General features: G+C 71.6%; 45 protein-coding genes and 1 other RNA gene (1 of these 46 running past the window's edge). 20 read left to right on the plus strand and 26 right to left on the minus strand.

All coding sequences use genetic code 11. The features are described from left to right. Nucleotides 1-255 precede the first annotated feature (255 nt). A complete protein-coding gene (locus tag ACIQUC_RS04140) occupies nt 256-1,116 on the minus strand; it encodes an NAD(P)H-hydrate dehydratase (RefSeq protein ID WP_402263548.1) in 861 nt (286 codons plus the stop codon). A 24-nt stretch (nt 1,117-1,140) separates the two neighbouring features. Between ACIQUC_RS04140 and ACIQUC_RS04145 the strand changes: the two genes are divergently transcribed. The 4 genes from ACIQUC_RS04145 (at nt 1,141) to ACIQUC_RS04160 (ending at nt 5,501) form a co-directional block, all read left to right on the plus strand. Continuing rightward, nucleotides 1,141-1,785: an HAD family hydrolase gene (locus tag ACIQUC_RS04145; RefSeq protein ID WP_402263551.1), complete on the plus strand. Its 645-nt coding sequence runs from the start codon at nt 1,141-1,143 to the stop codon at nt 1,783-1,785. Continuing rightward, nucleotides 1,782-2,864 (plus strand): NADH:flavin oxidoreductase/NADH oxidase, encoded by a 1,083-nt coding sequence (locus ACIQUC_RS04150; RefSeq protein WP_402263554.1) that lies wholly within the window; start codon nt 1,782-1,784, stop codon nt 2,862-2,864. Before ACIQUC_RS04145 ends, ACIQUC_RS04150 begins: the two co-directional genes overlap by 4 nt. 208 nt (nt 2,865-3,072) lie before the next feature. Further along, complete coding sequence (locus ACIQUC_RS04155; protein ID WP_402263556.1) at nt 3,073-4,467, plus strand: hemolysin family protein; 1,395 nt, start codon at nt 3,073-3,075, stop codon at nt 4,465-4,467. Beyond that, nucleotides 4,464-5,501, plus strand: a complete 1,038-nt coding sequence (locus tag ACIQUC_RS04160) for a hemolysin family protein (protein WP_022907558.1) — start codon at nt 4,464-4,466, stop codon at nt 5,499-5,501. Before ACIQUC_RS04155 ends, ACIQUC_RS04160 begins: the two co-directional genes overlap by 4 nt. Nucleotides 5,502-5,662: 161 nt before the next feature. Here the strand turns inward: ACIQUC_RS04160 and ACIQUC_RS04165 are convergent, their stop codons facing one another. Then, nucleotides 5,663-7,102, minus strand: coding sequence for a GuaB1 family IMP dehydrogenase-related protein (locus tag ACIQUC_RS04165; RefSeq protein WP_402263559.1), 1,440 nt, complete (start codon nt 7,100-7,102; stop codon nt 5,663-5,665). 212 nt (nt 7,103-7,314) lie between these two features. Here ACIQUC_RS04165 and ACIQUC_RS04170 point away from each other — a divergent pair, with 212 nt between their 5' ends. After that, on the plus strand, nt 7,315-11,049 hold the full coding sequence (locus ACIQUC_RS04170) for a multifunctional oxoglutarate decarboxylase/oxoglutarate dehydrogenase thiamine pyrophosphate-binding subunit/dihydrolipoyllysine-residue succinyltransferase subunit (protein WP_402263561.1): 3,735 nt from the start codon (nt 7,315-7,317) through the stop codon (nt 11,047-11,049). A 257-nt stretch (nt 11,050-11,306) separates the two neighbouring features. Here the strand turns inward: ACIQUC_RS04170 and ACIQUC_RS04175 are convergent, their stop codons facing one another. From ACIQUC_RS04175 to ACIQUC_RS04185, 3 genes are read right to left on the minus strand one after another with little or no spacing between them, the layout of a single operon-like run. Then, entirely contained in the window at nt 11,307-11,747 is a 441-nt protein-coding gene (locus tag ACIQUC_RS04175; protein WP_022907554.1) for a GNAT family N-acetyltransferase, read from the minus strand. A 52-nt stretch (nt 11,748-11,799) separates the two neighbouring features. Then, the gene (locus ACIQUC_RS04180) at nt 11,800-12,042 is read right to left on the minus strand and encodes a zf-HC2 domain-containing protein (RefSeq protein WP_022907553.1); all 243 of its coding nucleotides are present in this window, start codon (nt 12,040-12,042) and stop codon (nt 11,800-11,802) included. Further along, the gene (locus tag ACIQUC_RS04185) at nt 12,039-12,890 is read right to left on the minus strand and encodes a sigma-70 family RNA polymerase sigma factor (protein ID WP_402263565.1); all 852 of its coding nucleotides are present in this window, start codon (nt 12,888-12,890) and stop codon (nt 12,039-12,041) included. Before ACIQUC_RS04185 ends, ACIQUC_RS04180 begins: the two co-directional genes overlap by 4 nt. Before the next feature lie 126 nt (nt 12,891-13,016). On the opposite strand from ACIQUC_RS04185, the gene aroA reads away from it, so the two are divergent. From aroA to ACIQUC_RS04230, 9 genes are all read left to right on the plus strand, one after another. Continuing rightward, nucleotides 13,017-14,378, plus strand: coding sequence for a 3-phosphoshikimate 1-carboxyvinyltransferase (aroA, locus tag ACIQUC_RS04190; RefSeq protein WP_402263568.1), 1,362 nt, complete (start codon nt 13,017-13,019; stop codon nt 14,376-14,378). Nucleotides 14,379-14,382: 4 nt separating this feature from the next. Further along, the gene (gene rsgA / locus ACIQUC_RS04195) at nt 14,383-15,444 is read left to right on the plus strand and encodes a ribosome small subunit-dependent GTPase A (protein ID WP_402263570.1); all 1,062 of its coding nucleotides are present in this window, start codon (nt 14,383-14,385) and stop codon (nt 15,442-15,444) included. A 60-nt stretch (nt 15,445-15,504) separates the two neighbouring features. Next, nucleotides 15,505-16,701: a hypothetical protein gene (locus tag ACIQUC_RS04200; RefSeq protein ID WP_402263573.1), complete on the plus strand. Its 1,197-nt coding sequence runs from the start codon at nt 15,505-15,507 to the stop codon at nt 16,699-16,701. 18 nt (nt 16,702-16,719) lie between these two features. Then, entirely contained in the window at nt 16,720-17,502 is a 783-nt protein-coding gene (locus ACIQUC_RS04205) for an inositol monophosphatase family protein (protein WP_022907548.1), read from the plus strand. Nucleotides 17,503-18,177: 675 nt separating this feature from the next. Continuing rightward, complete coding sequence (locus ACIQUC_RS04210; RefSeq protein WP_402263577.1) at nt 18,178-20,874, plus strand: LuxR C-terminal-related transcriptional regulator; 2,697 nt, start codon at nt 18,178-18,180, stop codon at nt 20,872-20,874. A 413-nt stretch (nt 20,875-21,287) separates the two neighbouring features. Further along, nucleotides 21,288-23,102: a glutamine--fructose-6-phosphate transaminase (isomerizing) gene (glmS, locus tag ACIQUC_RS04215; RefSeq protein ID WP_402263580.1), complete on the plus strand. Its 1,815-nt coding sequence runs from the start codon at nt 21,288-21,290 to the stop codon at nt 23,100-23,102. A 29-nt stretch (nt 23,103-23,131) separates the two neighbouring features. Next, complete coding sequence (locus tag ACIQUC_RS04220; RefSeq protein WP_402263583.1) at nt 23,132-23,266, plus strand: hypothetical protein; 135 nt, start codon at nt 23,132-23,134, stop codon at nt 23,264-23,266. Further along, nucleotides 23,263-23,976 carry a M50 family metallopeptidase gene (locus ACIQUC_RS04225; protein WP_402263586.1) on the plus strand — a complete coding sequence of 238 codons (714 nt, stop codon included), beginning with the start codon at nt 23,263-23,265 and terminating at the stop codon, nt 23,974-23,976. The genes ACIQUC_RS04220 and ACIQUC_RS04225 overlap by 4 nt, the downstream gene beginning before the upstream one ends. A 207-nt stretch (nt 23,977-24,183) precedes the next feature. Beyond that, nucleotides 24,184-24,741, plus strand: a complete 558-nt coding sequence (locus ACIQUC_RS04230) for an NUDIX hydrolase (RefSeq protein WP_402263589.1) — start codon at nt 24,184-24,186, stop codon at nt 24,739-24,741. Between the two features lie 148 nt (nt 24,742-24,889). Here the strand turns inward: ACIQUC_RS04230 and ACIQUC_RS04235 are convergent, their stop codons facing one another. Continuing rightward, on the minus strand, nt 24,890-26,104 hold the full coding sequence (locus ACIQUC_RS04235; protein ID WP_402263592.1) for an amidohydrolase family protein: 1,215 nt from the start codon (nt 26,102-26,104) through the stop codon (nt 24,890-24,892). A gap of 125 nt (nt 26,105-26,229) precedes the next feature. On the opposite strand from ACIQUC_RS04235, the gene ACIQUC_RS04240 reads away from it, so the two are divergent. Together ACIQUC_RS04240 and ACIQUC_RS04245 are read left to right on the plus strand one after the other, a co-directional pair. Continuing rightward, nucleotides 26,230-27,621, plus strand: a complete 1,392-nt coding sequence (locus ACIQUC_RS04240) for an O-acetylhomoserine aminocarboxypropyltransferase/cysteine synthase family protein (RefSeq protein ID WP_402263595.1) — start codon at nt 26,230-26,232, stop codon at nt 27,619-27,621. 3 nt (nt 27,622-27,624) lie between these two features. After that, nucleotides 27,625-28,929, plus strand: coding sequence for an LLM class flavin-dependent oxidoreductase (locus ACIQUC_RS04245; protein WP_402263597.1), 1,305 nt, complete (start codon nt 27,625-27,627; stop codon nt 28,927-28,929). A gap of 25 nt (nt 28,930-28,954) precedes the next feature. Here the strand turns inward: ACIQUC_RS04245 and ACIQUC_RS04250 are convergent, their stop codons facing one another. The 8 genes from ACIQUC_RS04250 to ACIQUC_RS04285 form a co-directional block, all read right to left on the minus strand. Continuing rightward, nucleotides 28,955-30,619 carry an APC family permease gene (locus ACIQUC_RS04250; protein WP_402263600.1) on the minus strand — a complete coding sequence of 555 codons (1,665 nt, stop codon included), beginning with the start codon at nt 30,617-30,619 and terminating at the stop codon, nt 28,955-28,957. 126 nt (nt 30,620-30,745) lie between these two features. After that, on the minus strand, nt 30,746-31,558 hold the full coding sequence (locus ACIQUC_RS04255; protein WP_402263603.1) for a hypothetical protein: 813 nt from the start codon (nt 31,556-31,558) through the stop codon (nt 30,746-30,748). 156 nt (nt 31,559-31,714) lie between these two features. After that, nucleotides 31,715-32,092: a transfer-messenger RNA gene (gene ssrA, locus ACIQUC_RS04260) on the minus strand. A gap of 96 nt (nt 32,093-32,188) precedes the next feature. Beyond that, nucleotides 32,189-32,665, minus strand: coding sequence for an SsrA-binding protein SmpB (smpB, locus tag ACIQUC_RS04265; RefSeq protein ID WP_022907777.1), 477 nt, complete (start codon nt 32,663-32,665; stop codon nt 32,189-32,191). Nucleotides 32,666-32,912: 247 nt separating this feature from the next. Further along, nucleotides 32,913-33,827, minus strand: coding sequence for a permease-like cell division protein FtsX (gene ftsX, locus ACIQUC_RS04270; protein WP_402263606.1), 915 nt, complete (start codon nt 33,825-33,827; stop codon nt 32,913-32,915). After that, nucleotides 33,824-34,582, minus strand: coding sequence for a cell division ATP-binding protein FtsE (gene ftsE / locus ACIQUC_RS04275; RefSeq protein ID WP_031262921.1), 759 nt, complete (start codon nt 34,580-34,582; stop codon nt 33,824-33,826). The genes ftsX and ftsE overlap by 4 nt, the downstream gene beginning before the upstream one ends. A gap of 115 nt (nt 34,583-34,697) precedes the next feature. Further along, entirely contained in the window at nt 34,698-35,804 is a 1,107-nt protein-coding gene (gene prfB / locus ACIQUC_RS04280; RefSeq protein WP_031262920.1) for a peptide chain release factor 2, read from the minus strand. A 60-nt stretch (nt 35,805-35,864) separates the two neighbouring features. Further along, nucleotides 35,865-37,028 carry a cysteine desulfurase family protein gene (locus ACIQUC_RS04285; RefSeq protein ID WP_402263610.1) on the minus strand — a complete coding sequence of 388 codons (1,164 nt, stop codon included), beginning with the start codon at nt 37,026-37,028 and terminating at the stop codon, nt 35,865-35,867. Between the two features lie 59 nt (nt 37,029-37,087). On the opposite strand from ACIQUC_RS04285, the gene ACIQUC_RS04290 reads away from it, so the two are divergent. The 3 genes from ACIQUC_RS04290 (at nt 37,088) to glgB (ending at nt 44,098) form a co-directional block, all read left to right on the plus strand. Continuing rightward, nucleotides 37,088-39,118 carry a glycogen debranching protein gene (locus tag ACIQUC_RS04290; protein ID WP_402263613.1) on the plus strand — a complete coding sequence of 677 codons (2,031 nt, stop codon included), beginning with the start codon at nt 37,088-37,090 and terminating at the stop codon, nt 39,116-39,118. 142 nt (nt 39,119-39,260) lie between these two features. Further along, the gene (locus tag ACIQUC_RS04295; protein ID WP_402263616.1) at nt 39,261-41,261 is read left to right on the plus strand and encodes a maltotransferase domain-containing protein; all 2,001 of its coding nucleotides are present in this window, start codon (nt 39,261-39,263) and stop codon (nt 41,259-41,261) included. Between the two features lie 692 nt (nt 41,262-41,953). Next, nucleotides 41,954-44,098, plus strand: coding sequence for a 1,4-alpha-glucan branching protein GlgB (gene glgB / locus ACIQUC_RS04300; RefSeq protein ID WP_402263845.1), 2,145 nt, complete (start codon nt 41,954-41,956; stop codon nt 44,096-44,098). Nucleotides 44,099-44,203: 105 nt separating this feature from the next. On the opposite strand, the gene ACIQUC_RS04305 is transcribed toward glgB, so the two are convergent. Together ACIQUC_RS04305 and ACIQUC_RS04310 are read right to left on the minus strand one after the other, a co-directional pair. Beyond that, nucleotides 44,204-45,217, minus strand: a complete 1,014-nt coding sequence (locus tag ACIQUC_RS04305) for a tetratricopeptide repeat protein (RefSeq protein WP_402263619.1) — start codon at nt 45,215-45,217, stop codon at nt 44,204-44,206. Further along, nucleotides 45,214-46,950, minus strand: coding sequence for a hypothetical protein (locus ACIQUC_RS04310; RefSeq protein ID WP_402263621.1), 1,737 nt, complete (start codon nt 46,948-46,950; stop codon nt 45,214-45,216). Before ACIQUC_RS04310 ends, ACIQUC_RS04305 begins: the two co-directional genes overlap by 4 nt. 186 nt (nt 46,951-47,136) lie before the next feature. Here ACIQUC_RS04310 and ACIQUC_RS04315 point away from each other — a divergent pair, with 186 nt between their 5' ends. Beyond that, a complete protein-coding gene (locus ACIQUC_RS04315; protein ID WP_402263624.1) occupies nt 47,137-49,029 on the plus strand; it encodes a hypothetical protein in 1,893 nt (630 codons plus the stop codon). Nucleotides 49,030-49,163: 134 nt separating this feature from the next. Here ACIQUC_RS04315 and ACIQUC_RS04320 read toward each other — a convergent pair whose 3' ends face one another. The 10 genes from ACIQUC_RS04320 to ACIQUC_RS04365 all read right to left on the minus strand — a co-directional run. After that, entirely contained in the window at nt 49,164-49,892 is a 729-nt protein-coding gene (locus ACIQUC_RS04320) for an alpha/beta hydrolase (protein WP_402263627.1), read from the minus strand. Then, nucleotides 49,889-50,194 carry a hypothetical protein gene (locus tag ACIQUC_RS04325; RefSeq protein WP_402263630.1) on the minus strand — a complete coding sequence of 102 codons (306 nt, stop codon included), beginning with the start codon at nt 50,192-50,194 and terminating at the stop codon, nt 49,889-49,891. Before ACIQUC_RS04325 ends, ACIQUC_RS04320 begins: the two co-directional genes overlap by 4 nt. Nucleotides 50,195-50,208: 14 nt before the next feature. After that, on the minus strand, nt 50,209-51,192 hold the full coding sequence (locus tag ACIQUC_RS04330) for a transglycosylase SLT domain-containing protein (protein ID WP_402263633.1): 984 nt from the start codon (nt 51,190-51,192) through the stop codon (nt 50,209-50,211). A gap of 60 nt (nt 51,193-51,252) precedes the next feature. Beyond that, a complete protein-coding gene (locus ACIQUC_RS04335; RefSeq protein WP_042723970.1) occupies nt 51,253-51,801 on the minus strand; it encodes a DivIVA domain-containing protein in 549 nt (182 codons plus the stop codon). 66 nt (nt 51,802-51,867) lie between these two features. Further along, nucleotides 51,868-52,860 (minus strand): phosphatidate cytidylyltransferase, encoded by a 993-nt coding sequence (locus ACIQUC_RS04340; protein WP_402263636.1) that lies wholly within the window; start codon nt 52,858-52,860, stop codon nt 51,868-51,870. After that, entirely contained in the window at nt 52,860-53,414 is a 555-nt protein-coding gene (gene frr / locus ACIQUC_RS04345; RefSeq protein ID WP_022907889.1) for a ribosome recycling factor, read from the minus strand. The genes ACIQUC_RS04340 and frr overlap by 1 nt, the downstream gene beginning before the upstream one ends. 47 nt (nt 53,415-53,461) lie before the next feature. Continuing rightward, nucleotides 53,462-54,181 (minus strand): UMP kinase, encoded by a 720-nt coding sequence (gene pyrH, locus ACIQUC_RS04350; protein WP_022907890.1) that lies wholly within the window; start codon nt 54,179-54,181, stop codon nt 53,462-53,464. Nucleotides 54,182-54,334: 153 nt separating this feature from the next. Then, nucleotides 54,335-55,162 (minus strand): translation elongation factor Ts, encoded by an 828-nt coding sequence (gene tsf, locus ACIQUC_RS04355; RefSeq protein ID WP_402263641.1) that lies wholly within the window; start codon nt 55,160-55,162, stop codon nt 54,335-54,337. A gap of 81 nt (nt 55,163-55,243) precedes the next feature. Then, the gene (rpsB, locus tag ACIQUC_RS04360; protein ID WP_402263644.1) at nt 55,244-56,191 is read right to left on the minus strand and encodes a 30S ribosomal protein S2; all 948 of its coding nucleotides are present in this window, start codon (nt 56,189-56,191) and stop codon (nt 55,244-55,246) included. A gap of 263 nt (nt 56,192-56,454) precedes the next feature. Further along, on the minus strand, nt 56,455-57,671 hold the 3' portion of the coding sequence (locus ACIQUC_RS04365; RefSeq protein ID WP_402263647.1) for a sugar porter family MFS transporter. The gene runs 226 nt beyond the window's last position; only the last 1,217 of its 1,443 coding nucleotides appear in the window; its start codon lies beyond the right edge, outside the window; it ends in the stop codon at nt 56,455-56,457.

Genomic DNA, 57,671 nt, shown 5'->3' on the forward strand with positions numbered 1-57,671 from the left:
CCTGCAACCGTTGCGCCCGCAACAAACGACCCCTGCACTGTCGTACGACAGCGGCGATGTCGCAACCGCGCGCCTGCAACCGTTGCGCCCGCAACAAACGACCCCTGCACTGTCGTACGACAGCGGCCATGTCGCAACCGCGCGCCTGCAACCGTTGCGCCCGCAACGAACGACCCCTGCGCTGTCGTTCGACGTCGGGCGTGTCGTTCCGAGTCGGCCCAGGGGCCCTGCCCCGCCCGATCCAGCCGCTCGCGTCTACCCCCGGGCGTCGCCCGCGACGACGAGGTCGCGCACCACCCCGGGCAGCTGCTCGATCAGTGCCGTCATGGTGAACGGTCCGCCGCCGGACGCCCGCCGTGCCGCGATCCCGTGCACCACCGCCGCGGTCGCCGCCAGGTGGGCGAGGTCGGACGGCGTCAGCGTGGACCCGGACGCCTCGGCGGCTCCCTGACGGGCCGCGACCAGCGCCCCGAGCACCCCGCCGAGCACGTCCCCGGCGCCGGCGGCCGCGAGCCACGGCGTCGCCGAGGACGCGACGAGCCGCACCGACCCGTCCGGCGTCGCGACGTGCGTGGCGGACCCCTTCAGGAGCACGACGCTCCCGGTCTGCGCGGCGGCCCGGAGCGCTGCCGCGGCCGGGTCCTGCTCGATGGACTCCCGCGACTCGTGCAGGACGCCGGCGAGCTCCCCCGCGTGCGGCGTCAGCACCGCGAGGGGGCCGAGGTCGACGAGCGGGATCGCCCCGGCGTCGACGACCACGGGGACCCCGTCGTCCGAGGCGTGCCCGAAGCCCTCTGCCGTCACGTCGTCCAGGTCGTCGAGCGACGGTGCCGAGATCCCCGAGCCGACGAGCCAGGCCTGCACGCGTCCGACCCCGGCGACGACCTCGGGACGCCGTGCGAGCACGTGGTCCGACGCACGCGACGGTCCGACGTACCGGACCATCCCGACGCCCGTGTGCACCGCCGCGTCGACACCCATCACGGCGGCGCCCGGGTACTGGTCGGAGCCCGTCGCGACGCCGAGGACCCCGCGGCGGTACTTCGTGGAGTCGCCGTGCGGGGCGGTGGTCCAGGCGGCGGCGTCGGTCGGGGCGAAGGGGACGAAGTCGTTCACGACCGCCACGTTACGGTGGAGCGCATGAGCCTGTTCCTGCCCGGTCGTGTGGTGGTCTTCGACTACGGCGAGGTGATCAGCCGGACGCCGCACGCGTCGCGCGACGCGCTCGTCGCGGCGACCGGGGTGCCGGCGGACGAGCTGTTCCCCGTGTACCAGGAGCTCCGGCACGACCTCGACCGCGGCGACCTCTCCGTGCTGGCGTACTGGCGCGCGATCGCCGAGCGCACCGGCCGGACGTGGAGCACCGCCGAGATCCACCGGTTCTGGGCGATCGACTTCACCGGCTGGTTCGAGGTCGACCCGGACACGCTCGCGATCGTCGAGGAGCTGCACGACGCCGGCACCCGACTGGCCCTGCTCTCGAACGCCGGGTTCGACTTCGGCGACCCGTACCGCCGGTCCCCGATGGGCTCCCTGTTCGAGACGGTCGTGGTGAGCGCCGAGGAGCACGTCCTGAAGCCGGACGCCTCGATCTACCACGACACGTGCGAGCGACTGGGAATCGCCCCGGCGCAGATGGTGTTCGTCGACAACAGGGCCGAGAACGCCGCCGGCGCGGAAGCGATCGGAGCGGTCGGCCACCACTACACGTCGCCCGCCGCTCTCCGCGCGTTCCTGCTGGGACTCGCGGACACCGGTGCGACCGCCGAGAAGGAGCCCGCGTGACGCACGCCCTGTTCGAACCGATCATCATCCGCGACCTCACCGTCCGCAACCGCATCTGGGTCTCCCCGATGTGCCAGTACTCTGCCGAGGCCCAGGACGGCCTGCCCACCCCGTGGCATCTCGTCCACCTCGGCGGGTTCGCCAAGGGCGGTGCCGGCGCGGTCGTGGTCGAGGCCACCGGTGTCGTGCCCGAGGGGCGCATCAGCCCGCAGGACCTCGGCCTCTGGAACGACGAACAGCGCGACGCGTTCCGCCCGATCGTCGACTTCATCCACGCGCAGGGGGCCGCCGCCGGCGTCCAGCTGGCCCACGCCGGCCGCAAGGCGTCGACGTTCCGCCCGTGGGAGCCGACGCACGGGTCCGTGCCGGCCGAGCAGGGCGGCTGGTCGACCGTCGCGCCGTCCGCCGTCGCCTTCGACGGGTACGCCGAGCCGCGCGAGCTCGCCGTCGAGGACATCCGCGTCGTCGCCCTCGCGTTCGCCCAAGCCGCCCGCCGTGCCGCCGAGGCCGGGTTCGACCTCGTCGAGATCCACGCGGCGCACGGCTACCTGCTGCACCAGTTCCTCTCGCCGCTCAGCAACCACCGCACCGACTCCTACGGCGGCTCGCTCGAGAACCGCGCCCGCGCGCTCCTCGAGGTGCTCGATGCCGTGCGTGCCGAGGTCGGCGAGGGCTTCCCCGTCGTCGTCCGCTTCTCGGCGACCGACTGGACCCCGGGCGGTCTGACGCTCGAGGAGACCACCGAGGTCGCCCGCTGGGCCGCCGAGCACGGCGCCGACCTCGCCGACGTGTCGACCGGCGGCAACGTGGCCAACGCGCCGATCCCCGTCGGGCCGGGTTACCAGGTGCCCTTCGCCGACGCGATCAAGCGCGACGCCGGCATCGGGACGATCGCGGTCGGGATGATCTCGGACGCGTTCCAGGCCGAGCAGATCGTCGCGACCGGCCAGGCCGACGTCGTGATGGTCGGCCGCGAGTTCCTCCGCGACCCGGCCTTCCCGCTCCGCGCCGCCGCCGAGCTCGGGGTCACGGTCGACTACGAGCCGCAGCAGTACCACCGCGCCCGCGTCACGGCGTAGGCCGGCGTGCGCGATGCGGGTCGCGCCTCCTGGACCCACCCGCGGTCCGGGAGGCGCGACCCGCATCCTGTACGTCCTCTCGGTTCCGACCCGCGCCAGGCAGTAGGATGGTCAGCACTGTGGACGATCCTCCGAATAGTTCCTCGCCTCACTCATCCGCCGCTCACTCGGTGAGCTGCACTCCCTCGCGCCCTGCGGGAGGTGGATCATGAGCCCGATCGACATCGTCATGCTGATCGGTGGCATCCTGCTGACGCTCGGCACCGGCGTCTTCGTCGCGTCCGAGTTCGCGCTGGTCAACCTCGACCGCGCGGACGTCGAGGCACGGCGCGACCGCGGCGAGACCGGCCTCGCGCCCGTCATCGGCGCGCTGAAGGTCACCTCGACCCACCTGTCCAGCGCGCAGCTCGGCATCACGCTCACGACGCTGCTCACCGGCTACCTGCTCGAACCGTCGGTCGCGAAGCTGCTCGAGGCGCCGTTCCTCGCGATGCGGCTCCCCGAGGCGATCGTCGAGACGGTCGGCTCGATCGTGGCGCTCGTCATCGCGACGCTGCTGTCGATGATCCTCGGCGAGCTGGTGCCGAAGAACTTCGCGCTCGCGCTGCCCCTGCAGACCGCCAAGCTCGTCGTGCCCCTGCAGGTGGCGTTCACGACGGTGTTCAAGCCGGCCGTCGCCGTGCTGAACGGCACCGCCAACGCCGTGCTCCGCGCCATGGGGATCGAGCCCCAGGAAGAGCTGTCCGGCGCCCGCAGCGCCGAGGAGCTCACCTCGCTGCTCCGTCGGTCGGCGTCCGAGGGCTCCCTCGAACAGGACACCGCGACGCTCCTCGAGCGCACCATCTCGTTCTCCGAGCTGAGCGCGAGCGACGTGATGACCCCGCGCCCGCGCCTGTCGACGATCCGGGTCTCCGAGTCCGCCGACGACGTCATCGCCCTCGCACGGCGGACCGGGTTCAGCCGGTTCCCCGTGATCGAGGAGGACGCCGACGACGTCGTGGGCATCGTGCACGTGAAGCAGGCCGTCGCCGTCCCGCGCGAGAAGCGTCCGGAGGTGCCCGTCGGCGCCCTCATGACCGACGCCGAACGGGTCCCCGAGACGATGCCCGGCGACACCCTCCTGACCGAGGTCCGCGGTCGCGGCTACCAGATGGTGATCGTGGTCGACGAGTACGGCGGCACCGCCGGGGTCGTGACCCTCGAGGACCTCATCGAGGAGATCGTGGGCGAGGTGTCCGACGAGCACGACCGCGCGCGGATCGACGTCGTCCGCTCCCGCGACTGGCTGACGTTCCCCGGGCTGCTGCGCCCCGACGAGCTCGAGGACCGCGCCGGCGTGACCGTCCCCGAGGACGGCCCGTACGAGACCGTCGGCGGCTTCATCATGTCGACGCTCGGCCGCCTGCCGGTGGTCGGCGACGAGGTCCGGCTCGACGACGGCGTCTTCCGCGTCGAGCGCCTCGACGGGCGCCGCATCGACCGGATCCGCTGGACGCCCACCCCGCCCCCGACCCCGGCGACGGGCATCATCATCCCCGCGACGAAGACCCCGGCGACGAAGACCCCGGCCACGAAGACCACGACGAAGGGCAGCACCCGATGAGCTCCGACTGGTGGGGCATCTTCTGGCTCGTCGTGCTGCTGCTCGGCAACGCCTACTTCGTCGCGGCCGAGTTCGCCGTCATCTCCGCCCGCCGCTCGCAGATCGAGCCGCGCGCAGAGGAAGGCTCGAAGGCCGCGCAGATGACACTCTGGGCGATGGAGCACGCCACGCGCATGCTGGCCACCACGCAGCTCGGCATCACGGTCTGCTCGCTCCTCATCCTCAACGTGTCCGAGCCGGCGATCCACCACCTGCTCGAGGTCCCGCTGCACCTGACCGGGTGGAGCGCCGAGGTGATCGGCACGGTCGCGTTCGTCTTCACCCTGCTGCTCGTCTCGTTCCTGCACGTGGTGTTCGGCGAGATGGTGCCGAAGAACATCTCGTTCTCGATGCCGGACCGCGCCGCGCTCCTGCTCGTGCCGACGCTCTGGTACATCGGGCACGGCCTGCACTGGGTGATCGTCGGCCTGAACGAGGCCGCGAACGCCGTGCTGCGCGTGTTCAAGGTCGAGCCGAAGGACGAGGCCGTCAGCGCGTTCACCGTGGAAGAGGTGCAGACCATCGTCGAGCAGTCCCGTCGCGAGGGCACCCTCACCGACGACGGGAAGCTCGCCCTGGCGTTCGAGTTCACCGAGAAGAAGGTCAAGGACGTCGCGGTGCCGATGGCCGAGCTCGTCACGCTCCCCGAGGACGCCACCCCCGGTGACGTGGAACGGGCCGTGGCGCAGCGCGGGTTCTCGCGGTACGTGCTCGTGGCCGAGGACGGCTCCCCCACGGGCTACGTGCACGTGAAGGACGTCATCGACCTCCGACCCGACGAGTACGACGACCCGGTGCCGCCCAAGCGCATCCGGCAGCTCATCTCGCTCTACACGGAGATGGACCTCGAGGACGCGCTCGCGACGATGCGTGCCGCGGGCCGCCACGTCGCCCGGGCGTTCGACGCCGAGGGCCGGACGCTCGGCGTGCTCTTCCTCGAGGACATCCTCGAGGAGCTCGTCGGCACCGTCGAGGACGCGACGAGGCGGCGGTAGACGCGCGCGACTGATTGACGGGAGGCGCGGTGCCGGCTGGCACCGCGCCTCCCGTCCGTCCGTGGTCGCGACCACGGCGTCGGCATGCGTTTCGCGCCCAGCGACACGTCACGCGCTGCCTCGCCCGTGAGCTGTCGCTCAGCGCGAGAGTCTGGCGCGCGCTACCAGCTGACGGGGAGCGGCTTGCCCTCCTCGTAGCCGGCGGCCGACTGGATGCCGACGAGCGCCCGCTCGGAGAACTCGGCGAGCGAGGACGCGCCCGCGTACGTCGCCGAGCTGCGGACACCGGTGGTGATCATGTCGAGCAGGTCCTCGACGCTCGGCCGCTCCGGGTCGAGGTAGATCGTCGACGACGAGATGCCCTCGGCGAAGAGCGCCTTGCGGGCCCGCTCGTAGGGGTCGAGGCGCTCGAAGCGCTCGCGGACGGCCTTCGCCGACGCCATGCCCCAGCTCTCCTTGTAGGCCTTGCCCGCGGCGTCGCGGCGGAGCACGCCCGGCGCCTCGAGCGTCCCGGCGAACCACGAGCCGATCATCACGGCGGAGGCGCCGGCCGCGAGGGCGAGCGCGACGTCGCGCGGGTACCGGACCCCGCCGTCGGCCCAGACGTGCGCGCCGAGCGAGCGCGCGGCGGCGGCGGTCTCGAGCACCGCGGAGAACTGCGGGCGCCCGACGGCGGTCATCATGCGCGTGGTGCACATCGCGCCGGGTCCGACGCCGACCTTGATGATGCTCGCGCCTGCCTCGACGAGGTGGGCGACGGCGTCGGCGGTGACCACGTTGCCCGCGACGAGCGGGATGTCCAGCCCGAGGGCGGCGACGGTGCGGAGCGCACGGAGCATGCCCTCCTGGTGGCCGTGCGCGGTGTCGAGGACGAGCACGTCGACGCCGGCGGCCGCGAGGGCCTGCGCCTTGGCGGCGACGTCGCCGTTGATGCCGATCGCGGCGGCGACGCGCAGGCGGCCGGAGGCGTCCACCGCGGGGCGGTAGATGTCGGAGCGGATCGCGCTGGTCTGGCTGACCGTGCCGACGACCTTGCCGTGCCGCATGACCGGCGCGAAGTCGACCTCGGCGGCGCTCAGCACGTCGTACACGTGCCGCGGGGTGCCGGCGTCCTCGGCGTCGATCGCGGTCGAGGCTCCGTGCAGCAGGTCGCGGAGTGTCGCGTCGGGTCCGGCGGTGCCGAGTCGACCGGCGGGGACGCAGCCGAGGTACGCACCAGCGGCGTCCCGGACGACGACCCCGCGGCCGGCGACGGGCAGCAGCTGCTCGAGCGCTTCGGCGACGGTGGTGTCGGCGCCCATGTCGTAGGCGGTGTCGAAGTCGACGGGCTGCTCCTTGACCCAGCGGATCGCGGCGTCGAGGTCCTGCAGGTGCATGTCCTGGGGCAGGACGCCGAGGCCGCCGCGTCGGGCGAGCGTCGCGGCGAGGCGAGGCCCGGTGACCGAGTTCATGTTGGCGCTGACGATCGGGATGGTCGCACCGGATCCGTCGTTCGCCGAGAGGTCCACGTCGAACCGGCTCGTCACCGCCGACCGGCTGGGGACGAGGAAGACGTCGGAGTAGGTCAGGTCGTGTGTCGGCCGCGTCTCGTAGAACCTCATGGGCCCCACTGTACGGCGATGCGGGGTGGCCGGTCGGGGCGGCTCGGCACGCCTCCGGCGCGACACGCGCGACACCCGGTCGCCGGGCGCGACGCGCCTCCGCCTGACACCGAACGGTCATCCGCGAGCGGCTAGGCTTGGCACCTGTGCGAGGCAGGGTTGCCACGCACGACACACACGAGCATCTATCGACGGAGAGTGGGCGATCGGCTGTGTCGAGCCATCTGACCGGAACGGACGAGACCGCGGGCGAATTCGGGGCGAACGAGTGGCTCGTCGACGAGCTCTACGAGCAGTTCGTCGCCGACAAGGAGTCCGTGGACAAGTCCTGGTGGCCGGTCCTCGAGAGCTACCACCGCACCCAGGGCGGCGCCACGTCGAGCGCGACCCCCGCAGCGCCGGCCGCACCCGAGCAGCAGCAGTCCACGACCCAGCAGCCCGCGACCGGTGACGCCCCCGGCGAGGCGAAGGCCGGGCCGATCCAGGCGAAGACCACGTCGCGCCAGCCCACCCCGCAGCCGATCCCGGCCGAGGCGAACGACGAGGCCGACCACCACGAGGAGACCCACGAGGACGTGGCGACCCCGCTCCGGGGCATGGCGAAGGCGCTCGCGTCGAACATGGACGCCTCGCTCACGGTCCCGACCGCGACGAGCGTGCGGACGATCCCGGCGAAGCTGATGATCGACAACCGCATCGTCATCAACAACCACCTCCGACGGGCCCGCGGCGGGAAGATCTCGTTCACGCACCTCATCGGGTGGGCGATGGTGCAGGCGCTCAAGGAGTTCCCGAGCCAGAACGTGTTCTACGAGGAGCGCGACGGCAAGCCCTTCGTGGTCGCCCCCGCCCACGTGAACCTCGGCATCGCGATCGACGTCCCGAAGAAGGACGGCACCCGGTCCCTGCTCGTCCCGAGCATCAAGCGCGCCGAGACGCTGACGTTCGGCCAGTTCCTCTCCGCCTACGAGGACCTCGTCAAGCGCGCCCGCGACAACAAGCTCACCCCGACCGACTTCCAGGGCACGACGATCTCGCTGACGAACCCCGGCGGCATCGGCACGGTGCACTCGGTCCCCCGCCTCACCAAGGGGCAGGGCGCGATCATCGGCGCCGGCGCGCTCGAGTACCCCGCACAGTTCCAGGGGTCCGCGGCGAAGACGCTCGTCGAGCTCGGCATCGGCAAGACCATCACGCTCACGAGCACCTACGACCACCGCGTCATCCAGGGCGCCGGGTCGGGCGAGTACCTCAAGAAGGTGCACGAGCGGCTCATCGGCGAGCACGCCTTCTACGAGGACATCTTCTCGGCGCTCCGGATCCCCTACAAGCCGATCCAGTGGGCGAACGACATCAACGTCGACCTCGCGCACCGGGTGAACAAGACCGCGCGCGTGCAGGAGCTCATCAACAGCTTCCGCGTCCGCGGGCACCTGATGGCCGACATCGACCCGCTCGAGTACCGGCAGCGCACCCACCCGGACCTCGAGATCGAGAGCCACGGGCTGACCTTCTGGGACCTCGACCGCGAGTTCGTCACCGGCGGGCTCGCCGGCACGACCAACGCGCCGCTCCGCGACGTGCTCGGGATCCTCCGCGACGCCTACTGCCGCACGGTCGGCATCGAGTACATGCACATCCAGGACCCGGAGCAGCGCCGCTGGGTGCAGGCGCACATCGAGGTGCCGTACTCGAAGCCTTCGAAGGACGAGCAGCTCCGTGTCCTCGGCAAGCTCAACGAGGCCGAGGCGTTCGAGACCTTCCTGCAGACGAAGTACGTCGGCCAGAAGCGCTTCTCGCTCGAGGGTGGCGAGTCGACGATCGCCTTCCTCGACTCGCTCATCCAGCACGCCGCGACCGCCGGCCTCGACGAGGTCGCGATCGGCATGGCACACCGCGGCCGCCTCAACGTGCTGACGAACATCGCCGGCAAGACCTACGGTCAGATCTTCCGCGAGTTCGAGGGCTCGGCGCTCCCCGGCACCGTCTCGGGCCAGGGATCGGGCGACGTGAAGTACCACGTCGGCACCGAGGGCGTCTTCCGCGCGAGCGACGGCACCGCCATCCCGGTGACGATCGCCGCGAACCCGTCCCACCTCGAGGCCGTCGACGGCGTGCTCGAGGGGATCGTCCGCGCGAAGCAGGACCGCCAGGCACCCGGCACGTTCGGCGTGCTGCCGGTGCTCGTCCACGGCGACGCGGCGATGGCCGGACAGGGCGTCGTGGTCGAGACCCTGCAGATGTCGCAGCTGCGCGGCTACCGCACCGGCGGCACCGTGCACCTCGTGATCAACAACCAGGTCGGGTTCACCACCCCGCCCGAGTCGGCTCGCAGCTCGGTGTACTCCACCGACGTCGCGAAGACGATCCAGGCACCGATCTTCCACGTGAACGGGGACGACCCCGAGGCCGTGGCCCGCGTCGCCGAGCTCGCCTTCGCCTACCGCGAGGAGTTCCACCGCGACGTCGTCATCGACCTCATCTGCTACCGCCGCCGCGGGCACAACGAGGGCGACGACCCCTCGATGACGCAGCCGCTCATGTACAACCTCATCGAGGCGAAGCGCTCCGTCCGCACCCTCTACACCGAGGCCCTCGTCGGCCGCGGCGACATCACGCAGGAGGAGTACGACGAGGCGCACCGCGACTTCCAGGACCGCCTCGAACGCGCCTTCGCCGAGACCCACGAAGCCCAGACCGGCACGATCCCGGTCGTCACGGTCGACGACGACGGCGCCGTGCAGGGCCTCGAACGGCCGGCGGCACAGCGCGACGACTCCGAGGTCGAGGTGCACGACACCGCCGTCTCCGAGGACCTCGTCCGGGCGATCGGCGACGCGCACAGCAACCCGCCGGCCGGCTTCCAGGTCCACCCGAAGCTGCAGCAGCTGCTGACCAAGCGAACCGACATGACCCGGAACGGGGGCGTCGACTGGGCGATGGCCGAGCTCATGGCGATCGGCTCGATCCTCGTCGAGGGCAAGCCGGTCCGGCTCGCCGGGCAGGACGCCCGCCGCGGCACGTTCGTGCAGCGCCAGGCCGTCTTCCACGACCGGGTGAACGGCCAGGAGTGGCTGCCGCTCGCGAACCTCACCGAGGACCAGGCCCGCCTGTACATCTACGACTCGCTCCTCAGCGAGTACGCCGCGATGGCGTTCGAGTACGGCTACTCGGTCGAGCGCCCCGAGGCCCTCGTGCTGTGGGAGGCGCAGTTCGGCGACTTCGCGAACGGCGCCCAGACCGTCATCGACGAGTTCATCTCGTCGGCCGAGCAGAAGTGGGGACAGCGCTCGGGCCTCGTGCTCCTGCTCCCCCACGGCTACGAGGGCCAGGGGCCGGACCACTCGTCGGCGCGCATCGAGCGCTACCTGCAGCTCTGCGCCGAGGACAACATGGTGGTCGCACGGCCATCGACCCCGGCGTCGTACTTCCACCTGCTGCGACGCCAGGCGTGGGAGCGTCCGCAGAAGCCGCTCATCGTGTTCTCCCCGAAGGCCATGCTGCGCCTCCGCCAGGCGACCAGCCCGGTGGACGCGTTCACGAGCGGCACCTTCGCCGAGGTCATCGACGACGACCGCGTGACCGACCGGTCCGCCGTCCGCCGCGTGGTCCTGCACTCCGGCAAGGTGCACCACGACCTGCGCGCCGAGGTCGAGAAGCGCGGCGTCACCGACGTGGCCCTCGTCCGGCTCGAGCAGCTCGCGCCGCTCCCCCTCGACCAGATCCTCGAGGTGCTCGCGGGCTACCCGGACGCCGACGTCGTCTGGGCTCAGGAGGAGCCGGAGAACCAGGGTGCCTGGCCGTTCGTCTGCATGAACCTGTCGCCGCACCTCGACGGCCGCCCGCTGTCGGTCGCCGCTCGACCCGCGAGTGCCGCTCCGGCGACGGGCTCCTCGAAGCGCTCCGCGCAGGAGGCGACCGAGGTCATCACGAAGGCCCTGGGCTAGCCGGGGTCCGTCGGGCTCGCCGACGCCCCGGCGTCCGTCGGGCTCGCCGACGCCCCGGGGGCCGTCGGGATCGCCGACGCCCCGGCAATCCCGAGGGCCAGAGCGCGCCCCGCACCGAACACTGCGCCCCGTCTCGACGGGGCGCAGTGTTCGTCAGGGGGTGCGATCAGCGGGGTGCCATCAGCGCCCGCGCGATGGGCGCCCGCTCAATCTCGCCCGCGCCATCAGCGCTGGCGCGATGGGCGCCCGCGCGATCGTCACCGGAGCTTCGTGTACCGCACCCCGGCGTCGTGGTAGCCGCGCTTCTGGTAGAAGCGGTGCGCGCTGTCCGTGGCCGCGGCGCTGACCGCGCTGAGGCGACGCGCGCCCTGCTCGACCGCCCACGCTTCGAAGGTGCCGATGAGTGCGGAACCCGTGCCGAGCCTCCTGGCCGACTCGTCGACCACCATGAGCAGCAGCTGCGCGGTCGGCTCGTCGCTGGCGTACGCCCACGTGACCTGGGCGCCGGCGACGGCGATCGCGCGACCGTCGTCGTCCCGCACCAGCCAGGTCCGGTGCCCGGCCTCGGGCGTGAGCCGCTCGAGGCGGGCACGCATCGCGGCGTCGTCGACCTCGTGGCCGAGCAGGCGGACGAGGGCGGCGACGTCGGAGACGTCCGTGTCGGACCAGGTGGTGATCGACTCGACGGAGAGGGTCATGCCCGCGACACTACCGACAGCCCCGCCCGTGTGACGACGGCTGCCAGGACGCTCAGTGGGTGGCCTGCTCCAGTCGGATGCGGGCGAGGATCTCCGTGCGGAGTTCCTCGGGCGCGGTCTCCTTGCACGCGCGACGGACCGTCTCGATCAGGACGACGCCGACGCGGTGCTCGGTCGTGCAGTCCTCGCAGTCCTCCATGTGCTCACGGATGTCCGCCGCGTCCTCGCGGCAGAGCTCCCCGTGCAGGAACTCCTCGAGCTCGGCCTTCGCCTTCGAGCAGTCGCAGCCGCTCATCGCGCTTCCTTCCCTTCGACGCGGCTCGACGCCGCGGCAACCTTCCGGCCTCGTCCGCGCATCGTCGCCGTCGACGCTGCGTCCGGGACGATGCCGGTCTCACGTGCGTGGTCGGCCAGGAGCCCGCGGAGGAGCCGGCGGCCACGGTGGAGGCGGCTCATGACCGTCCCCACGGGGGTCTTCATGATGTCGGCGATCTCCTGGTAGGAGAACCCCTCGACATCGGCGAAGTAGACGGCCATCCGGAAGTCCTCGGGGATGGCCTGCAGCGCGTCCTTCACGGCGGAGGACGGCAGGTGGTCGATGGCGTCGGCCTCGGCGGAGCGCGCCGAGATCGACTGCGTCACGCTCTCCGCGCCGCCCAGCTGCCAGTCCTCGAGCTCGTCGATCGTGCCCTGGTACGGGTTGCGCTGGTTCTTGCGGTACGTGTTGATGAACGTGTTCGTGAGGATCCGGTACAGCCAGGCCTTGAGGTTCGTACCCTGCCGGAACTGCCGGAACGCGGCGAAGGCCTTGACGAAGGTCTCCTGCACGAGGTCGGACGCGTCGGCCGGGTTGCGGGTCATCCGCATCGCCGCGCCGTACAGCTGGTCCATGAAGGGGAGCGCCTGGTCCTCGAAGAGGGCGCGCAGCTCGGCTTCGGAGACCGTCTTCGCGTCCACGACCGCGTCGGCGGTGTCGTCCTGCCCGAGCGCCACGACCTCGTCGGTCGCGTCGTCCGCGTCCGCTGCGTCGTGCTCGTCGGCTGCGTCGTCGCGCAGCTCGGCCTCGTCGGACACCGCGTCGAGCTGCGCCTCGGTCTCCTCGACCAGGTCGTGCGGTGCTGCGTGCGGTTCGTCGGTCGTCATCGCCGTCGAGTCTAGGCCGAGCGTGCCCCCGAGCGTCGTCGGCACGGCGGGCATGGTCGTCCGCGGTCGTACGAGTGTCGCTGTCGCCACTGATCCTCCCGGTGCGTTCAGTACCCTTGTGAACCGATGGCAGTCACGACGCATTCCCAGTCCCCGACCGAGCCCTGGACCGCACCGCTCGCGCGGGGTCCGTTGCGCGGTGACGTGTCGCTCCCGGGGTCGAAGTCGCTCACCAACCGCGAGCTCGTGCTCGCGGCCCTCGCCGACGGTCCGTCCACCATCCGGCTGCCGCTGCACTCGCGGGACTCGGCGCTCATGGTCGAGGCCCTCCGCCAGCTCGGCGTGGGTGTCGACGAGGTCGCCCCCGGCCTCGGCGAGACCCCGAACCCCTACGGCCCGGACCTCCGGATCACGCCGGCGGCGATGCACGGCGACGTCCGGGTGGACTGCGGTCTCGCCGGCACCGTGATGCGCTTCCTGCCGCCGCTCGCGGCCCTCGCCGTCGGCCCGGTCACGATCGACGGGGACCCGTACGCCCGCAGGCGCCCGATGCACGCGATCATCCAGGCCCTCGTCGACCTCGGTGTCGACGTCACCGACGACGGTGGCGGCGCCATGCCGTTCTCCTTCACCGGTACCGGGTCGGTCCGCGGCGGGTCGCTCGCGATCGACGCATCGGCCTCGTCCCAGTTCGTCTCCGGGCTGCTGCTCTCGGCACCGCGCTTCGACGAGGGGCTGCACCTCACGCACGTCGGCGACCGCCTGCCGAGCATGCCGCACATCGAGATGACCGTCGCCGCGCTGCGTGCCCGTGGCGTCCGCGTCGACGAACCCGCGGTCGGCGAGTGGGTCGTGCACCCCGGCCCGATCGCCGCACGCGACGTGACCATCGAGCCGGACCTGTCGAACGCCGCACCGTTCGCCGCCGCGGCGCTCGTCGCCGGCGGGACGGTCCGCATCCGGACCTGGCCGACGGCCACGACCCAGGTCGGTGCCGACCTGGAGACGCTCCTGCCCCGGTGGGGCGCGACCGTGACCCGTGACGGCGCCGACCTCGTCTTCGACGGCGGTGTCGGCGTGCGGGGCGGCGCCTCCCTGCCCGGCCTCGCGCTCGACCTGAGCCGCGGCGGCGAGCTCGCGCCCGCGCTCGTCGCGCTCGCGGCCCTCGCCGACGGCCCGTCCGAGATCGACGGGATCGGCCACCTGCGTGGGCACGAGACGGATCGCCTCGCCGCCCTGGCGGCGGACCTCAACGGCACAGGAGGCTCGGTGCACGAACGCGCCGAGGGCCTCCGGATCGAGCCTGCCGCACTCCACGGCGGCGCCTGGGCCGCGTACGACGACCACCGGATGGCGACGGCCGGGGCGATCGTCGGGCTCGTCGTCGACGGCGTGGCTGTCGACGACATCGGTTCGACCGCGAAGACCCTGCCGCAGTTCCCCGAGCTGTGGGCGGCGCTCGTCGCGACCGGCGACGCGGGGGCCTGAGACGATGAGCTGGTGGGACGACGTCGACGGTGACGACTCCGACGCGGACGAGCCGTACGGACAGTACGACGAGTCGAGCGTGCGCGTCCGACCGAACCCGAAGGGCAACCGCCCGCGCACGAAGGTCCGCCCGACGTACGAGGACGCCCCCACCGGCTGGGTGACGAACGTCGACCGCGGGCGGTTCGGCGTCCTGGTGGCCTCCGGCGCGGACGACGAGCGGGTGATCACGGCGACGAAGGCCCGCGAGCTCGGCAAGAAGTCGGTCGTCACGGGCGACCACGTGTCGCTCGCCGGCGACGTCTCCGGGGACGCCGGCTCGCTCGCGCGCATCGTGAAGGTCGCCGAGCGGACCACCCTGCTCCGACGGAGCGCCGACGACACCGACGACGTCGAGCGCGTGATCGTGGCGAACGCCGACCAGATGCTCGTCGTCGTCGCTGCGGCCGACCCGGAACCCCGGACACGCCTCATCGACCGGTACCTGGTGGCGGCGTTCGACGCGGGCCTCGACCCGATCCTCTGCATCACGAAGACGGACCTCGCCGACCCGACCGCGTTCCTCGCACACTTCGACTGCCTCGACCTGCGGATCGTGACGAGCCGGTCCGACGACGTCCCGTTCGAGGCCCTGCACGAGGTCCTCGACGACCGGGTGACTGTGACCGTGGGGCACTCGGGCGTCGGCAAGTCGACGCTCGTGAACGCGCTGACCGGGTCGTCCCGGGCGACCGGGGTCGTCAACGCGGTGACCGGTCGCGGTCGCCACACCTCGTCGTCGTCGATCGCGCTGCGGGTCCGCGACGGCGGCTGGATCATCGACACCCCCGGGGTCCGCTCGTTCGGCCTCGGCCACGTCGACCCCGCCAACGTCTTCCGGGCGTTCGCCTCGCACGCGGTCCCCGTCCGGGAGCCGGCGGACGGCATCCCCCTCGACCAGGCGCACGACTGGGAGATCGTCGACCGGGTGCAGGCGGGCGAACTCGGCCCGACCGGGGTCGAGCGGCTCGACTCGTTCCGCGCACTGCTCACGGGCATGGGCGCCGAGGACCCGGGTACCGAGTAGGACCGCGCACGGCCCCGCCCGGGTCGACAGGTCTGCACCGACGTTGTACAGTTGCCCTTCGTGTCTGAAGTTGCAAAGTACAACTTTGCGCCGACCTCCGCCGTCGACGCACCGTCCTCCCCCATGACGACGACGACGTCGCACGTGCACACCACCCCCGCCCAGCCGCACGCCCACGCGGCGCCCCGGTCCCCCAGGGCCACGCGCCGCCCTGCCGGTCCGTCCGCCCTCCGACCGCAGCACCTCGGCCGCACCCTGCTCGGGTTCGGCTCGCACATCCTCGTCCCCCTCTTCCTCGCGGTCGGGATGGGACTGGCCTACCTCGGCGCCTTCCACGCCCCGACGCCGCACGACCTCCCCGTCGGCATCGTCGGACAGGGCGCGGCGACCCAGGTGTTCGCCCAGACCGTCACCGACGAGTCGGACGGCGCGCTCGTGACGCACGTGGTGGCGTCGACCGCCGAGGCCGAGCGCCAGGTGCGCGACCGGGACCTCGCCGCCGTCTACGCCCCCACCGCGACCGGCGCGACCCTCTACGTCTCGACCGCGGCGTCCGAGACCACCGCGAGCGCGGCGCAGAAGATCTTCATGCCGATCGCGTACCGGTCGCACCTGCCCTTCACCGTGCAGGACGTGGTGCCCGCCGGCGACCAGGACACCACCGGGCAGGGCCTGTTCTTCCTGCTCGTCGCCCTGAGCGTCGGCGGCTACGCGTCCGCGATCGCCGTCGCCGCCTTCGCCACCCGACTCCGCCCGCTCTGGACCGCCGTCGTCGGCCTGGCCACTGCGGGCGTGGTGGCGGGCATCGGGATCCTCATCGCCGGTCCGCTGTACGGGATCATCACGACGAACCGGTGGGAGGTCTTCCTGTTCGCGTGGATGTACGACGCGATCATCGTCGCGCTCGGCGTGGGGCTCCACCCGCTGCTCGGCCGCTGGACCACACCGATCCTCACGATGCTGTTCGTCATGCTGAACTTCACGTCGTCCGGCGGGATCTTCCAGCCGGCGTTCCAGCCGGGCTTCTTCGCCGGGCTCAACGCGTTCTGGAGCGGTGCCGCCTGGCTGCAGGCCGCCCAGGACCTGCAGTACTTCCCCGGCGCCTCCCTCGGCCGCTCGTCGCTCGTCCTGGCCCTGTGGCTCGCCGCGGCCGTGCTGCTCGCGGTCGTCGTGCACGGGCTCGTCGCCCGCGGTGCCCGCATCGCCCGCGAGCGCGAGGTGACCGCCCTCGAGGAGGAGGAGGTCGTGGCGGCGTAGGCCGCTACGCTGGCGTCCGTGGACCTCAGCGCCGACCTGGACTTCGCCCGCTCCCTCGCCGACACCGCCGACGCGATCAGCCTCGAGCGGTTCCGCGCCGCCGACCTGCACGTGTCGAAGAAGGCCGACAGCACCCACGTCACCGACGCCGACCAGGCGGTCGAGCGGGCACTGCGCGAGCGCCTGCGTGCCGAACGCCCGGACGACGCGTTCCTCGGCGAGGAGACCACGGCCGACACCGGGGCCGAGGCCGTCAGCGAGGGACACCGCCAGTGGGTCGTGGACCCGATCGACGGCACCGCGAACTACCTGCGCGGCGTGCCGGTCTGGGCGACCCTCATCGCCCTCGCGGTCGACGGCCGGCCGGTCCTCGGCGTCGTGAGCGCGCCGGCCCTCGGCAAGCGCTGGTGGGCGGCCGAGGGCCTCGGTGCGCACTCCTTCGACGGCCCCCTGCACGTGTCCGGCGTCGACTCCCTCGCCGAGGCCAGCCTCAGCTACAACAGCATCCAGCAGTGGGACGACGACGACCGCCTCGACGCCCTCGTCACGCTCTCCCGACGGGTCTGGCGCACCCGGGCCTACGGCGACATGTGGTCGTACATGCTCGTCGCCGAGGGCGTCCTCGACGTCGCCGGCGAACCCGACCTGAAGCCGTGGGACATGGCGGCGCTCGTGCCGATCGTCGAGGAGGCCGGCGGGCGCTTCACCTCGCTCGACGGCGACCCCGGCCCCTGGCACGGCAGTGCGCTCGCGACGAACGGCCTCGTGCACGACGCCGTGGTCGACGTCATCCGCCGCTGACCGCGGAGACCGTCCAGCGCGTGCAACTGTTGCGCGGGCCGAGGTACGACAACGTCGATGTCGCACGACAGCGGTCTCGTCGCTGCACCGCGCGCGCAACAGTTGCGGCCGCGCGCGGTCGACAACGTCGATGTCGCACGACAGCGACAATGTCGTTCCGAGTCGGCCCGCCCGACCGACCCGCCCGCCCACCCAACCCCCACCCACCGGTCCACCCGACGACGGACGCCCGATGTACCCCGATCTCGTACCGCGATCCGCCGACGTCAAGCGCGAAACCACCCCCGAGCGGGGCACACGGCCCCCCGGACTGGGGACACGGACGGTGGACAAGGGATTGCGGGGAACGGCCACCGCGGCCAGAACCTGAGTTATCTTGCTTCCAGGCGACAGGTCAGGAACCGCGTCGGAGTCCCTAGCTCCGAACGGCCCGCCAGACCGGTCGTGCTTCGTCCGAAGACCCTAACCCGAGGGGTGATACAGACGATGACTTCATCGTTCCCGAGCGGAACCGAGTGCACCCTCACTCGTCATCCGCATTCCGAATCCGACTGCTCCGGCGCGCGTTCTTCCCTGCGTGCCCCACGTCCGGCTCTGCGCGCGGTCACCCGCCGTGCCTCCGACCGGTCCTTCTCCTCCGCTGCATCCGCTTCCGGACCCGGAGGCCGGTGAGTCATGGCACTCACCGGTCGCCGTCTCGAGGTCGACCGGATCGCGACCCTCGCTGTACTCCCTCGTGAGTCCGCGATGGTCGTCGTCGGCGACCCTGGTTCCGGACGCAGCAGCGTCCTCGACGCGGTGTCCAACCGCGTCTCCCTCCCCGTCGTGCGCGTCGGTGTGAACGGGAGCGAGTCCCACTGGCCACTGGCCGGCGTCACCTCGCTCTTCACCGCACTCGACGATCCGCGTGCGACGGCCCACATCGCGCACCTCCTCCAGGGGAGCGCACCCACCGACCGGCAGACGCCGGGGCTGGCAGCGGCGCACGACTTCCTCGACGCCGTGCACGCCCTGACCCTGCCGCCGACGCTCGTGCTGATCGACGACCTCGACCGCATGGACGTGGAGAGCCAGGAGCTCATCGCGTTCCTCGCGTCCCGGCTCGCCGGCACCGCACTCCGCGTCGTGGCCACGGTCCGCACCGTGCCGTCGGACGGACCGCTCGCGGCCCTGCCGACGCTCCGGATCGAACCGCTGCCGGCGGACGAGGCACTCGTGCTCGCCCGTGCCATGGCACCGGAAGAGGCGAACGACGGCGTCCTCGCCGTCCTCGCCGAGGAGACCGGTGGCAACCCGGGCGCGCTGCGCGAGCAGCTCGCCGTGCTCAGCCGCGAGCAGCTGAACGGCTCCGAGCCGCTCGTGCTGCCGCTCCGACCCACCCCGACCACCGAGGCCATCGCGGCCCTGGCGCTCGGTTCCGCAGCAGGACGAGATCTGGACGTCCTGGCGCGGTTGGCGCTCGTCCCCGTGGCGAAGACCAGTGGTTGGGACCGCGACGAGCTCGACGACCTCGCCCACGCCGGACTCGTCTCCGTCAAGGGACAGACCGTCACCGTGCGCGACCCCCTGGTGCGTTCCGCGCTGTACTGGCGGATGCCCGCCCGGGACCGTCGTGCCGCACACACCGAGCTCGCCGCGGCGAGCGCCGAGTCCGACCCGCGTGCGGCGGCGTGGCACCGCAGCTTCGTCGACGACGTCCCCGACGTGGTCGCGCTGCTGCGTGCGGCCCGCTCGTACGTGGTGGACGGCAACGCCCAGGCCGCGGTCGTGCTCACCGAGCGCGCACTGCACATCGGCTCGGGGCACGAGGACGAGCACGTCGCGCTCCTCGGTGTCGCCGAGGCGCTGCTCGCGAACCGACTGCTCGGCTTCGCGGCGCGGTACCTCGCCGCGATCCGGCCGTTCCGCTCGACCGCGGACGAGACCCGGCGGCTCCGGCTGTCGTACTCGGTGCAGTACCTCAGCGGTGACGCGGTGCACGCGGACGAGCTCCTCGTGCCGGTGGACCCGGAGAACGCGGCCGAGGCGGACGCACTCGCGGGGCTCCTCGCGATGGTCGCCTGCTTCCGGGCCGAGGCCTGGGAACTCGACCACGCCCGCGACCTGCTCGCCCGGGCCGAACCGCTCCGGCGGTCGGCATCGGCGCACACCCGGGAGATCACGGAGACCGCGCACGAGCTCATCGCCGCGGTCGACGGGACCCTCCCGGCCGACACCGCCCTGCACGACGGGCTGTCCACCACGACGCTGGTGGGCATGTCCGACCCGGCGCTGCTGCTCCTCGCCCACGCGTTGAGCATCGCCGAGCGGTACCGCAGCGCCCGCCGGGTGTTCGCCCTGGTGCTCGCCCGTGGCCAGGAGGCCATGCCGGTCTGGACCGAGGCGGCGCGCTACCTGTCCGCAGAGAACGAGGTGCGCTCCGGGAACTTCCGGCAGGCGCTCCGCGCGATCGACGTGTGGGAGGCCGGCTCGTCGGTGGTGGAGCGGCTCCGCGAGCCGTCCCGTGCCATCGCGCTCGCGTGGCGGCACTTCGCCGAGGGGCGGTCCCCCGAGGCGCTGGAAGTCATCGATCGGTGCCTCGCGCAGCGTTCCACGAACCGTCTGTGGGGTGCGACCGCCAAGTTGCACGCCCTGCGTGGCCGGGTGCTCCTGCTCGACGGTCGGCTCGACGAGGCCGTGGCCTCGCTGGAGGCGGCCGACGCCATCGGTCGTTCGCTGCGGAACCCGGCGGTGCTCCGGCACCTCGGCGACCTGGTGGAGGCGTACACGCGCCTCGACCGCATCGACGACGCCCGGACCATCGCGGCCCGGCTCGCGGCGGACCACCACGCCCGTCCGTCCCGCTGGGGCGCCCTGGTGCTGGCGCGGAGCCTCGCGCTCGTGGCGGACGACACCACCCGTGACACCGCCCGTCGCCGCGCCCTGGAGCTGTTCCAGCCGCACGACTCGCAGTTCGAGCGTGCTCGGACCTTCGCGGCGCTCGCTGCGGTGGGGAGCCCGACGGAGCGTCCGCGTCTCGGCGCGGCCGCTGCGGCGGCGTACGAGGCGGCGGGGCTCCGGCGTCCGCTCGCCACCCCGGCGGCGACGGTCGCGATGCCGGTCTTCGGTTCGCCGTCGTCGGTCCGCTCCGGTCCGGTCCTCTCCGCACAGCTGCCCGGGACGCCGCGCAGCGCGCCGGACGCCTCGGCGGTGCTCACCTCGCTCACCGCGGAGGAGCGCGCCGTCGTGCAGAAGGTGACGGAGGGGTACCGCAACCGCGAGATCGCCTCGTCGCTGTTCATGTCGCAGCGGACGGTGGAGCTGCGGCTGACGCAGATCTACCGCAAGGTGGGCGCGCGGTCACGCTCGCACCTGGTCGCGCTGCTCACGTAGTCCGGACAGGACCCCCACAGGACGGGAGGCGCGGTGCCAGCTGGCACCGCGCCTCCCGTTCGTCGTCGGTGCGGGCCGTCGATACGGGTTGCGGGACTCCGCACGCGCTGTCCCCCGAACGGAGGACCGCACGCGGTGAACCGCAAGAGGAGGCGACGACCGTTGCCGTGTCACCGACCGCGGGTGATGCTTCTGGTGCACCGACCGCCGTGCTCCCCCGGGAGCCAGCCCGTGGTACCCCGTCCGGTACCCGAACCGTCGGCCCACGAACGCCGTCGTCCGTCCTCGCCTGATCCGAGGACGGGCGGCGGCCCGGGCCGGCGGACCGGACGCACGGCAGACCCGACGGCGGTCGGTGCCGCAAGGCTCCTCCCCCACCCGAGCTGCTCCTCCCCACCCGAAGGGACCCGAAGATGTGCGGCATCATCGCTGCCCGCGTCGCCGGCGACGCGACCCCCTACCTGCTCGACGGACTCGAACGCCTCGAGTACCGCGGGTACGACTCGGCGGGCATCGCCGTCCGGACCGCCCACGGCGGGACCGAGACCATCCGGTCGGTGTCCCGCGTCGGTGACCTGCGCACGCTCGTCGCCGCGCGGTCCGGCGACGCGCTGACGGGGATCGGCATCGGGCACACCCGGTGGGCGACGCACGGCGTGGTGCGCGAGACGAACGCCCACCCGCACGCGGACTGCTCCGGACGGATCAGCATCGTGCACAACGGGATCGTCGAGAACGCCGACCGGCTCCGTGCCACGCTCGAACGACAGGGACACGTGTTCTCGTCGGACGTCGACTCCGAGGTCATCGCGCACCTCGTCGAGCGGGCGCTCGCGGTGGACCCGGACGTCATGCTCGCGGTGCAGATCGCGACCGCGCAGCTCGAGGGCTCGTGGGCGATCGTCGTCCTCGACGCCCGGGACGGCCGCATGGTCGTCGCCGCCGAACGCTCCCCGCTCGTCGTCGCCCGCTCGGCCCGCGGCGACTTCGTGGCGAGCGACATCGGGGCCGTCGCCGAGTGGTGCGAGACGTTCGTGGCGCTCCGCGACGGCGACGTCGTCGAACTCGGTGAGGCCTGGACCTGGTCGTCCTCCGGCGTGACCGTCCCGGTGCCGTTCCCGACGCCGTCGCCCTTCGCCGCGACCGCGCTCGACCTCGGCGAGCACCCGGACCACATGGCGAAGGAGATCGAGGAGCAGCCCGAGGTCGTCGCCTCGCTCCTCGACCGGCTCGCACGGGGGGCAGCGGACGGCAGCTCGTGGGTCGGCCTCGGCCTCCCCGGCTTCCACCGGCTGGCCATCGTCGCGTGCGGCACCTCCCTGAACGCCGGGCAGGTGATCGCCACCGCGCTCCGCAGCATCGGCGGCGTCCCGACCGACATCGTCGTCGCGAGCGAGGCCGACCAGGTGGTGCTCGGACCGGGGACGCTCGTCGTCGCCATCAGCCAGTCGGGCGAGACCGCCGACGTCCTCCGCGCCCTGGACCGCTTCGAGGACCGGCACCCGGTGCTCGCGCTCACGAACAATGTGCACTCGTCCCTCGCCCGGCGGGCGGACGCGGTGCTCGACTGCCACGCCGGTCCGGAGATCGGCGTCGCGGCGACGAAGACGTTCACCGCCCAGGTCGTCGTCGGTGTCGCCGCGGTGATCTCGGCGCTCGTCGCCTCCGGACGGATCGACGGCGAACGCGCCGCTGCGCTCGTCGGCGAGCTGACCGACCTCCCCGCACGCCTCGACCACGCCGCGGCGATCGCCGCCGACCGCATCCCGCTGCTCGTGTCGAGCGTCAAGGACGCGACCGGCTTCCTCTTCCTCGGGCGCGGTGCCGGACTGCCGTACGCCGCCGAGGGTGCCCTGAAGCTCAAGGAGCTCAGCTACCGGTGGGCCGAGTCGTACCCGGCCGGCGAGCTGAAGCACGGCCCGCTCGCCCTCGTCGACGAGGGCACCCCCGTGGTCGTCGTCGACCACGGTGACCACCGGCTCCGGGCGAACATCGCCGAGGTCCGGGCCCGCGGCGGGTTCGTCATCACGATCGGCGGCGAGGGGTCGGACATCCCGGCGCTCGGTCGTCGCGTCGTCGGCGACCTCGCCTGGGGTCGTGCGACCGCGCCGTGGGGCCCGCTCGAGGCCGTCGTCCCCCTGCAGATGCTCGCCCGCGAACTCGCCCTCCAGCTCGGGTGCGACGTGGACAAGCCGAGGAACCTCGCCAAGTCGGTGACGGTCGAATAGCCAGGCACACGCGCTTCAACCGCCTGACGGTGTTCCTCGCCGTCCTCACGGCGCTCGCCATCGTCGCGACGATCATCGTGATCGCCGCGACGTTGGCGCCGCCGTCGCTCCCCCAGGGTCTTGCCGGGTTCTCCACGGAGGGTGCTGCGATCATTAATCCTTGACCACCGCAGCCCCACCCCTCGTCGTCGTCGCGCTCCTCGTCGGCGCGCTCCTGCCGTTCGTGCCGTTCGTCGGTCGCGTGGCGCGCATCGCCGCGACCATCGCGCACGAGGTGGGGCACGCCGTCGTCGTCGTGCCCTTCGGCGGGCGCATCCGGCGCATCGAGCTCCACCCGGACGGGTCCGGCGAGGCCTGGGTCCAGCTCGGCCGGGTGCCGGGCGGGATCCGCTGGCTCGTGCGGATCCTCAACCTGTACGCCGGGTACAGCGCGCCGCTCTGGGCGGGCGTGCTGCTCGTGACCGGGGTGCTGCACGGGTCGAGGTGGCTGCCCGTCGTGGTCCTCGGTGTCGTCGGGCTCGTCGCGCTCTGCTTCGTGCGGAACTGGTTCGGGATCCTCGTGGTGCTCGGCTTCGACGCCCTCGCGCTCTGGGTGGCGCTCCGTCCGTCGGAGACCACCGTGCTCGTGGTCGCGGCGGTCGGCGCGTTCTTCGTCGTCGACGGGCTGCGGTCGGTGGTGCAGGTCGCCCGGTGGCTCGCGACCGGTGCCCGTGTGCAGACCGACTTCCACATCGCCGCGGCCGAGATGCGGGTGCCGGCGACGGTGTGGTTCGTGCTGTTCCTCGTCGTGAACGCCGTGGCCGTGTGGCTCTGCCGCGGCCCGCTGCTCGAGGTCTGGTCGACCGTGTCCGACGGGGTGCGCGCGCTCGTCTGACGCGTGCGGCGGGAGCGCGGGGCCGGGGCTGGGCGGGGCCGCGCGGGGCCGACTCGGTACGACAACATCGCTGTCGTACGACATCGGCCATGTCGCACCCCAGCGCACGCAACAGTTGCACGCGCGCATCGGCGACAACACCGCTGTCGTACGACATCGACGTCGTCGCAACCCCGCGCACGCAACGACCGATGGGACGATGGCACGATGCACCTCGACGACGTGATCGCCGCCCTCGCCGACACGCACACGCCCGCGCCCGTGCCCGTGCCCGTGCCCGACCGCGACCGCTTCCTCGCGTTCGTGCGAGCCCACGGCGACGCGGCACTCCGACGCGACGGCGGCCCGGAGCACCTCACCGCGTCGTGCTTCGTGTTCTCGCCCGACCTCGGGAGCGTGCTGCTGTGCCTGCACCGCAAGGGCCGGTTCTGGGTGCAGTTCGGTGGACACCTCGAACCGGACGACCGCGACCTCGCCGACGCCGCACGCCGCGAGGCCCGCGAGGAGTCGGGCATCGCCGACCTCGACCTGCTCGACCGGGGTCTCGCGGACCTCGACCGTCACGACCTGCACGGCGGCTTCGCCTGCGCCGCGCACTGGGACGTCGGCTTCGTCGCCGTGGTCGACCCCGCCCGGGCGACCACCGTCAGCGACGAGAGCGACGACGTCCGGTGGTTCGCCCTCGACGCACTGCCCGAGGGCCTCGCGCCCGGGCTGCCCGCACGCCTGGCCGCGGTCGTCGCCACGGTCGCGCACCGCGACTGACACCGGACGGGAGGCGCGGGGCGGCGCCGACCCGCGCCTCCCGTCCGATGCCTGCGCACCTTCCGACGTCGCGCGCGTCGATCGACGAGTGCAGTGTCGCGATCACCGCGCGAACCGCGCGGCCGCCCACCAGCCACCGCGCACCGCGCTACTCCCAGGGGTGCTGCGCCAGCTCTGCCGGGTCGATCACCCGTCCGCCTGCGACCACGAGGGACCGCGGCACACGGCGCACCAGCGCGTCCATCGGGTTCTCCGCGTCGATCAGGACGACGTCCGCGCGCGCACCGGCGACGATGTCGTGCTCCTCGTCCGTGACGAACCGTGCGCCGTCGCGCGAGGCGATCTCGACCACTCGCACCAGGTCCTCGTCCCGCACCACCCCGCCGGCCCGCGCGTACTGCCACCCGATGCCGAGCAGGTCGCCGTCACCGTAGGGGCTCCACAGGTCGCGGATGCCGTCGGTGCCGAAGCCGAACCGCACCCCGGCGTCGTCGAACTCGTGCAGCGGCAGCTGCTGCATGCGCACCGGTGCGACCGTCGTCATCGTGACCCCGAGGCCCGCCATCCGGGCGAGCAGGTCGCGGCGCCGGACCGGGTCGACGTCGACGATCGCGAAGCCGTGCGCGACGTTGACCCTCCCGGGCGCGATGCCGAGCCGCTCGACGCGGTCGAGGATCAAGTCGAACGAGAACGCCCCGAGCTCGGCGGGCTCGTGCAGGTGGACGTCGATCCCGCACCCGGTTTCGGCGGCGATGTCGAACAGGCCGTCGAGCTGACCGACGGGGTCACGGTCGATGAGCGACGGGTCGAGGCCGCCGATGTGGTCCGCTCCGCCCTCCGCCGCGCGGCGCAGCAGGTCGAGCACGCCGGGGCGCCGGAGCACGCCGTCCTGCGGGAACGCCACGATCGACAGCTCGACCGCGTCGTCGAGCGCTGCACCGGCGGCGCGGACGGCCTCGATGCCCCGGAGTCCGACGCCGAGGTCGACGTCCACGTGGGTGCGCACCCGGGTGGTGCCGGTGCGGAGCGACTCCCGCAGGACCCTGGTCGCGACGGCCTCGCCCGGGATCCCGAGGGCGTCACGCCGGGCTCGCTCGTGAGCGATCCGGCCCTCGGTCCCGCCCTCGCCGCCGTACGACTCCCACGGGTGGCCCCACCAGCTCTTGTCGACGTGCGCGTGCGTGTTGACCAGCCCGGGGAGCGCGAGCTGCCCACGGCCCTGCACCTCGGTCGCGCTGCCGGCCGGGACGGTGCCCGGGGGTGTGACCGCGGTGGTGCGGGAGCCGGCGACGACCACGTCGGCGCGTTCCCCGCCCCACGGTCGCACGTCGCGGATGATCAGGGTCGCGTCCTCGTCCACCATGCCCCCACCCTGCCAGTCCGGCCGCACCGGGTGTGCGCGGGACCCGCCGTAACGGGACGCCGCAATCCGGTGGCGCCGACCGAAGCCTGCGAGAGTACCGGCACGACGACGGCAGGAGGTGTCCCGTGACGGACGAGGCGCACGGTTTCGCGACCGAGCAGGTGCACGGCGGGTTCCAGCCCGACCAGGGCCACGGTGCGAGGGTCCCGGCGATCCACATGTCGTCCGGCTTCCTGTTCGACGACTTCGACCAGGCCCGCGACCGCTTCGCCGGGACCGACGACGGCTACACCTACACGCGGCTGGGGAACCCCACGAACGCCGACGTCGAGCGCCGGGTCGCACTGCTCGAGCGCGGCGTCGAGGCGATCCTGGTGGGCAGTGGGCAGGCCGCGGCCACCGTCGCGTTCCTCGGCATCCTGCAGGCCGGCGACCACGTCGTGGCGGCGCGCAGCATCTACGAGGGCACCAAGGGCCTGCTCGTGCAGAACCTCGGACGCCTCGGGATCGAGGTCGACTTCGTCGCGGACCAGCGCGACCTCGACGAGTGGGCGCGACTCGTCCGCCCGAACACGAAGGCCTTCTTCGCCGAGACGATCCCGAACCCGAAGAACGACGTCCTCGACATCACCGGCGTCGCCGACACCGCGCACCGTGCGGGTGTGCCGCTCATCGTCGACAACACCCTCGCGACGCCGTACCTCGTTCGTCCGGTCGACCACGGCGCCGACATCGTCGTGCACTCCGCGTCGAAGTTCCTCTCCGGCCACGGTGCCGGACTCGGCGGCGTGGTCGTCGACGGCGGCACCTTCGACTGGTCGGCGTCTCCGGACCGCTGGGTGCACCTGACCAGCCCGGAACGGTCGCTCGGCGGCGAGAGCTACGTCGAGCGGTACGGCAGCCGCGCGTTCGTCGTCTTCGCACGCGACGTCGTCGCCTCGCGCATCGGCCCGACGCCCTCCCCCTTCAACTCCTTCCTGCTGCGCCAGGGCATCGAGACGCTGTCGCTGCGCGTGGAACGCCACAGCGCGAACGCGCTGGCCGTCGCGTCCTTCCTCGAGGAGCAGCCGGAGGTGACGAGCGTCGACTACGCGGGTCTGGCCTCCAGTCCGTTCCACGACCTCGCCCAGCGCTACCTGCCGCGCGGTGCCGGGTCCGTCTTCGCGTTCACGCTGGACGGCGGCGAAGCCGCGGCGCGGACCTTCATCGACAGCGTCCAGCTGTTCAGCCGGATGACCCACCTCGGTGACGTCCGCTCGCTGATCCTGCACCCCGCCACCACGACGCACGCCGGCAAGACGACCCAGGAACGCGCCGATCAGGGCATCGACGACGGCCTCGTCCGCCTGTCGGTCGGCATCGAGGACGTCGCGGACCTGGTTCGCGACCTGTCGCGCGGGTTCGCCGCGGTGCGCGGCGCGGGGGCGGGCCAGGAGGCGCGGGTCGGCTCCGACTCGGAGCTCGCCTCCCTCGAACACGCCGTCCCCGGCAACCACGTGATCGCGGAGGAACTCTAGGCAATGGCAGGACTGCAGCACTTCGGGTACTTCTTCTCGCGCGGGTTCGGCCCGCAGGCGTGGGGCCGGTCCGACTGGGACTGGGGGCACGACTGGACGAAGCCCGACCTGTACCAGCAGTCCGTCCGCGCTCTCGAGCAGGCCGGCATGGACCTCGTCATCGCCGAGGACGCGATCTCGCTCGGCAACCCGTCGACGCTCGACCTGCGGATCCGGCAGGCGTACGGCGGCCCGAAGCACGACCCGCTGCTCCTCGCGCCGTACCTGTTCGCCGCGACGTCGCACATCGGCATCGCCCCGACCGTGAACGCGGGGTTCACCCCGCCCTACCTCGCGGCCCGGCAGTTCGCGACGCTCGCGCACCTCTCCGGCGACCGCTTCGGCATCAACGTCGTCACCGACACCGGGAGCGCCCGGCACGCCGGGCTCGCTCCGCTCCCGCACGACGCCGCGTACGACCGCGCCGAGGAGTGGCTGCAGCTCGTCCGCCGGCTCTGGCACTCGTGGGGCTCCGGCTACGTCGGGGACCGCTCCGACTGGCACTTCGCCGACGGGGACGCCCTCGACGCGTTCCACCACGAGGGCGCCTACTTCACCGCGGACGGCCCGCTCAACGCCCTGCCGCTCGACGCCGACCCGATCGTGGTCTCCCCCGGCGGGTCCGGCCGCGGGCTGTCGTTCGCGGGGACACACTCGGACGTCCAGCTCGCGCTCGCGCCGCTGTCCGTCGCGGCCGTGCGAGACTACCGCGCCCGGGTCCTCGTCGCGGCGGCCGACGCCGGACGCACCGCCGACGCCCTGCGGATCCTGTTCGTCCTCAAGCCCGAGATCGTGTCGTCGGCGGCCGAGGCGGACCGCGTCGTCGAGGCCTCACGCCACCCGTCCGACGACGACCTCCGCACCGCGGCGATCGCCTGGTCGAGCGACTCCGAGACCGACCTGCTCGCGCTCGACCTCGATGCGCCGATCCCGGCCGGGACCTTCGGCGACCACGTGTCGGCGGGGACGATCCGCGGCCTCGTCGGCGACACCCCCGACGCACCGCTGCGCACGCTCCTCGAACGCAAGGCCCGGAAGGGCCGGGTGTCCGCGCGCGAGGGCTTCGTCGGCACCGCCGACGAGTTCGCGGACTTCATCGAGGAGCTCGGCGCGGACGCCGACAACGACGGCATCATCTTCTCGGGCGACCTGCACCCGGCGCAGGTCTACCGGATGCTCGGCGACCTCGTGCCGGTGCTCCGGCGCCGTGGGCTCCTGCGACGGGAGTACGGCGCCGGAGGCATCCGGCAGAACCTGTTCGACTTCTGAGGCCGCGCGCCCCGTCACGCGCGTCCTAGTGGTGGACCGGCTCCACGACGCCGCTCTCCTCGACGTCGCGGACGTCCTCGGCGGTGCGGAGGATCTCGTCGCGGTCGGACGCAGAGTTGATCGCCCAGTAGTAGATCACCAGTGAGAACACCGCCACGACGACGATGTCGACCCACAGCGGGAACAGCGGGTTCGTCAGCGGGCCGAAGTCGCTGAGGAACACGATGAGCCCCATGCCGACCAGGTACGGCAGCAGCCACTGGGCCGCCTTCCAGTCCCAGCGCGGGCGGACGCTCGAGGCACCCCGGAACACGTTGTTCAGGATGATCACCACGGCACCGATGAGGATCGCGACGCCGAGCTTCCAGTCGGTGTCCCACCCGGTCCAGAGGATGATGAGGTTCGCGACGATGAAGGCGATCGGCGACAGCACCGACGCGGCCGGCATCCGGTAGGGCCGCTCGATCTCGGGTATCCGCTTCCGGAACGCGCCGAGGGCCAACGGTGCACCCGCGTACATCAGGACGGACGCGCTCGTGATCAGGCTGACGAGCCCCTGCCATGACGGGAACGGCGCGAAGCACGCGCACCCGACGACGAACGCCACGATGAGGCCGACCCAGGGCACACCCTGCTTCGTCGTCCACTCGAAGGCCTTCGGGAAGTAGCCGTTGCGGCTGAGGCCGTACGAGATGCGGCTCGTGGCCGTCACGTAGATGAGGCCGGTGCCGGCGGGCGAGATGATCGCGTCGATGAAGATGACCACGGCGAGCCAGGTGATGCCGGCTGCCATCGCGATGTCCGCGAACGGTCCGGTGTACTTCGTGAAGTCCGCGGTCGCCCACGAGCCCTGGATCGCGTCGGAGCGCAGGACGCCGAGGAACACGATCTGCAGCAGCAGGTAGATCACGAGCCCGATGAGCACCGAGCCGATGACGGCGCGCGGGATGTCGCGCTTCGGGTTCTTGGCCTCGCCGGCGAGCTGGTCCGCCTGCTCGAAGCCGAGGAACGCGAAGATGATGCCGGACGTCGACACGGCGGCCAGGATGCCCTTCGCCCCCTCGGGCATGAAGCCGTTCGCCGCCGTGAAGTTCGAGCCGTGGAACCCGCTGAACGCCAGCACGATGATGACGAGCAGGGGGATGGCGACCTTCCACCAGGTGGCGGCGGAGTTCGTGTTCGCCAGGATCCGCACGCTGAGCATGTTGATCACCGTGACGACGGCCATGAGCACGATCGCAACGGCGATGCCCGCCCCGGTCAACAGCTGCTGGGTCTCACCGTTGATCACGACGGTGTGCAGCCACGGGCGCGCGAACTCCCAGTGCTGCGCGTACTTGATCATCGCCTCGACCTCGATCGGGGCGACCGTCACCGACTGCAACCACGAGAACCACCCGAAGGAGGCTCCGGCGATGCCGCCGAAGGCGATGTGGGGGAACCGCGCTGTTCCACCCGCGATCGGGAACATGCCGCCGAGCTCGGCGTGCACGAGTGCGAGGACGAGGATCGCCACGCCACCGATGAGCCACGAGATGATCGCGGCGGGCCCGGCGGTCTTCAGGGCCTCCTGCGAACCGAAGAGCCAGCCGGAGCCGATGATCGACCCCGTCGAGGCCCAGATGAGCCCGATGAAGCCGACGTTGCGCTTGAGGCCGGAGTCCGGCAGCGCCTGTGTCGTTGTAGCCACTGTTGCTCCTGTCGATGAGCGCCGCCCCTCGGACGGGGGCTGCGCTCATCGACTCTGGCACCGTGACAGCGCTTTCGGTGGATTGTTTAACACAATGGAAACAAACGTGCTGTACAAGCCCTCAGGCTACTTCTTGTCCGGCTTCTTCTTGCTCTTCTTGTCCGACTTCTTCTTGTCCGACTTCTTCTTGTCCGACTTCTTCTTGTCTGACTTCTTCTGCTCGTCCTGCTTCTTGTCCGACTTGTTCTTGTGCTTCTTGCTCTTCGAGTCCGTCTTGTCCTTCTCGGCGGGCGCGGGCGCCGGCACCGGCACCGGCACGGACCGGGCGTCGGGCGACTCCAGCCCGTCGACGGGTTCGACGACGACCGCGCTGCCGGTGTCGGCCACGACGTCGACCTCGTGCTCGTCGAGCACCGGCGCGAGGGCGTCCTCCACCCGCTCGACGACGAGCGACGCACCGTCCTCGGCGAGCCGGACGAGCGCCTGGGCTGCCCGCACGCGGGTCGTGGTCCTCCGCGCGAGCACGTCGGCCCGAGCCCCCTCGAGGAAGGCGCGCAACGAGCGTTCGACGACCGAACGACCCCGTGGTGCCGAGCGGTCGAGGCGGTCGAGCTCGCCGGCCACACCCGACACGTCGTCCTCGACGTGCTCGAGGCGCACGGACTCGATGAGCGCAGCGATCGCTGCCGCACCGCGCTCCACCGCGGCGGACCGCTGGTCGAGCACGACGAGCATCTCGATCACCGAGCCGTACGTCACCGTCTCGAGGCGGACCGGCTCGGCCCCACGCCCGCGGATCACCAACCGAGCGTCCGGCGTCGGCAGCCACGCGGACAGCGCAGCGACGGTCGCGACCGAGGCCACCGCCCGCTCGTAGTCGGCGAGCACCACTCGCTCCTGCTCTCGCAGACGGACTCGGATCGCGATCTCCTGCACCACGCGTTGACCTCCCGTTCGCGGCGCGGGCGTGTTCCCGCGCCTGCTGCGGATCGTAGTCCTGGCAGGTGACCGGACGACGAACGCCCCGGCGCCGTCCGGGGACGGTGTCGGGGCGTTCGGGTGGCAGTGCGTGACAGCGGCTCGACGTTCGGCGAATGGTGGAGATGGGGGGAATCGAACCCCCGTCCATCGCTGCAATTCGACGTCTTCTACGGGCGTATCCGGATGGTTCGTTCTGCTCGGCCCCGTCCTTTGCTACCGGCTTCTAGGACGACGGGCCCAGTCTCAGTGCAAGTCCCGCACGGCCCTGGGGCGCAACCGTGCAGCAAGTCCTCTGGATGACGCCGGAACTCAGGTTAGAAGACGGTCACCTGGCCGACGGACTTCATGTGCTGGGCTGCTTACGCAGCGAGAGCGAAGTCAGTGCGCTTGGAATTGGCACTTGTTGTTTTCCACGGATCGTTCACGAGATGACCGTGGGTCCTCGGCCCGCTTCCCGTCGGCACACAGGCAATGTCGAAACCGATCATCCCCATGCGGGCCGGACGTGCGAGCCGCTGTCACGCTGTTGAGTTGCCAATGCTCCGATCGGAGCAGTCCCTCAGTCTAGCCGACCGAGGTGCGACAGCGCTACTCGCCGACGCGGTTCCGGGTGCGCATGGCCCGCTCGGCCTCGCGCTTGTCCGTCTTCTCGCGCAGCGCCTGGCGCTTGTCGAACTCGCGCTTGCCCTTCGCGACCGCGATCTCCACCTTGGCCCGGCCGTCGTGGAAGTAGATCTGCAGCGGGACGAGCGTGTAGCCGCCCTGCGCGGTCTTGTGCGAGATCTTCACGATCTGCTGCTTGTGGAGGAGCAGCTTCCGCTTGCGCCGGGGGGCGTGATTGTTCCAGGTGCCCTCGGTGTACTCGGGGATGTGCACGGCGTCGAGCCAGGCTTCGCCGCCGTCGATGAAGGCGTACCCGTCGACGAGCGAGGCCCGTCCTTCGCGGAGGGACTTCACCTCGGTGCCGGAGAGCACCATGCCGGCCTCGTACGTGTCCTCGATCAGGTAGTCGTGACGCGCGCGACGGTTCGTCGCCACGATCTTCTCGCCGCGTTCCTTCGCCATGCGTGTCTCCCTCCGTGCGGTCGCTGCGGATGCGCAGCCCTACAGCCTACCCAACCCGCGGACGGTCCCGCACCTTCCCGGCGCGCCGCCCCGTGCCGCGCCCGTGCTGCGTCCGTGCCCGGGTCCGTGCCGAACGCCCGGAACATTCGTGCTGAGCGACACCTCACGGCGCTCGGAGCACGTAAGGTGTCGCTCAGCGCGTGAGAACACCGACCGGCCGAGCCGGGCCGGGCCGGCCGGCCGCGCGTCAGACCTTGAGGTAGCGGCGGATGGCGACGAAGGCCGACAGCCCCGCGAGCACGATGCCGATCACGATCACCGACGGGACCACGATCGCGGCGTCCCCCATGCCGATGAACGCCGTCCCGGAGAACCGGATCGCCAGGTAGTTCCGCACGAAGAACCACACCACGGCCGTGATCGCCCCGCCGGCGAGGACCGCCCCGATGGCCGCGGCGATCACCCCCTCGAGCACGAACGGCGTCTGGATGAACCGGTTCGACGCCCCGACCAACCGCATGATGCCGAGCTCCCGCCGTCGACTGAACGCCGACAACCGGATCGTGGTGGCGATGAGCAGCACGGCGGCGACGAGCATGAGCGCCGCGATGCCGATGGCCGTGTACGACGACGCGTTCAGCAGGTTGAAGATCGGTTGCAGGTACCCGCGCTGGTCGACGACGCTCTGCACGCCCGCGACCTTCGACAGGCTCTCGACGAGCACGTCGGACTGCGACGGGTTCTTGAGGTTCACCCAGTAGGTCTCGTTGAGGTACTCGGGCTTGACGAACTCGGTGGCGGGCGAGTCCTTGAACTGCTGCTTGAACCGGGTGAAGGCGTCCTGCTGGTTCTCGAAGTAGAACTTCTCGATGTACGGCTTCAGGGTCGACGACTCGAGCTGCGCCTTGACCTGCGCCTGCTGGTCCGAGGTGGCCTTCGCGCCGGTGCAGTTGCCGGTGGTGTCGGTGTCGGTGCACAGGTAGACGGCGACCTGCGCCCGGTCGTACCAGTACCCCTTCATCTGGTTGATCTGCATCTGGAGCAGGATCGCGGTGCCGACGAAGGTGAGCGAGATGAAGGTCACGAGGACGACGGACACGACCATCGACGCGTTGCGCCGCAGGCCCGAGCCGACCTCGGACAAGACGAGCCCGAGCCTCATCGGATGATCCCCGGGATGGTCTGGATGCCGGTGGTGTTCGACACGGTGTTGCCTCGCTGGATCGGGACGGCCTGGGTCTGGTAGCCGCCGGACTGCTCGTCGCGCAGGATCGTGCCGTTCGACAGCTCGATCACCCGGCGCTGCATCTGGTTCACGATGCTCGCGTCGTGCGTGGCCATGAGCACGGTGGTGCCGCCCTGGTTGATGCGTTCGAGGAGCGCCATGATGCCGGCCGAGGTCGTCGGGTCGAGGTTGCCGGTGGGCTCGTCGGCGAGCAGGATCGCCGGCTTGTTCACGACGGCACGGGCGATCGCCACGCGCTGCTGCTCACCACCGGAGAGCTCGTGCGGCATGCGCGTCGCCTTGCCCGCGAGCCCGACGAGCTTCAGCACGTCGGTGACGGCCTCGCTGATGAAGCCCTTGCTCTTGCCGATCACCTGCAGCGAGAACGCGACGTTGTCGAACACGTTCTTGTTCGGCAGGAGACGGAAGTCCTGGAAGACCACGCCGAGGTTCCGGCGGAAGTACGGGACCTTGCGCGACGACAGGGCGCCGAGGCGCTGCCCGAGCACGTGGATCTGCCCGCGCGACGGCTTCTCCTCCTTCAGCACGAGGCGGAGGAAGCTGGACTTGCCGGAACCGGACGCGCCCACGAGGAAGACGAACTCCCCCTTGAGGATCTCGAGCGAGATGGCGTCGAGGGCCGGGCTCGGGTTGCCCGAGTAGACCTTGGTGACCTGGTCGAATTTGATCATGACCGGATCAGGGTAGGTCGCCCCGACCGCAAACCAGCCGAGGCGCGCGGCTCGATTTCATCGACCGGGGTCGCAGGCTCCCCCGGCGCGGCGAGCCCGCCGCTGACGCGTCGTCTCACGCATCGCCGCGCTTGCGCCAGCGGATGCCGGCGTTGATGAACCCGTCGAGGTCGCCGTCGAACACCGCTGAGGGGTTGTTCACCTCGTGCTCGCTCCGGAGGTCCTTCACCATCTGGTACGGCGCGAGGACGTACGAGCGGATCTGGTCGCCCCAGCTCGCCGTGATGTTGCCGGCGAGTTCCTTCTTCTTCGCGTTCTCCTCTTCCTTCTTGAGGAGCAGGAGGCGCGACTGCAGCACACGCATGGCGGCCGCACGGTTCTGGATCTGCGACTTCTCGTTCTGCATCGAGACCACGGTGCCGGTCGGGATGTGGGTCAGCCGGACCGCGGAGTCCGTCGTGTTGACCGACTGCCCGCCGGGGCCGGAGGACCGGAACACGTCGACGCGGATGTCGTTCTCGGGGATGTCGATCGACTCGGTCTCCGGCATGAGCGGGATGACCTCGACCGCGGCGAACGACGTCTGGCGCTTGCCCGCGGCGCCGAACGGCGACATCCGGACGAGCCGGTGCGTGCCGGCCTCGATCGACAGGGTGCCGAAGGCGTGCGGCGAGTCGACCTCGAACGTGGCCGACTTGATGCCGGCCTCTTCGGCGTAGGACGTCTCCATCACGGTGGTCTTGTAGCCGTGCTGCTCGGCGTACCGCAGGTACATGCGCAGCAGCATCTCGGCGAAGTCCGCGGCGTCGACGCCACCGGCACCGGCGCGGATCGTGATGACCGCGGGTCGGTCGTCGTACTCGCCGTCGAGGAGCGTCTGCACCTCGAGGTCGCCCATGGTCTTCTGGATCGCCTTGAGCTCGGCGGCGGCCTCGTCGGCGGAGTCCTGGTCGTCGGCCTCGTTCGCCATCTCGACCAGCACCTCGAGGTCGTCGATGCGCCGCTCGGTGTCGGTGATCTTCTTCAACTCGGACTGCCGGTGCGAGAGCGCGCTCGTCACCTGCTGCGCGTGCTCGACGTCGTCCCAGAGGTCCTGGGCCCCGGCCTGCTCGCTGAGGTCGGCGATCTCACGCTGCAGGCGGTCGACGTCGACCACCGAGCGGATGTTGCCGAAGGTCTCGCGGAGGGCGGAGAGCTGCTCGGTGAAGTCCAGTTCGACCATGATCACCGATCCTACCGGTGCTGCCGGGCCGGGAGGCGCGGTGCGGCCCCGGCGGACCGGTCAGCGCCCCAGGAGCGGTTCCCTCGACGCCATCCCCGCGGCTCCGGCGCGCGCGACCGCGTCCGGCAGCGCGGCCAGGAACGCGTCGACGTCCGACCCGGTCGTGGTGTGCCCCAGCGTGATGCGGAGCGCACCCCGGGCGTCCTGCTCCGACAGCCCCATCGCGAGCAGGACGTGCGAGGCCTCGGGAACGCCGGCCTGGCACGCGGACCCGGTCGACACCGCGACACCGGCGGCGTCGAGCAGGAACAGCAGCGAGTCCCCCTCGCAGCCCGGGAACGTGAAGTGCGCGTTGCCGGGGAGCCGGTCGACCGGGTCCCCCATCAGCACCGCCGTGGGCACCGCTGCCCGCACGCCCGCGACGAGGCGGTCCCGCAGTGCCCGGACGTCCGCGTGCGGCATCGACGCCGCGACCCCGAAGGCCGCCGCCGCCGGCGCGTCCTGCGTCCCGCTCCGCACCTGGCGCTGCTGCCCGCCCCCGTGGATGAGCGGCTCGACGGTCGCACGACGGCCGAGCACGAGCGCGCCGATGCCGACCGGGCCGCCGATCTTGTGCGCGGAGACGCTCAGCGCGTCGAGCCCGGACGCCGCGAACGACACCGGGACCTGGCCGTAGGCCGCGACGGCGTCGCTGTGGACGGGCACGCCGGCGGCGTGCGCCAGCTCCACGATCCGCGACACCGGCGCGATCGTGCCGACCTCGTTGTTGGCCCACAGGAACGTGACCAGGGCGACGTCCGAGGCGTCGGCGAGCCGCGCCTCCAGGGCCGTCAGGTCGACGCGCCCCTGCACGTCCAACGGGACCACGTCGACGACCGCCCCCTCGTGCTGCTCCAGCCAGGCCACCGTGTCCACCGTCGCGTGGTGCTCCCCGCCGGGGACGACGATGCGCGGACGACGGCGGTCCTGCTGCCGCGCCCAGAACATGCCCTTCACCGCGAGGTTGATGCTCTCGGTGCCGCCCGAGGTGAAGACGACCTCGACCGGGTCGGCGTCGAGCGACGCCGCGACGGCGGCCCGGCCGTCCTCGAGCAGCATCTTCGCCCGCTGGCCCGCGCTGTGGATCGAGGACGGGTTGCCGACGGTGCCGAGCGCAGCGGTGAACGCGGCGAGCGCCTCCGGCAGGATCGGCGTCGTCGCGGCGTGGTCGAGGTAGACCGGCATCTGCACCCCTCTGAACGAGCGTTCCCAGGATACCCGCGCGCCCTCGTACCCTTGGGGGCATGCACGAGACGGCCATCGACGAGATCCCGGGGTTCCGGCTGGACGCCGACGTGCCGCGCTTCTCGGTGCGGTCCGCGACGGCGACGGCCGTGTCGGTCGTGGTCGACGGACGCGGGACGTTCCCGCTGACGCGGTCCGACGACGTCTGGGCCGGTGCCGTCCCCGGGGTCCGACCCGGTGACACGTACCACCTGCTCGTGGACGGTCCGAGCGGTGCCCGCGGCGGGTTCGACGCGACGCGTCCGCTGCTCGACCCGTACGCTCGCGGCGTCCTGCCGGGCGCGGCGTCCCGGTGGACGAGCGTGGTCGTCGACGACGCGTTCGACTGGGGCGGCGTGGTCAAGCCGACGACGCCGCTCGACCGCGCGGTCGTGTACGAGGCGAACGTCCGGACCCTGACGGCGTCGAACCCGCACGTGCCCGAGGACCTGCGCGGCACGTACGCCGGCATCGCCCACGAGAGCACCATCGCGCACCTGCACCGGATCGGCGTGACCACGCTCGAACTCCTGCCCGTGCACGCCTTCGACACCGAGCGGTGGCTGCGAGAGGCCCGGCGCGAGAACGCCTGGGGGTACAACACGCTGGGCTTCTTCGCCCCGCACGCCGCCCACGCCTCCCCCGCGGCCCGGGCCGAGGGGGCCACTGCGGTCCTCCGCGAGTTCAAGGGCATGGTGCGGCTCCTGCACGCGGCGGGGATCCAGGTCGTGCTCGACGTCGTCTACAACCACACCGCCGAGGAAGGCCTCGGCGGCCCGACCACCTCGCTCCGGGGCATCGACGGCGCGAACCGCTACCGGTGGGCGTCCGTCCCGCCGGGCGAACCCGACGCCTACTACGACACCACCGGGTGCGGGAACACCCTCGACACCTCGGTCGAGGCCACGGCGGACCTCGTCGTCGACAGCCTCGTGTACTGGGCGCGCGAGGTGCAGGTCGACGGGTTCCGCTTCGACCTGATGGCAGCCCTGGCGCGGAACGGCGACCACGTCTTCGACCCGGCGCACCCGCTGCTCGAGCGGATCCGGGACCACCCCGACCTGCAGGACACCCTGGTGATCGCCGAGCCGTGGGACGTCGGACCGGACGGGTGGCGGACCGGGTCGTTCGGGGCGCGCACGAGCGAGTGGAACGACGGCTTCCGGAACACCGTGCGGCAGTTCTGGCTCACCGACATCGCCGACGAACGCCGCCACGGCGCCCCCGCGACCGGCATCGGCGCGCTCGCCGGGGCCCTGACCGGCTCGCGCCACCTCTTCGACACGGCGCGCGGGCCGCTCGCCGGCGTCAACTTCGTCACCGCCCACGACGGCTTCACCCTGCTCGACCTGGTGTCGTACGACAGCAAGCACAACCACGCCAACGGCGAGGAGAACCGCGACGGCTCGAACGACAACCGGTCGTTCAACCACGGGATCGAGGGCGACACCGCCGACCGTGGCGTCCGTGCCGCCCGCGGCCGCTCGATGCGGAACCTCGTCGGCACGCTCATGCTCTCCGCCGGTGTGCCGATGCTCACCGCCGGCGACGAGCGGAGCCGCACCCAGCACGGCAACAACAACGCCTACGTGGTGTCCGAGGACCTCACTCCGGTCGACTGGTCGGACGACGAGGACGCCGAGGCGATGACCGACGCCGTCGCCGCGCTCGCCCGGCTCCGGTCCGCCCACCCCGCGCTGCGGCCCACACGGTTCGGCGTCGAGGGCCAGGAGACCCCCGGCGCGTCCCGGATGTCCTGGTACGGGCCGGACGGACAGCCGATGACCGTCGAGGGCTGGGACGAGCCGATCCACCGCGCCCTGCAGTACTTCGTCGAGTCGACACCGGAGCACGAGCCGTACGACCGGGTCCTCGTGGTCGTCCACGGCAGCGGGCGCACCCGCGACATCACGCTGCCGACGCGCGAGGACGTGGTCGGCTACCGGCTCGCGTGGTCGAGCGAGAAGCACCGCGACCACGAGCGGCTCCGGCCCGCCGGACAGGTGTTCACGGCCTACGGCCCCGGCATCCACGTGTTCGAGATCGCCTGACGGCAGGCCGTCCAGGAGGCGCGGGTCGGCTCCGGCACGACCCTCGCGCCGTGCCCCTCCACAGCGTCACGGCGCGCCCGGGTCTTCCACAGACGGCACGTTCCGGGGAACGCGGAGCCGCTCGCCGGGTAGCGTCGGCTCCGTGGCCACTGCAGACCGACCCCGCCGACCGAAGATCGGGCGCATCCCGATCACCGAACTCGCCCCCACCACGCCCAACGGGTTCCCCGGCAAGGCGTTCGACGGCGAGGTGATCACGTTCGGGGCGACCGTCTTCCGCGAAGGACACGGCGTCATCGGCGCCGACCTCGTCCTCGAACGTCCGGACGGCGGCACCAGGACCGTGCCGATGGTCCTCGTCGCACCGGGGACCGACCGCTACGAGGCGACCGTCCAGGTCGACCACACCGGCGTGTGGACGTGGCACGTCGAGTCCTACGCCGACGACTGGTCGTCCTGGGTGCACGGCGCCCGGCTGAAGATCGCCGCGGGCGTCGACACCGAGGCCACGCTGCTCGACGGTGCGGCCCTGCTCGACCGGCTCGCCGACGAGACCGACTCCCCCGCGGCCACCCGCGCGGCGGCCCGCGTCCGCGACACCGACCTCGACCCGGCCGAGCGCCTCGCCGCCGTCGACGACCCGCGCATCACCGGCGAGCTCGAGGAGGCACCGCTCACCTCGCTCCGCACCCACTCGCCGACGCAGCTGCTCGACGTCGAACGCACCCGTGCCGGCGTCGGCGCCTGGTACGAGTTCTTCCCCCGCAGCGAAGGGGCGAAGAAGAACCCCGACGGCTCCTGGAAGAGCGGCGACTTCCGCACCGCGGCACGCCGGCTCCCCGGCGTCGCCCGGATGGGGTTCGACGTGGTCTACCTCCCGCCGATCCACCCCATCGGGACGACCGCGCGCAAGGGCCCGAACAACACGCTCACCCCCGGCCCGCACGACCCCGGCAGCCCCTGGGCGATCGGCGGACCCGAGGGCGGCCACGACACCATCCACCCGGACCTCGGCACCGAGGACGACTTCCGCGACTTCGTCGAGACGGCGAAGAACACCGGGATGGAGGTCGCACTCGACTTCGCCCTGCAGTGCTCCCCCGACCACCCGTGGGTCACCGAGCACCCCGAGTGGTTCACGGTCCGGGCGGACGGCTCGATCGCCACGGCCGAGAACCCGCCGAAGCGCTACCAGGACATCTACCCGATCCAGTTCGACAGCGACCCGGACGGCATCGTGGCCGAGGTCCTGCGGGTCCTGCGCCACTGGATCGCCTTCGGCATCCGCATCTTCCGCGTCGACAACCCGCACACCAAGCCGCTCTGGTTCTGGGAACGCGTCATCCGCGAGATCCGCGACGAGCACCCCGAGACGGTGTTCCTGGCCGAGGCGTTCACGCGCCCGGCGATGATGCGGGCGCTCGCCGAGGTCGGGTTCCAGCAGTCGTACTCGTACTTCACGTGGCGGAACTCGAAGGACGAGATCGCCGACTACTTCACCGAGCTCTCGCACGAGACGAGCGCGTACCTGCGCCCGAACCTGTTCGTGAACACGCCGGACATCCTCACCGAGTACCTGCAGTTCGGCGGGCGCGCCGGCTACAAGATCCGTGCGGCCCTCGCGGCGACGGGTGCGCCCACGTGGGGCATGTACTCGGGCTACGAACTCTTCGAGGACGTCGCCCGCCCGGGCTCGGAAGAGAACATCGACAACGAGAAGTACGAGTACAAGCCCCGCGACTTCGCCCTCGCCGAGGCCGAGGGCGCGAGCCTCGCGCCGTACGTGACGATGCTCAACCGCTTCCGGCAGGCACACCCGGCGCTCCGGCAGCTCCGGAACCTGCACGTCCACGACGCAGAGGACCCGGCGATCGTCGTGTACTCGAAGCACCTGCCCGGGCGGTTCATCCGCTCCGGGCGCGACGACACCGTGATCGTCGTCGCGAACGTCGATCCCCACTCGGCCCGTGAGACCACGGTCCACCTCGACCTCGCCGCCCTCGGCCTCGACCCGGAGCAGGCGTTCGACGTCCGCGACGTCGTGACCGGGCAGCGCTGGGTCTGGGGGTCGTCGAACTACGTCCGCCTGGACGCGTTCCAGGAACCCGTGCACCTGCTCGTCGTGGAGGGACCCCACCGATGACCGACACCCACCCCGAGGACGACGCCCCGACGGCGGCGCCGAACGACCGCGGGCAGGGGCCGAGCGTGCCGCCGGTCCCGCCGCCCCCGCCGCCCGTGCTCCCGCGCCGCATGCCGGCCGACACACCCCGCCCGACGCACCCGGCGCAGCACGTCGCTCCCGAAGCCCCCAACGCGGCTGCCGGGCGCACCCCGACCCCGTCGGACCCGTCCGCTGCCGACGGCCCCCGCTACGAGCCGCGCGGCTCCGCTCCCGGCGAGGACCTGCCCGGCGCACCCCCGGCCCCGCGTGAGGCGCCGGACCGCGGGGTCCCGGAGTCCGCGACGCTCGCCGGACACGCATCGGACGCCGCCCACCCGCGGCACGTCACGGTCGAGGCCGTGGAACGGCTCGCGGCGGGCGGACCGGCCGAGCCGTCCGCGCCGTCCGACGATGCACCCGCGGCGGGCGCGCCGTCCGACGATGCACCCGCGGCGCCCGCGCCGTCCGCTCCGTCCGAGCCGTCGGACGACGCATCCGTGCCGGGCGTCGACGCCGCCGTGACCGCCGGCCCCGGTGACGGTGCCGACGCGCCCACCAGCGAGGGCGGCAGCCCGCTCGCCGCGACGCCGGCGACGACGGCGACGACCACCACGCCCGCGACGCCCGCGGCCGCGTCGACCGGTCCGCGCCCCGCGCCGGTCGAGGAGTGGCTGCGGCAGCAGGTCGCCGAGGCCCGCTGGTCCCAGCCGCACGACGTGCTCGGCCCGCACCCCGTCGACGGCGGCACGAGTGTCCGGGTCGTCCGGCACCTCGCCACGGCCGTCCGGATCGTCCGACCGGACGGTGACGACGTCGAACTCACGCACGAGGGCGACGGCCTGTGGGCCGGCGCGACCGTCGGCGAGCTCGGCCGGTACCGCGTCGAGGCCGACTACGACCCGGACCCGTCCGGCGACGGCGACGACATCACCTGGACGACGGACGACGCCTACCGCTTCCCGCCGACGATCGGTGAACTCGACCTGCACCTCTTCGGCGAGGGCCGCGACGAGCAGCTCTGGCACCACCTCGGCGCGCACGTCACCACGGTCGACGGTGTCGACGGCGTCTCGTTCACGCTGTGGGCACCCCGGGCGACCGCTGTCCGGGTGATCGGCGACTTCGAGGGCTGGGAAGGCCGCACCACCGCGATGCGCCGCCTCACCGACCTCGGGGTCTGGGAGCTGTTCTGGCCGGGCGCCCTCGTCGGGCAGCGCTACAAGTTCCAGCTCCTCACCGACTCGGGCTGGGTGGAGCGGGCGGACCCGTTCGCCCGACGCACCGAGGTGCCGCCGCTGACCGCCTCGGTGATCGACGAGGCACACCACGAGTGGTCCGAGGGCGACGCCCAGTGGATGGAGCACCGGGCACGGACGACCACGCACGACCGTCCGATGAGCGTCTACGAGGTCCACCTCGGCTCGTGGCGTCCCGGCCTGTCCTACCGCGAGGTCGCCGACCAGCTCATCGGCCACGTCCAGTACACCGGCTTCACGCACGTGCAGTTCCTGCCGCTCGCCGAGCACCCGTTCGGCGGTTCGTGGGGCTACCAGGTCACGGGCTACTACGCCCCGACGGCCCGGTTCGGCTCCCCCGACGACCTGCGGTACCTCGTCGACCGGCTGCACTCCGCCGGCATCGGCGTGATCATGGACTGGGTCCCCGGGCACTTCCCGAAGGACGAGTGGGCGCTGGCGAAGTTCGATGGACACGCGCTGTTCGAGCACCCGGACCCCCGACGTGGCGAGCAGCTCGACTGGGGCACGTACGTGTTCGACTTCGGGCAGCCGCAGGTCCGCAACTTCCTCGTCGCGAACGCGCTCTACTGGCTCGAGGAGTTCCACATCGACGGGCTCCGCGTGGACGCCGTCGCCTCGATGCTGTACCTCGACTACTCCCGGACGGAATGGCTGCCGAACATCCACGGCGGTCGCGAGAACCTCGAGGCGATCTCGTTCCTGCAGGAGACGAACGCCACCGCCTACAAGCGCTACCCAGGCATCGTGATGATCGCCGAGGAGAGCACCTCGTGGCCGGGCGTCACGCAGCCGACCGACGTCGGCGGGCTCGGGTTCGGCCAGAAGTGGAACATGGGCTGGATGCACGACACGCTGCAGTACATCGAGCGCGAGCCCGTGTACCGCAGCTACCACCACGACGAGATCACGTTCTCGTTCGTGTACGCGTTCAGCGAGCAGTTCACCCTGCCGATCAGTCACGACGAGGTCGTGCACGGCAAGGGGTCCCTGTACGGCAAGATGCCCGGCGACGAATGGCAGAAGCTCGCGAACGTCCGGGCGTACCTCGCGTTCATGTGGGCGCACCCCGGCAAGCAGCTGCTCTTCATGGGCCAGGAGTTCGCCCAGCCGTCCGAGTGGTCCGAGGCCCGCGGCCTCGACTGGTGGCTCCTCGACGACCCGGGTCACCGCGGTGTGCAGGACCTCGTGTCCGCGCTCAACCGGGTCTACCGCGAGACGCCGGCACTCTGGACGCACGACGCCACGGCGGACGGCTTCGAGTGGATCGAGGGCGGCGACGCACCCCACTCCACCCTCGGGTTCCTCCGCAAGGACGGCAACGACCGGCTCGCGGTCTTCGTGAACTTCTCCGGCGTGCCGGTGGAGCGTCGCTTCGGGTTGCCCGCCGCCGGGACGTGGCACGAGGTCCTCAACACCGACGCGGCCGAGTACGGCGGCTCCGGTGTGGGCAACCTCGGTGTGGTCACGGCCGAGGACACCCCGTGGGCGGGACGCCCCGCGTCCGCGCACCTCGTGGTGCCGCCGCTCGGGGCGGTCTGGCTGAAGCTCGCGCGGTAGTCGCACGCAGACGACGGACGGGAGGCGCGGTGCCGGCTGGCACCGCGCCTCCCGTCCGTCGTGTGGTGGCGTCCCGCCCGTGCGCCCTCGGCGACGGGCGAGCGGTCAGTACAGCGCGCTCGCCAGGCGTCGTCGGGCCGCGACGACACGCGGGTCCTCGGCGCCGATCAGCTCGAAGTACTCGACGAGCCGGACGCGCAGGGCCTCGCGGTCGTCGCCGAACACCGTCGGGACGAGGTCGAGCAGCCGCCCGAACGCGTCCTCGACGTGCCCACCGGAGACGTCGAGGTCCGCGACCGCGAGCTGCGCCGGGACGTCGGACGGCCCGGCGGCGGCAGCGGCACGGATGTCGTCGGCTGTTCGCCCGTCGAGCCGGTCGAGCAGCGAGACCTGCGCGAGACCCGCGACCGCCATCTGGTCGTGCGGGTCCTGCGCGATCGCGGTCTTGTACTCCTGGATCGCGGTGGCGAAGTCACCCTGCTCGATCGCGTCGTACGCCGCCTGGTGGTGCGGCGGGAGCGGCTCCGGCTCGGGTTCGCCCTGCTCCACGGTCTCGGTCGCCGGGGCACCGTCGACGTGCACGCGCCCGGAGACGCCGTTCTGCTCGGCGGCGGCGAGGACCTGCTCGTAGACGTCGCGGACCTGCGCCTCGGGGAGCGCGCCGACGAAGAGCCCGAGCGGGCGTCCACCGATGAGCGCGGCCACGGTCGGGATCGACTGCGCCTGGAACGCCTGCACGAGCTGCGGGTTCGTGTCGGCGTCCACCTTGGCGAGCAGCACACGGCCGTCGTACTCGGCGGTGAGCTGCTCGAGGATCGGCGAGAGCTGCTTGCACGGCCCGCACCACTCGGCCCAGATGTCGACGATCACCGGGACGATCGTGGACAGCTGCAGGACGTCCTGGAACGTCTGGTCGGTGACGTCGAGGACGAGCGACGGGACCGTCAGGTCCGCGCCGGTCTCGCTGTCGGCAGCGCCGTCGACGGCGGCACCGGGCCCGGTGCCCGCCGCACCGGAGGGAGCACCACCGGGCTGCGGGGGCCGCTGGGCGCGGTCCACCAGGGACGACAGGTCGACGGCTCCGCGGAGACCGGACGGGGTCGGGGGGACGTTGGTCATTGCACCTCACTCGCTGCTGTCAGGCCCTGCGTGAACCCGAGCAGGACCACCTTGTCATCGGTGCCCACCGGGGGCACGTAGAAGAGCAGCTGCACGCCGTAGGTGGCGCTGATGCCCTTCGTGCTGGAGTCGACGCCGGAGAGCGCCTTGACCGCGCCCTCGGTGTTGACCTCGGCTCCGGCGGCGGTCGGCGTGACCTTCTCGACCTCGTTCAGGTCGGCGGACACGAGCGCGCCGGCGCCGTCGGTCGCGATCGCCACCGCGCTGTCGTCGGGCACCTCGGACGAGTACTCGATCTTCGCGGTGTCCGGCAGCGACTCGGACTTCTTGTCCTTGTAGGCCTTGCCGATGGTCGACCGGAGGCCGTCGCCGTCGGACTGGAAGAGCGACGCGTACGAGCTGTCCGAGTCCTTCGACAGGATGTCGCCGTACGCGGTCGCGATCTCGTCCGGGGCGATCGAGAGCAGCTTCGTGTTCGACGCGAGCAGGGCGGCACCGATCGACGTGGGCGCGAGGCTCGGGATCTTCGCCGCGGCCTCGAGCGAGACGTCGTACGCGACCTTGTAGTCGTCGCGGGCGGAGTCCTGCACGAGCGTCAGCGCCTGGGGGGCCGACTTGGCGTCGCAGTCCTCGGCGACGACGGCGAACACCGTGCGCGGCCACGAATCGGTCTGCTGCGGCAGCGCCACGCACACCTGGCCGGCCGAGATCGCCGGCGGTGCGTCGACGTCCGCGTCCTTGCCGCGGATCGTGTAGTTCGCCTCGCGCAGGTCGAGGGCGGCGCCGGTGAAGCGCTCGGCCGCGATCTCGGCGTCACGGGCGTCGTCGGCCTTCTTCGCGACCTCGGCCACGCGCTGGACGATGCGCGTGATCTGCTGCTTCGTCGCGGCGGTCGGCTCGTTCTGCACGGCCGTGCCAGTCGCGGTCGCGGTCGGGGTCGGGGTGGCCGCCGACCCGCCCTGCGGCCAGTAGTCGGAGGAGCAGCCGGCGAGGCCGAGGGCGCCGACGAGCACCACCGGGACCGCCACCAGTGCGCGACGGCCGCGGCGACCGCGGACCGGAACCTGCGCGCCGGCTGCGGCGGCACGGCGGGAGGCCCGGACGCGCGGCGGACGGGATCCCCCGCTGCGTCGGCGCGGCCCACGACCACGACGCTGGTGCACGAAGGCCCAGACGAGCAGGACGATGCCGCCCACGAGGAAGACACCACCGGCCACGAGCAGCGGACCGACGCTCGGGGTCGCGGTGTCGCGGGGCCAGGTCACCGAGACGTCGCTCGGCGCCGCGTTCTCGCCGTCACCGACGATGATCACGCTGACGTCCTCGGGCAGGCGGACCGTGAACTGCCCGGCGCCGTCGTACTCCTGGTACCAGAGGTCGCTGCCGGCCGGGTCCGGTATGGAGTCCTCGGACCCGGTCGTGCGGCCGACGAGCTTCGCCTGCTCGGCGTCGAAGCGCATGGTGGTGTGCTTCGCGTCACCGATCCAGGCGTCCACGTCGCTCGTCTTGCCGTAGGCGGCGAAGACCGTGCCCGAGCCGGAGACGTTGATGCGCTGGTACCCGGGGTTGGCGTTGAGCGTCGAGCCCGGTATCACGGTGACCGGGGCGGAGCTCTTCGAGGACGATGCCGCGACGAGGGACGACGGTGGCTCGAACACGGTCCGCTGGCCGACCGCGAGGGCGACGAGCAGCAGACCGATGACGAAACTGACGATCGCCAGGACGAATCGCACGGATCTTCTCCCTACCGCGCCGGGGGTGGGGTGACGGCGCGCGAATCAGCGCTCCAGGATAGCGAGGGAGTCTGGACGGCGCATCCCCCGGCGCTGTCGGCGGTCACAGCCCGCCGTCCCCGCTCGCCACTACAATCGTGGCCGGGCCTTCCCTGTGCCCTCCGCCGAGCACCCAGGAGCGAACACGTGGCGAACGACGAGGCAGAGTTCGGGACCGAGCTGCGCGGGTACCGCCGCGAAGACGTGGACCGCTCGCTGAACGATCTGCGTCGCGAGCTCATCAAGTCGAACAACGACCGCGCGGACGCCGCGAAGGAGATCCGTCTCCTGCAGGCGCGCGTCTCCGAGCTGCAGGGCGAGCTCGACGAGGCCGGCACCCCCACCTACAGCGGACTCGGCACCCGCCTCGAGTCGACCCTCCGCGTCGCCGAGGAACAGTCCACCCGGCTCATCAGCCAGGCCGACATCGACGCGCAGCGACTGCGCGCCTCGAGCCGTGCCGAGGCCGACCGCACCCTGCGTGAAGCGCAGGACGAGGCCCGCGACACGCTCGAGGACGCCCGCACCCGCGCGACCAACGAGCTCACGCGTGCCCGGGCCGAGTCCGCCGACACCGTCGAGCGCGCCCGCGCCGAGGCCGGCCTCCTCACGCAGGACGCCCGCAACGAGGCCGCCGCCATCCGGGGCGCCGCCGTGACCGAGGCAGCCGAGGTCCGGTCCGTCGCCATCCGCGAGACCAACGCCCTTCGTGCCCGGGTCGAGCACGAGGTCGCCGAGCTCCGCGAGGTCACCCAGCGCGAGTCCGCCGAGGCACGACGGGCCGCCGCCGACCTCGACCGCGAGACCGAGCACCGCCGCAGTGTCTTCGAGGCCGACCACGCCCGACGCACCGAGGACCTCGACCGCGACGAGACCACCCGCCGTGACGCCCTCGAGCGCGAGGTCACCGAGGGCCGCGCCGCGTGGCACCGCGAGCGGGACGAGCAGCTCGCGGCGCACACGATCGAGCTCGAGACCGGCCGCGCCGACCTCGCCGCCGAGGTGGACCGCCGTCGCGCCGACCTGGACACCGAGCTCGGCGACCGCCGTCGCGTCCACGACGAGGAACTCGCCGCGGCCCGGGCCGAGTGGGACCGCGAACTCGCGTCCGCCCGCACCGCCCTCGAACAGGAGATCGAGGCCGCACGCGCCCAGCTCCGCGTCGACGAGGAGCAGACCCGCACCGAGAACGCCCGCCTCGTGCAGGAGACCGCTGACCGCATCGCCCGCGAACTCGACGAGCACGCGGCCCGCATCGAGCGTGAGCGCGCCGAGGCCGAGGCGACCGCGGAGCGCGCCGCCCGCGAGCACGAGAACGAACTCGCCGCCCGCCGCGAACGCGAGCACGCCGAGGTCGACACCGAGATCGCCGACCGCCGCACCGCCGAGCTCGACGCGCTCGAGGCCGAGCGCACGGCGCTCCGGCAGGAGATCGACACTGCCCGAGCCGACCTCGTCCGGGAGCGCGACGAGGTCCGTGCCGAGATCGCCCGCGAACGCGACGAGGCTCGCACGACCCTCGAGTCCGAGCTCACCGCCCGACGCGACGACGCCGAGCAGGACTACCTGCAGAAACACCACGACACCGTCACCGAGACGCAGAAGTACCTCGACGAGGCCAACCTGCAGCTCGCCGAGGCGACGCGTCGGGCGACCGAGGCCCGTGAGCGTGCCGAACGCCTCCAGCAGGAGGCCGACGACCTCGAGCGCTCCAGCACGTCGGACGCGCAGGAGCACGCGCGGACGATCGTCGCCGACGCACAGGACCGCGTGCACCAGATGATCGCGGATGCCGAGGAGCGCACGGCCGGCATCATCGCCGAGTCCGAGGACCGTCTCGCGGCGATCCGGACCGAGCGCGACGCGGTGGCCGGCTACCTCGAGAACCTGCGCGGCGTGCTCACGCACGCGACCGGCCTGCTCGGCACGGCGCCGTCGACAGACGGCGCGACGCCGGCCGAGATCGTCGTCGAGCCCGACGACGAGACGGTGCGCGACGACGAGACCGTCACCGACGACGAGGACGCGACCGCCCGCTGAACGCGACCCGTCCAGAAGGCGCGGGTCGCGCCTCCTGGACGGGCTCCCGTCGTCGACGCGCGGCGTCCAGGGCCGTGCAGCGCGGCGCTCGGTCGGTGAGCGGTGCGGTGCGGCGCTCAGTCGGTGGGCGTCGCTCAGTCGGTGACGTGCGTCGGCAGCGGGGCGCTGCCCGGCACGACGAGGTCCGCGACGGCGTCGAGCACGATCCGGACGTACTTCTCACCCACCCAGAGGTGCTTGGCACCGTCGACCGGCACGACGCGGACGTTCGGCGCGACGGCGAACCGGCGCTCCGCCTCGTCCGGCCGGAGGAAGTCGTCGTGCTCCGGCACGAGCGCGACGACGGGGACGGTGACGTCCGCCCAGCGGGCCAGTTCCTCGTCGGTCGTCCGGTGCAGGGGCGGCGAGAGCAGGACGACCCCGGCGACCCGGCCGGCCTCGACGTGCTCCAGCGCGTGCTTGAGGATCACCTCGGTGCCGAAGGACCACCCCACGAGCCACGGCGTCGGCAGCCCCCGGTCGACGACGTCGGTGACGGCCGCGCGCAGGTCGAAGCCCTCGGAGACACCGTCGCCGAACACGCCCTCGGACGTCCCGCGCGGCGAGGTCACCGACCGGAAGTTGAAGCGGAGCACCGCGATGTCCGCGAGTGCCGGCAGCCGCGCCGCCGCCTTCTTCAGCACGTGCGAGTCCATGAACCCGTGCGCGGTGGGCAGCGGGTGCAGGGTCACGATCGTGCCGCGCGCAGTGTGCTCCAGCGGCTCCGCCAGCTCGCCGACGAGCGTGAGGTGGTCGTCGGTGACGAGTTCGACGTCCGTGCGTCGTGCCGGCAGCTCGGTGTTCGAACGGATCTCGGTGCTCATGCGATGCTCCAGCAGTGGTTGTGCCAGTGACGGCGCGACGCGAGGTCGGCCTCGTCGCCGAGGACCCCGTCGGCACGCCAGACGACGACGTGCGCCACACCGGGCAGCACCGCGCCGCCACACCCCGGGCAGACGTACTCCTTCTGCGCCGACGCGGCCGAGACCGGCTGCACGAGGTACTCGCGACCCCGACGCACCTCGGTGCGCTTCCACGAGCTCATCATCCGGTCGAGACCGGTGGGCTCGTCGTCGTGCTCAGGCCCGCGCCCCCGTGGGCGTCGCGGCCGGTTGCTCCGCGGCACCTGCGTTCAGCCGATCAGTACCAGTTGTTCGCGACGCTGTGGCCCCACGCACCGCACGGCGTGCCGTAGACGCCGGAGATGTAGTTGAGACCCCAGGTGATCTGCGTCGCCGGGTTGGTCTGCCAGTCGGCGCCGGCCGAGGCCATCTTGCTGCCCGGGAGCGCCTGCGGGATGCCGTAGGCACCGCTCGGGTTGTAGGCGTTGACGCGCCAGCCCGATTCCTTGTTCCACAGCGACACGAGGCAGTTGTACTGGTCGGTCCCCCAGCCACGAGCGGCCACCATCTGCTGCGCGATGGCCTGGGCGCTGCCCGGGTCCGGCGTCGCAGCGGTCGCCGCGAGCGTGTTCTCGGCGCTCACCGAGGCGGTGGAGTCGGTGGCAGTGTCGGACTCGGTTGTGTCCGTCTCGGTCTTCGGCTTCTCGACGACCTTGGGCTTCGGCAGGGTGACGCCGTACCCGTCGCGGGAGACGTCGAACGCGGCGTAGGTGCCGTGGGCGGTGAACTCCTGCGGCGCCGCCGGCGCCTTGACCAGCACCGGTGCGGACACGGCTGCCTGCGCCACGTCGGGCTGGAGCGGGTTGAACAGCGAGCCGACGACGATGCCGGACACCGCGAAGAAGGACAGCACCGGCACGGTCGCACGCTTGCGCATGAACGTGTTCACGCTCTGCGGCGACGACGGCTTCGTCGGGGCCGCCACGGCGCGGGCACGGCGCTGCGTGACGATGCGCGGGTCGGCCGGGGTGGCGGGCACGGCACGCACGGCCGAGGCCTGGGCGTCGGTGGTGTCCGACACGCGGTTCGCTGCGACCGACCTGGGGGCGACGACCGGAGTGGTCGGCACCGATGCCGTGACCACCGTCGGGTTCGCCGGGAGGACCGAGTTCTCCGCCGTGCGGGTTCGGTTCAGTGCCGCGCGGCGCTCACCGGCGGCCGTGAGGCCGAGGTGCTCGCGGGTATCGCGGTCGGAGCTGATGTCTGCCGTGTGCCTGCCCATGAGTTCGACCAGGATAACGGAACGATCACGGAAAGCGAAGCACCCGCGGTCAGCGCGTCGTCAGCGGACAGCGAGCATGACCTCGACGACGGCGTCGAGCAGGGCGTCGACCTGGGCTTCGCGGTAGCCACCGTGCTTCGGGCGGAAGACGATCGAGCGCACCTCGGTCAGGCTGAGCGGCTTGCCGTCGCGGAAGTAGCCCTCGAGCCGCGTCGCGAACGCGTCGACGTCCTTCGGGTGGTACCCGGTGCCGAGGAAGCTCACCCGGCCGAACCGCTGGCCGTCCGGACGCTCCAACCGGGCGACGACGTCGGAGGCCTTCGACCGCGCCTCGGCGTACCAGGCCTTCTGCCCGATCTCCGCGATCTCCCGCTCGCGCTCGCGGGCTGCGAAGGCGTCCTCGAGCCGCTCGAGCGCCGCGTCGACGTGCGCGGTCGAGTAGCCGCCCTTGCGCATCGAGAAGGCCGTCGCGCGGATCTTCGCTGCCTCGATCGCCGGAGCGGTGTCGTTGGCCGTGTAGGCACGACGGGCGTCCTCGAGGAAACGCTCGACCTCGTCGACGTCGTATCCGAGGGCGGAGCGGTCTGCGTTCGGGAAGGTGGTGGCCACGGCGACATTCTGCCAGGACCGGACCATGGTGTGTCCTGGACGCGCTGGGGCCGGACCCGAGACCGTTCAGTGGTTGACGACGAGGTACAGCACGTAGGCGACGGCGGCCGACGGCAGGATGCTGTCGATCCGGTCGAGGAGCCCGCCGTGGCCGGGCAGGAACGACGAGATGTCCTTGATGCCGAGGTCGCGCTTGATCATCGACTCGGTGAGGTCGCCGAGCGTGGCGGACCCGGAGATGAGCACGCCGAGGATGACGCCCGACCACCACGGCAGACCGAGCATGAGCCACGAGACGATGATGCCGACGACGATGCTCGCCGCGACGGACCCGGCGAAGCCCTCCCACGTCTTCTTCGGGCTGATCCGGGGCGCCATCGGGTGCTTGCCGAGGTTGAGCCCGGTGGCGTAGGCGCCGGTGTCCACCGCGACCACGACGAGGATGAACGCGATCACCCAGAACTGGCCGTCGGGCTGGGCGGCCAGCAGGACGACGCACGCGCCGAGCAGGGTGATGTACGCCTGCACGAACAACCCGTTCGTGAGGTCGCGCGTGACGTTGCCGGCCGAGGGCTTGTCCCGCGTGACGACGACCTCGACGAGGCGCCACAGGATGATGAGGACGATGCCCCCGAGCAGCGTGAACAGCGCCGGGATCTGACCACCGAGGAACGCCGCGGGGACGGCCGCCACGCTCACGAGCACGCTCGGGATGCGCGGGACGTCGCGTCCGGCGAAGCGCATGGCGCTGGCGAGCTCGTACACGCCGACGCCGAGCAGGAACGCCGCGACGACCATGAACGACGGCTTCCAGATGAGCAACGACCCGAGCATCACGACCGCGAAGGCGAGGGCGATCCCGATCGCGGCCGGGAGGTTCCGCCCGGTCCGCGCCGTCAGGGCCTCGTTGCGGACGCCGAAGTCGGCCTTCCGCTGCCGGAGCTGGGCCTCGAAGTCGGTGCGCGCAGCGCGTGCGCGCGCATCGAAGTCCTGACGCAGCCCCTTGGCGGAACGCTTCTCTGCTGTGGGGCGGTCACCGCCCTGGTCCGGACGACGCATCAGACCTCGAGGAGTTCGGCTTCCTTCTTCTTCAGCGAGTCGTCGATCTGGTCGACGTGCTTCTTGGTCAGGGCCTCGAGGTCCTTGTCGCCACGGGAGATCTCGTCGTCCGAGATCTCGCCCTTCAGCGCGTCGAGGTCGTCCTTGGCCTTGCGGCGGATGTTGCGGATGACGACCTTGTGGTCCTCGCCCTTGCCGCGCACGAGCTTCACGAACTCCTTGCGGCGGTCCTGGGTGAGCTCCGGGATGGTGACGCGGACGATGTCCCCGTCGTTGGTCGGGCTCGCACCGAGGTTCGGGAACGTCGCGATGGCGCGCTCGATCTCCTTGAGTGCGGACTTGTCGTACGGCGTCACGATGAGCGTGCGCGCCTCGGGCGTCTGCAGGGACGCCAGCTGCGCGAGCGGCGTCGGCGTGCCGTAGTAGTCGACCGGGATCTTCTGGAAGAGCGCCGCGTTGATGCGGCCGGTGCGGACGGTCGAGAAGTCGTCCTTGGCGACCTCGACCGCCTTCGCCATCTTCTCGGTGGCTTCGGTCAGGACATCACTGATCACGGTGTTACTCCTTCGGTACTGGCGTCGAGTCTAGTCAGCGGACGGGGTCAGTTGCTGACCACCGTGCCGATGCGCTCGCCCCGGATGGCCGCTGCGACGTTGCCGTCGCCCTCCATGCCGAAGACGTGCATCGGCATGCCGTTGTCCATGCAGAGCGAGAACGCGGTCGCGTCGACGACCTTGAGCCCCTTGAGGAGAGCGTCCTGGTAGGTGACGTGGTGGAGCTTCTCGGCCGTGGCGTCCTTCTTCGGGTCGGCCGTGTAGACGCCGTCGACGCCGTTCTTGGCGACGAGGACCTCCTGCGCGTCGATCTCGAGGGCACGCTGGGCCGCGACCGTGTCGGTCGAGAAGTACGGGAGCCCCGCGCCGGCACCGAAGATCACGATGCGTCCCTTCTCGAGGTGGCGCTCGGCCCGCCGCGGGATGTACGGCTCGGCCACCTGGGTCATGCTGATCGCCGACTGCACGCGCGTGGCGGCACCGGCCTGCTCGAGGAAGTCCTGCAGCGCCAGCGCGTTCATGACCGTCCCGAGCATGCCCATGTAGTCAGCGCGCCCGCGGTCCATGCCGCGCTGGGAGAGCTCCGCGCCGCGGAAGAAGTTGCCGCCGCCGACGACGATCGCGACCTCGACGTCCTGCGCGGCGACCGCGATCTCCTTCGCGATCGTGCTGATGACGTCCGGGTTCACGCCGAGCGAACCGGCACCGAACGCCTCCCCCGACAGCTTCAGCAGGACCCGGCGGCGGCCGGTCTTCTCGTTCGTCATGTGGTCGCACCCTTCGTCGAATGTCTCGTGGGAATCTACCCGGCCGCAGCCGGTCCGGCGGGGGCAGGTCGTGCCTCCCGACGGGGTCCGCGCGTGTCGGCGCGCGAAAACGGGGCCCGGAACCTGGTGGTTCCGAGCCCCGTCACGGGTTCGTTACGCGCCGACCTTGACGCGGGCGAAGCCCTGGATCGTGATGCCGGCGTTCTCGGCGGCCTTCGCGACGGAGATCTTGTTGTCCTTCGCGTAGTCCTGGTCGAGGAGCGACACCTGCTTGATGTAGGCGTTGACGCGACCCTCGACGATCTTCGGGAGGGCGGCCTCGGGCTTGCCCTCTTCGCGCGTGATCGCCTCGACGGTGGCGCGCTCCTTCTCGATGGCCTCGGCCGGGACGTCCGCGCGCGTGAGGTACGAGGGGTTCGCGAACGCGACGTGCTGCGCGATGGAACGGGCCTCGGCCGCGTCGGAGCCCGAGTAGGCGATGACGACGGCGATCTGCGGGGGCAGGTCCTGGCTGGTCTTGTGCAGGTAGACCTCGAACGCGTCGCCCTCGACACGGGTGACCGTGCGGAGCGCGAGCTTCTCGCCCAGTGCGGCGGCAGCCTCGTCGATCGCCTCGGCGACCGTCTTGCCGTCGAGCGGCGCGGCGTTCCCGGCCTCGACGTCGGCGGCACCGGCGGCGGCGACCGCGGCGACGACCTTGTCGGCGAGCGTGGTGAACTTCTCGTTCTTCGCGACGAAGTCGGTCTCGCTCGCGAGCTCGACGACGGTCGCGGCGCCACCGTCGGTCGACGCGACGACGACACCCTCGGAGGTCGCACGGTCGTCGCGCTTGGCGACGGCCTTCGCGCCCTTGATGCGGAGGAGCTCGACGGCCTTGTCGTAGTCGCCGTCGGCCTCGACGAGCGCGTTCTTCGCGTCCATCATGCCGGCCCCGAGGTCCTCGCGGAGCTTCTTCACGTCAGCAAGGCTGTAGTTGGCCATTGACTGGAGTCCTTTCTGGACTGTGCGGTAGTGGAGAGTGGAGCAGGGGCGCCGGACCGACCGGCCCGGCGCCCCCGATCGTCACTCGGCGGGGGTGGTCTCCGCAGCGGCCTCGGCCTCGGCCGTCGGCTCCGCGTTCTTCGCGTCGTCGGCGATCGGCTCGCCGATCTCCTTCGCGGCGACCTGCGCGTCAGCGTCGTTCTCTTCGACAGTGCTGCCCTCGACCGGGGTCTCGGTCGCGGCGGACGTCTCGGTCGCGGCCGGTGTCGCGGTCTCGCCACCGAGGAGCTCCTGCTCCCACTCGGCGAGGGGCTCTGCGGCAGCCTCGTCGTCGCCACCGTTGTGGCGGGTCTTCAGGCCCTCGGCCGCGGCGTCGGCGACGATGCGGGTGAGGAGGCCGACGGAGCGGATCGCGTCGTCGTTGCCCGGGATCGGGTAGGTGATCTCGTCCGGGTCGCAGTTGGTGTCGAGGATGCCGATGATCGGGATACCGAGCTTCTGCGCCTCGTCGACCGCGAGGTGCTCCTTCTTGGTGTCGACGATCCAGAGCGCGCTCGGGGTCCGCGTGAGGTTGCGGATACCACCGAGGGTCTTGTGGAGCTTGTCCAGCTCGCGCTTCTTGATGAGGAGCTCCTTCTTGGTGAAGCCCTTCGTGGTGTCGTCGAAGTCGATCTCCTCGAGCTCCTTCATGCGCGCGAGGCGCTTGGAGACCGTCTGGAAGTTCGTGAGCAGACCGCCGAGCCAACGCTGGTTGACGTACGGCTGGCCGACGCGGGTCGCCTGCTCGGCGATGGAGCCCTGGGCCTGCTTCTTGGTGCCGACGAAGAGGATCGTCCCACCGTGCGCGACCGTCTCCTTGACGAAGTCGTACGCGCGGTCGATGAAGGCCAGCGACTGCTGCAGGTCGATGATGTGGATGCCGGAGCGCTCGGCGAGGATGAATCGCTTCACCTTCGGGTTCCACCGACGGGTCTGGTGTCCGAAGTGAACGCCGCTGTCGAGCAGCTGGCGGATGGTGACGACGGCCATGCCGTCCCTCCTTGTTCTCGGCACGCGGCTGTTGAGCCGCGTACACGGTTGCGGTTGTGTCGGTCACGACCGGTGGTCGTGGCCCCTGGTGCCCCACCCCGGACGGCCGCCCGCTCGCGAGAGCAGGACCGGTGGCCGTGGAGTGCGTGTGGACACGCGAAGTCAGCGCGCTCAGCGCGCTGCTGGATAGATGCTAACAGACGTCAGGCGCGGTGCGGGACGGACCCGCACCGCGCCTCCTGGACGGTGGTGACGCTGGTGCGTCAGGCCTTGGCGTCGACCGTGTCGCCCTCGGCGGTGATGCCCATCTCCTCGAGCGAGCGGCCCTTGGTCTCCGGGATCTTCGCGATGACGAAGAACAGGGAGAGCAGGGCGAACAGGGCGTAGATGCCGTAGGTCACGGTCAGGTTGAAGCCGGACAGGACCGGGAACGTGATGGTGACGAGGAAGTTCGCGATCCAGTTCGCCGCGGACCCGACGCCGAGCGCCGTCGCACGGATGCGGTTCGGGAACATCTCACCCAGCAGGACCCACATGAGCGGACCCCAGGTGGCGCCGAAGGACACGACGAAGAGGTTCGCGAAGATCAGCGCGATGACGCCCCACGCGCCGGGCAGGTTCGGCTCACCGTCCACGATCGTCGCCTGCGAGAACGCGATCGCGACCATCAGCAGCGACACGAACATGCCCGTCGACCCGGCGATGAGGAGCGGCTTCCGGCCGAGCTTGTCGACCGTGAAGATGGCGATGAAGGTGACGGCGACGTTCACGACCGAGGTGATGGTCGAGATGAGGAAGGACTGGTCCTCCTTGAAGCCGACCGCCTGCCAGAGCGTCGTCGAGTAGTAGAAGATCACGTTGATGCCGACGAACTGCTGCAGCACCGCGAGGATGATGCCGACCCAGACGATCGGCTGGAGCCCGAAGCGGTTGCCCCGGATGGAGCCCTTCTTCTCGCTGGCCTCCTTCTTGATGCCGTCCTGGATCTCCTCGAGGCTGGTGTTCACCGTGTCGCGCGGCACGATCTTGCCCATCACCGCACGCGCGTCGTCGGTCCGACCGTTGGCGAGGAGGAAGCGCGGCGACTCCGGGAGCGTGATCGCGAGGATGCCGTAGACGACCGACGGGACGACGCCGACGAGGAACATCCAGCGCCACGCGGCCAGGCCGAGCACCTGCTCGGACGCGCCGCCGGCGGTCACCGCGAAGATCTGGTCGGACAGGAGCGCGGCGAAGATGCCGAGCGTGATGGCGAGCTGCTGGAACGAGGCCAGGCGACCACGGATGGCCTTCGGCGAGACCTCGGAGATGTACGCCGGGGCGATGACCGACGCGGTGCCGATGCCGAGGCCGCCGACGAGGCGCCAGATCACGAGGTCCCACGTGGCGAAGGCGAACGCGCTGCCGATCGAGCTCACGAAGAACAGGACGGCGGCCCAGAACATCACCCGGGTGCGGCCCCAGCGGTCCGCGAGGCGGC

The organism is Curtobacterium sp. NPDC098951, assembly GCF_044759965.1.
In the GTDB taxonomy this organism is placed as follows: Bacteria; Actinomycetota; Actinomycetes; order Actinomycetales; family Microbacteriaceae; genus Curtobacterium.

Bases quoted from the DNA above. Each gene is read 5' to 3' on its own strand.
- ACIQUC_RS04145 (WP_402263551.1), top strand. From the start codon at position 1,141: ATGAGCCTGTTCCTGCCCGGTCGTGTGGTGGTCTTCGACTACGGCGAG.
- ACIQUC_RS04155 (WP_402263556.1), top strand. From the start codon at position 3,073: ATGAGCCCGATCGACATCGTCATGCTGATCGGTGGCATCCTGCTGACG.
- ACIQUC_RS04160 (WP_022907558.1), top strand. From the start codon at position 4,464: ATGAGCTCCGACTGGTGGGGCATCTTCTGGCTCGTCGTGCTGCTGCTC.
- ACIQUC_RS04165 (WP_402263559.1), bottom strand. From the start codon at position 7,102: ATGAGGTTCTACGAGACGCGGCCGACACACGACCTGACCTACTCCGAC.
- ACIQUC_RS04175 (WP_022907554.1), bottom strand. From the start codon at position 11,747: ATGACCCTCTCCGTCGAGTCGATCACCACCTGGTCCGACACGGACGTC.
- ACIQUC_RS04180 (WP_022907553.1), bottom strand. From the start codon at position 12,042: ATGAGCGGCTGCGACTGCTCGAAGGCGAAGGCCGAGCTCGAGGAGTTC.
- ACIQUC_RS04185 (WP_402263565.1), bottom strand. From the start codon at position 12,890: ATGACGACCGACGAACCGCACGCAGCACCGCACGACCTGGTCGAGGAG.
- aroA (WP_402263568.1), top strand. From the start codon at position 13,017: ATGGCAGTCACGACGCATTCCCAGTCCCCGACCGAGCCCTGGACCGCA.
- rsgA (WP_402263570.1), top strand. From the start codon at position 14,383: ATGAGCTGGTGGGACGACGTCGACGGTGACGACTCCGACGCGGACGAG.
- ACIQUC_RS04210 (WP_402263577.1), top strand. From the start codon at position 18,178: ATGGCACTCACCGGTCGCCGTCTCGAGGTCGACCGGATCGCGACCCTC.
- glmS (WP_402263580.1), top strand. From the start codon at position 21,288: ATGTGCGGCATCATCGCTGCCCGCGTCGCCGGCGACGCGACCCCCTAC.
- ACIQUC_RS04230 (WP_402263589.1), top strand. From the start codon at position 24,184: ATGCACCTCGACGACGTGATCGCCGCCCTCGCCGACACGCACACGCCC.
- ACIQUC_RS04235 (WP_402263592.1), bottom strand. From the start codon at position 26,104: ATGGTGGACGAGGACGCGACCCTGATCATCCGCGACGTGCGACCGTGG.
- ACIQUC_RS04245 (WP_402263597.1), top strand. From the start codon at position 27,625: ATGGCAGGACTGCAGCACTTCGGGTACTTCTTCTCGCGCGGGTTCGGC.
- smpB (WP_022907777.1), bottom strand. From the start codon at position 32,665: ATGGCGAAGGAACGCGGCGAGAAGATCGTGGCGACGAACCGTCGCGCG.
- ftsX (WP_402263606.1), bottom strand. From the start codon at position 33,827: ATGAGGCTCGGGCTCGTCTTGTCCGAGGTCGGCTCGGGCCTGCGGCGC.
- ftsE (WP_031262921.1), bottom strand. From the start codon at position 34,582: ATGATCAAATTCGACCAGGTCACCAAGGTCTACTCGGGCAACCCGAGC.
- prfB (WP_031262920.1), bottom strand. From the start codon at position 35,804: ATGGTCGAACTGGACTTCACCGAGCAGCTCTCCGCCCTCCGCGAGACC.
- ACIQUC_RS04285 (WP_402263610.1), bottom strand. From the start codon at position 37,028: ATGCCGGTCTACCTCGACCACGCCGCGACGACGCCGATCCTGCCGGAG.
- ACIQUC_RS04290 (WP_402263613.1), top strand. From the start codon at position 37,088: ATGCACGAGACGGCCATCGACGAGATCCCGGGGTTCCGGCTGGACGCC.
- ACIQUC_RS04305 (WP_402263619.1), bottom strand. From the start codon at position 45,217: ATGACCAACGTCCCCCCGACCCCGTCCGGTCTCCGCGGAGCCGTCGAC.
- ACIQUC_RS04320 (WP_402263627.1), bottom strand. From the start codon at position 49,892: ATGAGCACCGAGATCCGTTCGAACACCGAGCTGCCGGCACGACGCACG.
- ACIQUC_RS04330 (WP_402263633.1), bottom strand. From the start codon at position 51,192: ATGGGCAGGCACACGGCAGACATCAGCTCCGACCGCGATACCCGCGAG.
- ACIQUC_RS04340 (WP_402263636.1), bottom strand. From the start codon at position 52,860: ATGCGTCGTCCGGACCAGGGCGGTGACCGCCCCACAGCAGAGAAGCGT.
- pyrH (WP_022907890.1), bottom strand. From the start codon at position 54,181: ATGACGAACGAGAAGACCGGCCGCCGCCGGGTCCTGCTGAAGCTGTCG.
- tsf (WP_402263641.1), bottom strand. From the start codon at position 55,162: ATGGCCAACTACAGCCTTGCTGACGTGAAGAAGCTCCGCGAGGACCTC.
- rpsB (WP_402263644.1), bottom strand. From the start codon at position 56,191: ATGGCCGTCGTCACCATCCGCCAGCTGCTCGACAGCGGCGTTCACTTC.